This window comes from Ensifer sp. 4252 (assembly GCF_050434565.1).
GTDB lineage: Bacteria > Pseudomonadota > Alphaproteobacteria > Rhizobiales > Rhizobiaceae > Ensifer.
In genome coordinates this window covers 1-46,176 of sequence record NZ_JBNDIU010000033.1, presented here as the reverse complement: position 1 = coordinate 46,176, position 46,176 = coordinate 1, and the positions used below count along the sequence as shown (strand labels likewise).

Here is a 46,176-nt window from a genome sequence, read left to right as displayed (position 1 = left end):
GTACCTGTCTCAACGTCCATTAGTCCCTCCTAAGGTCTGAAAGAGGGACCAGTTTTAGGTGTCGCTACCGGACCAGTTTTACATGTCGCCTGACAATCCCAGATGGTTTAGCGGCGCGAGCCTAGGGCGGGCGGTTCGTTCTGGCGCAGTTCCGGAGTGGAGAACCGCATTGATGCTGGGCGCCCAGACGAGATAATGCGCAGGTTGAGCGCGAGCCGAAGCCTCTGCGATGGCATTTTGATTTTAATCGGCGGTGTCCTCAGCATGCCCGACCATGCCTCGTTCGGATATGGCGCGAGGTCGCCATCGCCGAGATCGAATGGTGCGAGTGCCTGCGCAGTCAGACCATCCGGGCTACAGTCTTCAAGCACAAGTGAAACGTCTCGCCAGCCGTCATGCGCGTCGACCTCGACCGCGCAACTTGCCCGGACCCAGGCGCCGGCCGGCAGAGGATTGATGAAATCTTCCGGCAAGATCTCCAGGACGCAATGGCCACTTTCCAGACTGACGTCTTGCCAGCCCGTCGGATGACCGGTGCTGCTGATGGTCCGGCTGGCGGTGATTTCGCAGTCGGATGACAGCGCGCCCGCAGGCGCGTTTGCGTTGCGCGGAAGTGGGCCGGGAACGATATTTCCGAGGGGATTGTCAACCGGGTCGAAACGATCGTCCCGTGCCCACCGTTCCGGAATGTGGGGAGCAAGCAGGCCGCTGAGGTACTCGGCTAACGCCTTGCCGACCGCATGGCCGCCCGGCACGGAAAAATGCGTGCCGTCATCGGAAAATCCGGCATGCGGAACGCCGTCGGCGCTATCCCAGTCCACCCAGGTACTGTTCCAGTCGAAGATATGGCAGCGGGCTCTGCGGGCCGCGAAGGCACGGCTTTTCTGGTTGATCCAGTGCGCCTTGGCACGCTCCGATCCGCCGGCGGGCCATTTTTGCGTGCCGCGGGCAAGGATCGGCAGCAGGATGACAAGCTTGCCGGCATCGAGCAGGCGGGACACGATCGCCTCGCGGGTCGCCTGAATGGTTTCCTTGGTCTCCACCATCATGTCATTGGTTCCGGCGTCGACGATGATGAGGTCGAAATCGAGAGCGAGGACCTGGTCTATCCGGTTGGCGATATCAAGGGTCTTCTGGCCCGAGACGCCGGCGTTAAGACCGGTGAACCCGCGTGTCACGCCCGCCCGCCCGCTCGGCTCCCATCCGGGGTGAACGCGCGGGTCGTGGAAGACAGCGATGTCAAGCTGGCCATTGGTCAGCACCTCCGCCCATGTCGACCAGCCTCTGGCCGACGACCGGATATGCCGCTCGCCGGCATCGTGGTTCTGCTGGACGAGCGAGGTCCCGAGCAGGGCGACCCTGCTCCCATGGATCGGAGATGTGACTGCCATGTTCCGGTCCTACGAGAAGAACGTGCCGCCGTTGACGTCGTAGCTGGCGCCGGTGATGAAGGCTGCCTCGTCGGAGACGAGGAAGGCGACCAGACTTGCGACCTCAGCCGATTGTCCCTCTCGCTTGAGAGGTGTCGCTGCCGCAACCCGCTCGCGCACTTCCGGTTTCGTGAAGGTGTCGTGGAAAGCGGTGGAGATCATTCCGGGGCAGACGGCGTTGACCCTGATCTTGGGGCCGAGTTCCTTCGACAGGCCACGCGTGAACGTCATCACGGCGCCCTTGGAGGTCGCGTAGGCGACGGCGCCGGGGCCACCGCCATCACGACCGGCCTGGGACGCGAAGGTGACAATCGATCCTCCTTCACTCATGGCGGGGACCGAGGCTTTGGTTGCGTTGAACAAAGATGTCAGGTTGACGTCTACCACTTCACGGAAGAACGCCTCGTCCATTTCGGACAGCGTCTTGCGGGCGATGATGCCACCGGCGACGTGCACGAGGCCATCAAGCCTGCCGAATTCCGACACGGCCTTGTCGACAGCGGCCTGCGCATCAGCCGCTTTGGTCATGTCGGCTTTAATGGCGACCGCCGTGCCGCCCGCCGCCTTGATCGCGCCGACGCTCTGTTCGGCGCCGGATGCCGAGCCGAAATAGGTGACGACGACCTTTGCGCCTTCCTTGGCAAGTCGTTCGGCGCAAGCCTTGCCGATGTCGCGTCCGCCGCCGGTGACCAGCACGACTTTGTCTTTCAGTCCGTTCATGGAAATATCCTTTCGTGATCAGAAGTTCTTTGGGATGACGATACGCAGCTGGTTGTCGTCGACATCGGTGAAGTAGATGTCGGCGCTGAACCCTTGGTCGTCGATGAAGTGGAAGACCCGTCGCCGCTCATCGAGCGAATAGGGCACGAGCAGGGTGACGAGCGTGTGCTTGCTCGCCGACGGCAGGCTGGCCTCGATATGGTATTGGGTTTCCAGGCCCTCGATGTCGGCGGCATCGACACCTTCGAAGCCTTCGACCAGGCGAATGTCGGGCGGGCCGGAGGTCGAATGCACGAACAGCCCGTAAAGGCCGGCGCGCTCTCCGGTCAGGCGGAAGCTGTTGGTGCCGACGTCCATCGGTCGCGTCGCATGAAACAACCATTGAATGGGCTTCGGCCGGGAGCATTCGATGCGGTCGACAAGCACCAGGAAATCGCTTGCGGTGAAGTAGACGTCGCGTTCCGCCCGCAGCACGTCGGGATCTGCGGCCCGATAGGCTGCCGTCGCGTCGCCGCTGATGAAGACATAGGACGGCTCCTCGCGCACAGTGACGATCCGCCCCCCGGCCTTCTTTGCAATCGTCTTGTCGCCGTCCGCATATTGACCTTTGCCGTCGATGAGGATGGCATTCTTGGAAATGGTCTGGCGTCGCCAGTTGCGGTGCATGGTGGAGTTGAAGGCCACGTAGTAGCCGCTCTGGATGGCCAGATCTTCGCCGAAGGCATAGAGCAGGAAAGCGTTCTGGTCGCCATGGCTGTGGCTGAGCGAGCCGAAGGTGCTGCTCTTGAACAGAAATTGGATATGCCGCTGCGGATCGTCCATGTATTTCTGGATGGCGACCCAGCCGATATCCTTGAACCATTTCACCGGCGGCAGGTCGCTCGGCGCCTGCGCTACGATCTGCGGATAGTCGTGGCGGTAGACGAGATCGTCGAAATTGAGATCCCACCAGCCGTAATTGTAGAACTCCGTCTCGGTTCCGGCGGCGTCTGCCTTCAGGCGCTCGTAGTACCACTGGTAGTAGGGGTTGCCGGTGACGCCTGCGAACTGGCGGACATTGTAGCCGACCTTCACTCCCGGCGGATCGCCAAGGGTGGAATCGTCGCCGAAACAGGCACGACGCGTACCCGGCGCCTTGGTGTAGAGGGGGAAGTCGCCGGTCTTATGGAAGAACGGCCGCTTGTAGAGGTCGACGTCCAGGAAGTTCTTGATGAGGTTGGCGGCCTCCGTCAGGTAGGCGATGCCTGTCATCCAGTAATGCGGCCCCTCGGCCCAGCCGCCATCCGCATCGCCCCACGGCGAGTAGAGTGTGAACAGGAATTCTATCGTGTAGTCGAGCCAGTCTTCCGCCTCGTCGCTTTCTCCCGCAAGGGCGATGCAGGCCGCCGTCAATGCCGCCGATAGCGAGCGCACGGCGTGACTGTCATAGGGGAAGACATGGATGCGCGCGCGCCACAGGACATGGTCGGCGACCTCGCGCGTTCGCGCCAGCAGAACCTCGCGGACCTCGGTCCGTTCCGCGTCGTCGAGATGATCCCACAGCCAGTCGTAGCCCCAGGCGAGCGCGGTTACGACCCGGAAAGCGGCCTCGTCGTTGTAGGAACGCGCGGTGGCGCCTACGCGGTCCCATCGAGCGATCGACAGCAGCCATTCGCGCGCCTTGGCGATCAGCGCGGGATCGTCGAGGATTACCGCGGCGATCGCCAGGTGGCGCACCGCGTAGATGGCTTCCTGGCAATCGATATACATCTGCCGCCAGAGTTTCGCGACGCGCACGTTGTTCGGATAGAGGGCGGGCTCCGCGATGAAATCGCGCGAGAGCCATGGTGTGACGGACTTGTCGAAAAAGCCCTGCCAGCCGCAATGATCGGCGTCGGCCTTCAGGCGCTCGCGGAAATCACTGACTTCGGTCGGACCGAGCCAAAGTCGTGGGTGGCGAAGATCCGCAGCCTTCCAGCGGACTTCTGCACGCGGCAGCGGTGTTTCCGGCAAGCCGGGCAGGATCTCGAATGTTCGCACGCTGCTCCAGGCGGACACAACGGTTTTCGATGCGTTATCCCAAAGCGCGAAGGCCCAATGATAGATGCCGGGCTCGAAGGTCACATCCGGGGTGAAGAAGTTCCAGGCAAGGTCTTCGAACAGCAGCGTATCGGCCGGTGGAAAGGATGGATCCCGGGACACCTTCAGTGCATAGCGGGCATTGTCGTCCAGCGCCGGCAGCCAGCTGAAGCGCGGCGGGTTCTCCTGGATGGCGGAGCCGTTCGGCTGATAGGTGATCGTCAGCGTGCCGGGTCTCGGCTCGTCGAGATAATGCAGTCGCGTGGCTTCGTCAGCTTTGGGCATCGAAAATGACGTCCTTTAACAGGTCGGGGAGTGAATAGGGCGCGGCCGCGCCGCGCCCTGATGTGTCAGTTCTTGGCGTACTGGCGGTCGTAGGCTGTCTGCATGACCTCGATGACCTCGGGCAGACCAAGCTGCTCGAGACGCGCCTGATAGGCATCCCAGGAGGCGTCGACATTCTGCGCGCCGAGCACGAAGGTCTGCTGCATCTCGGTCATGTATGTGAGCAGGCTCGGCCAGTACTTGTCGTAGACTGCCCGTTCCTCGGCGCTCATCGAGACGCCGGTGAACTCGGGCTGCAGCAGGCCGGGTTCCTTCTCGTACATGGCGATCCCGTCGAGGGCCATCTTGTTGGTCCACTGTTCTTCGGACGGGTAGGACGCCCGGTAGCCGCGCGGCACACCGGCGCCGATCTCCCACATCTGGGCGTTAACCGGCTTTTGGTTCTTGAGGACGCTGTCCTTGTAGACAGGCTTACCGTCCTTCATGTCGTAGTTGACGCCCTCGACACCCCAGTTGGAGAGGATTCGGCCCTTTTCGGAGAACCAGAAGTCGAAGTACTTGATCGTCTCGGCGGGATGCTGGTTGGTGTAGGAGATCGCCCAACCGGCTGGCTGGACGGTCGCGCGCCGACTGTCCTCGAAGCGCTTTCCCGACGCCGTTTTCGGTGGCAGCATCGGTGCGAAATTGATGCCTGGAACGCTGTCCTTCAGGGCCTCGGTGTAGTTTGAGGTGCTGGCGAACCAGTCATGGGTCATGCCGCCGAGATTGTTGCCGAGCATGTATTCGCGAACGCGTGCGCCCCGGGTAAAGACTTCCGTGTCGATGAGCCCTTCGCCGAACCACTGGGCAACCTTTGAAATCCCGGTCTTGTAGTTATCCGTCGTCCATGGGTGCACGATCTTGCCGTCCTCGACCATGAAGTCGCCGTAGCGTTCCGATCCCGAGACGCGCGCATCCCACATGTTGATGAGCCGCACCGCCTCGATCGGCTCGCGGGCGAAATACGGAACCTCGTCCTTCTTGCCGTTGCCGTTGGGATCTTTTTCGCGAAATGCCTTGAGCACGGTGTAGAGCTCGTCGACGTTTTGCGGCTCCTTGAGGCCGAGCTTGTCCAGCCAGTCCTTGCGGATGAACCAGGCACGCGAATACTCTCCTTCCGGGACATAAGGGATGAAGTAGATATGCCCATCGGGCGCGCTGATGGCGCGGCGGACAACCGGATGATCGTCGAAGAACTTCTTCAGGTTGGGCGCGTTTTCCGCGATCAGGTCGTCAAGCGGCAGGAAGGCGCCTTCCATGCCGTAGCGGATAAAATCGTCCTTGAGCCCACCTGTCACATCGCCTCCCACGATATCAGGCAGATCGCCGGACGCCATCAACAGGTTGAAGGCGTCGCGGCTGTTGCTGGTGGCAAGTGAGGCCACGTTCTTGACATGGATTCCGGTCCATTCGGCCGCTTTCTTCTCGACGGGCCAGTTCTCCGTGTAGACGTACTTGTCACGGAAATGGAAGTGGATCGTCAGTTCGAGCGGGTCATCGACGATCTTCGTCGACGTGTCTTCGGCGGCGGCGCTCCCGAATTGCAGAAGCGCGCACGTGGCAAGTAACGAAAGCTTTTTCCCAAAACGTCTCATTCCATTTCTCCTCCTTAAACAGAACTGGCGTCGTTGACCGTTATTCCTTGACCCCACCAAGGGTGATGCCCTTGTTGAAGTACTTCTGGATGCTCGGATAAATCAGCAGGACCGGAATGATTGAGGCGATCATGATCGCGGCTGTCACGGTTTCGAATGAGTAGCGCGAGCTCAGCAGGCTGCTGGCAAACTCGTCATTGGCGGTGAGGTCGACGATGATGCGCTTCAGGTAGAGCTGGAGCGGGATCTTTTCCTCGCCGCGCAGCAGGACCATGGCCCAGAAATAGCTGTTCCAGCGCGAGACGATGCAGAACAGCCCGACGGTGATGATGGCCGGCTTGGACAGCGGAATGAATACTTTCCAAAGCAGCTGCCATTCACTGGCACCGTCCATCTTCGCCGCTTCCTCGAAGGATTTCGGCACGGACTCGAAAAAGTTGCGCAGCAGGATGACGTTGAAGGCGTTGCAGGCGAAGCCGATGATCAGGCCGAAGCGCGAATCCAAAAGGCCAAGGTCGCGCATGTTCAGGAAGAACGGGATCATCCCGGCATTGAACCAGAGGGTGAACGCCACCATCAGGTTCAGGAATTTTCGGCCACGCAGCCTTGTTCGCGACAGCGCGTAGGCGCCGGGGATCATGATCGCCAGACTGACCGCGGTGCCGCCGAACGTGTAGATGAAGGTGTTGCCGTAGGCGATCCAGAAGAGGCGGTCGGACAACACGAATTCATAGGCCGCAAGCGTCAGGTCCTTGGGAAACAGGATGACCTGTCCGGACGTGACGGCCGCACCTGACGAGATCGATACCGCCAGCAGATAGATGAACGGATAGAGGGTCGACAGGACGAACAGTCCAATCAGGGCCGCATTCGCATATCCGAAAATACGATCGCCGCGCGAGTATAGGCTGAAAGTGGCCATGACATTCACCAGAGCGAGGTTGATGAGACCTTCCGGCTGATCCGGTTGGCCGTGAAGACGAGGGCGAAAGCGATGACCGCGTTGAACAGGCCGGCTGCCGTGGCCAGGTCGTATTGGGTTCCTTGCAGGCCGGTCCGGTAGACGTAGGTCGAGACAACGTCGGCGGTGCGGTAGGTGGCCGGCTGATAGAGCAGGATGATGTATTCGAAACCGACCTCGACCAGGTTGCCGACGCGAATGATCAGCATGATGATGATCGTCGGCAGAATGCAGGGCAGGGTGATGCGCCACATCATCTGCCAGCGCGAGGCGCCGTCGACGCGGGCCGACTCGTAGAGTGTCGGGCTGATGCCGGCTATGGCAGCGAGATAGACGATCGATTCGAAGCCTGCCTCTTTCCAGACGTTGGAGCCGATGAACACCGTGCGGAACCATTCCGGCTGCGTCAGGAAGTAGATCGGATCGAACCCGAGGCTGGACAGCACGAGGTTGACCACGCCCGTGGTTGGCGACAGCAGGTTGATGACGATGCCTGCAACGATCACCACCGAGATGAAGTGTGGAAGGTAGACGACCGTCTGAGAGAAACGGCGACCGACTTCGCTCTGAAGCTCATTGAACATCAAAGCCAGGATGATCGGCACCGGGAAGGCGAAGATCAGCCCGAGGCCGCTGATGGTGATCGTGTTGATGAAGGCGCGGATGAAGATCTGGTCATTGAGCAGCGTCCGGAAATTGTCGAGGCCGACCCAGGGACTGCCGGCAACGCCACGGAAGGGGCTGAAGTCCTTGAATGCGATCTGCAAGCCTTCCATCGGCTTGTAGAGAAAAAGCAGGAACCAGACGAGCATGGGCAGCAACAGCACATAAAGCTGCCAGTCTCGGCGAAGATCCTCGGTAAGATCCTTGATATGCTGGGCGATCCTCGATGCCATCATCTGCCTCACGCCTGTCCGTTGATGGCTTTGCCGGTTTCCACGTCGAAGACGTGAAGCCTGGTGGTGGGGATTGCCAGCCTGGCGACATCCGACAGGCTCTTTCCGTCTATGGGCGTATCAACCTTGGCGACGACCGGCTGGCCGCCGATCCTGCAATGAAGCAGCGCTTCCGAACCGAGAGGCTCGACGAGGTCCACGGTGGTCGCTATCTCCTGGATATCGGCCCCCGGGCCGGCTTCGATCTCGAGGTGTTCGGGCCGCAGGCCGACGAAGACCTTCTGGCCGGCACGCATGCCGGTGGCGGCTGCAGCAGGCATGCGGAACTGGACCGGAACGTCGCCGTCGACGCAGGCAACGGCGCCACCGTTTGCCGCTTCCACGCGCGCTTCGACGAGGTTCATGGGCGGCGACCCCAGGAAGCTCGCCACAAAGGCGTTGGCCGGATTGAGGAAAAGCTCCATGGGCGATCCGACCTGTTCGACGCGCCCGCCATTCATGACGACGATGCGGTCGGCGAGGGTCATGGCCTCGACCTGGTCGTGGGTGACGTAGATGCTGGTGGCGTCCATGCGCTTGTGCAGCCGCTTGATCTCCGCGCGCATCTGAGTGCGCAACTTGGCGTCGAGATTGGACAGCGGCTCGTCGAACAGAAACACCTGTGGCTTTCGCACAATCGCGCGGCCCATCGCCACGCGCTGTCGCTGGCCACCCGAAAGGTCAGCGGGCTTCCGCTTGAGGTAAGGCACCAGATCGAGAATGGCGGCCGCCTCGTTGACCGCGGCTTCGACGACGTCATTCTTCTCGCCACGGACGCGCAGGCCAAAGGCTATGTTTTCCGCGACATTGAGGTGAGGGTAGAGCGCGTAGTTCTGGAACACCATGGCGACGTCGCGATCTTTCGGCGCGACCCGGTTGACGACGCGGCCGCCGATCGAGATCGTGCCGTCCGAAATGTCTTCGAGCCCGGCCACCATGCGCAGGGTCGTGGACTTGCCGCAGCCCGACGGTCCGACCAGAACCACGAACTCTCCCGGTGATACCGACAGCTTGATGGAGTGCACGACTTCGAGTGCGCCGTAGCGTTTCACTACGTCGTTCAGTTCAACTGCAGACATTTTGTTTCCTCCCGACGGCGCCGGCCCTTAGGTCAGGTTGCGCCGCGGCCTCCGCTTTTCTGTCGTTGTCGCATTGATCGATTCAATGTAGCTCCACAGCTTCGGGTCGCGTGAAAGCTCGGTAATCTTGCTTTCGAGGGAGCCGAGGTGCCGGCTCATGGCAGCTACGGCCGCATCCGGCGACGCTTCGCGAATGGCATCGACGATAGCCCGATGTTCCTCGATGACTTCTGCGGTGCGGCGAACGCCGAACACCATCTTCAAATGGCGCATGCGATCGATCTCGCCCTTCGCCTGGTTGACGAAAGTCCACACGCCGCTCAGACGCGCCGCTGCGAAGATGGCTTTGTGAAAGCTCTCATCGAGCTCGAAGAAATTCGTGTAATCCTCGCTCTCCACGGCAGCAATCTGCTGGTTGAGGCAGAGCTCCAGGCGGCCGAGATCTTCGAACGTGTGGCGCTTGGCGGCTTCGGCTGCTGCCCCGGCCTCCAGCCGAAAGCGGATGAAGCAAGCCTCGATATAGCGCTGGACCTCGATCGTCGCGACGAACGTGCCGCCTTGCGGTACGACCTTGATCAGTCCTTCCTCCGAGAGGCGGATGATCGCTTCGCGAACCGGCGTCTTGCTGACATTGAGGATCGCGGCGACCTCCTTTTCCGGCAGTGCGCGGCCGGGCAACAACCTCACCTCGACGATCAGCTGCCGAAGCAGGCGATAGACCTTTGACGTCGTGTTGCCCGCGCCCTCGATCAGGGAGGGACGAAGCAGTTCGTCAAGTGGAAGGGCGGGTATGGTGACAATCTCAGACATATCTATCCGTCAACTGATATCTTAGTTGTAAGATTGATGTCTTAGAATGCTGTTGTCAACCTCAAATAATTCTCTTCGTTCAGCGAGGCTCTGCGCCTGGACGTCGCTGCTCCTGCGGCCCTGATCACACGGGACAGTTCGCTGGCGTATCAATCGCAATTGACATCGTCTGTATCCTGGATACAATTTGCCACGATCTTGGGAGGGATCAATGAGTCAAACCTTCGAATGGCGAAGCCAGTCGCGCCTTCTCGACGAAGTTGCCCAGGCGCTTCGCGAGCGCATCTATGCCGGCGTCTACGCGCCTGGAGCGACGTTGCGCCAGGAGCGGATCGCTGCCGAATTCGGCATCAGTCGCACACCGCTTCGCGAAGCCTTGCGAGTGCTGGAGCGCGACGGGCTCGTGGTGAACAAACCCGGCAGTGGCGTCAGGGTGGCCACCGCCGATCTGCCGAAACTTCTCGACGCTTATGCCGTGCGCGAGGCAATGGACGGTGTGGCAGCGCGCAATGCCGCCGAGCGCGCAACCGTATCCGAGATCAAGGCGCTCGCGAAACAGATCGAGCAGCAGCAGAAGGTCGTCGAGCGCTGGGATCCCGGCGCCTACACCCAGTCCAACGTCGTCTTTCATGAGGCCATCGTCAGCGCGTCGCGCAATGCGTCCCTGGCGTCGCTCGGACCACTTCTGCGGATGACTTCGCAGGTCTTCGCTCCGGCCTTTTCGCTTTCCAGCGAACGCGCCAGCACGGCTGTTGCCGAACACCGGCTCATTGTCGAAGCGATTGCGGCAAGGAACCCTGATCAGGCTGAAAAGCTGGCGCGCGCGCATATCCATGCGACAGCCATGAGATTGAAAACGCTCCTCCCGCAGGGCGAGACTGACAATGAGGCATGATGTGAAGACTTACGGCAATTTCATCGCGAACACGTGGCAGGACGCAATTGGCGGCGAGCACATCGCCGTGAGGGATCCCTCCAACGGCGAAGTATTCGCGCGTATTGCCCGGGGAAACCGGGACGACATCGATCTTGCCGTGCGCTCGGCGCGCTCGGCACTCACAGGCCAATGGGGGCATTTGACGGCAACCGAACGCGGACGGGTGCTAAGCCGGATCTCGACAGCGGTGCTGCGCAACATCGACCTCTTGACGGAGCTCGAAGCGCGGGATGTCGGCAAGCCCCTGACGCAGGCACGGGCGGACGTCGTCGCGCTCGCGCGGTATCTGGAATTCTATGGCGGCGCTGCCGACAAGGTGCATGGCGACACCATCCCCTATCAGAACGGCTTCACCGTACTGACGGTTTACGAGCCGCACGGGGTTACGGGGCATATCATCCCCTGGAACTATCCGATGCAGATCCTTGGCCGGAGCCTCGGCGCAGCCCTTGCCATGGGCAATGCGGCCGTGGTCAAGCCGGCCGAGGAGGCGTGCCTGACCATCCTGGAGTTTGCACGCATCGCCGAAGAAGAGGGCCTGCCATCAGGCGCGCTGAACGTCGTCACGGGGTTAGGCGCAGAAGCAGGTGCCGCACTTTCCGAACACCCTGATGTCAACCACATCTCGTTTACCGGCTCTGTGGGCACCGGCGAGATGGTGCAGGCGGCGGCGGCGAAGAATGCAGTGCCGGTGACGCTCGAACTCGGCGGCAAGTCGGCACAGATCGTCTTTGCCGATGCGGACCTCGACCGGGCCTTGCCATTCTTGGTGAACGCCGGCATCCAGAACGCCGGGCAGACCTGCTCGGCCTCGTCGCGCATCCTTGTCGAGCGCGCCATCTACGAAGACGTCGTGGCGCAGATGAGCGAAAGATATCGCGCGCTCAAGGTCGGCCCGGCCAGCGCCGATCTGTCGCTTGGCCCGGTCGTCTCGCACAGGCAAAAGGCGATCATCGAGGGCTTCCTTGCCGATGCCGCCAAGGATGGCCTGAGGGTCGCGGCGCAGGGCGAGATCGTCGCCGACGCACCCGCAGACGGCGCCTATGTCGCCCCGACATTGCTGCGCGATGTGCCGCACGAGCACCGCACGGTACAGGACGAAATCTTCGGCCCGGTCCAGGTGATCATGCCGTTCGACAGCGAGGAAGAAGCCGTTCGCCTCGCGAACGGCACCGCCTACGGTCTCGTCTGCGGGGTCTGGACAAACGACGGTGGCAGGCAGCTGCGCATGGCGCGCGCTGTCCACGCCGGTCAGGTCTTCGTCAACAACTATGGCGCCGGCGGCGGCGTCGAGCTGCCGTTCGGTGGCGTCAAGAAATCGGGCCATGGCCGCGAGAAGGGTTTCGAAGCCCTCTACGGCTTTGCCAGCATGAAAACTATTTCTGTCTACCACGGCTAGAGCGGATGAGGAAAAGTGTGAGCGGTTTTCCGCCCGCATCCCGCTCTAACCTATGATCTAAGTTTGCCTCGGGAGGAACACGTGTCACTAGAAGGTAAAGTCGCTCTCATCACCGGCGCAGGCTCCGGCTTCGGCGAGGGCATTGCAAAACGTTTCGTCGAAGGCGGTGCAAAGGTGGTCGTTGTCGACCGCGATGCCGCAGGTGCTGCGCGCGTGGCTAGCGAGCTCGGTAGCAATGCGTTTGCCGTCGTCTGCGACATCTCCAAGTCGTCGGACGTCGAAGCCGCCGTTGCAGCGAGCCTCGAGAAGTTCGGCCGCGTCGACATTCTCATCAACAATGCCGGTATCGGCCACAAGCCGCAAAACGCCGAGCTGGTGGAGCCGGACGAGTTCGACAGGATTGTCGGCGTCAACGTGCGCGGCGTCTATCTCATGACACGCGCCCTCCTGCCGCACATGAAACAGAACAAGACAGGCGTGATCGTCAACATCGCCTCGACTGGCGCCAACCGACCGCGGCCGAACTTGGCCTGGTACAATGCAACCAAGGGCTGGGTGGTCTCGGCGACCAAGGCGCTGGCGATCGAACTTGCGCCCTTCAACATTCGCGTCGTTGCGCTCAACCCGGTTGCCGGCGAGACGCCGCTTTTGACGACCTTCATGGGTGAGGATACCGAGGAAATTCGCCAGAAGTTCCGCGATTCCATTCCGTTGGGGCGCCTGCTGAAGCCCGAGGATCTCGCCGAGGCTGCCGCCTTCGTCGCATCGCCACAGGCGTCGATGATCACCGGCGTTGCTCTCGATGTCGATGGAGGACGTTCGATCTGATGACTGTCCTTTGAGATGCGCTAAGGTCGCTGTAGCACTTTGATTCACTGCATGTTTTTGTCCTTCAATCGGATACGATTAAAGGAACATGCAGTGGGACGATAACAACCAAACCGCAAAGCGGGGGAACCATGCTTAACTTGACGAAATGGGCACTTGCTTCGTGCTTCATCGCCGCATCGCTGACGACGGCCATGGCCAAGGACACGATTACCGTCGGCCAGGTGCTGGAGCCGCCGGGCCTCGACCCGACCGCGGGCGCCGCCGCGCCGATCCGCTACATCACCTACGGCAACCTGTTCGAAGGTCTGATGCGCGTGGTTGAAGACGGCACCGTCAAGCCGCTCCTGGCCGAGAGCTGGGCTGTCTCCGACGACCAGAAGACCTACACGTTCAAACTTCGTCAGGGCGTCAAGTTCCACGACGGCACGCCCTTCGAATGCTCGATCGTCAAATTCTCCTATGAGCGCGCTGTAGCGTCGGACTCCACCAATGCGCAGAAGGGGCTGTTCGAACCGATCGAAAAGACCGAGTGCCCGGATCCGGCGACAGCGGTCGTGACGCTCAAACGCCCGGCGTCCAATTTCCTGTTCAACATGGCCTGGGGCGACGCGGTGATGATCGCGCCGGCATCGGCCGCCGACAACAAGACCAAGCCTGTCGGCACCGGCCCGTTCAAATTCAAGGAATGGGCGAAGGGCGACAAGGTCGTGCTTGAGAAGAACGCTGAGTATTGGGGCGAACCGGCCAAGCTCAGCGAAGTCACCTTCAAATTCATCAGCGACCCCTCGGCCGCCGCAGCCGCCGTTCTTGCCGGCAACATCGATGCTTTCCCGATGTTCCAGGCCGCCGAACTCGTCAGCCAGTTTGAGAGCGATCCCAACCTCCAGGTCGAGGTCGGCAGCACGTCCGGCAAGGTGGTGCTCGCGCTCAACAATGCGAAGAAGCCGTTTGACGACGTCAGGGTCCGCCAGGCGCTCGCCCATGCGATCGACCGGAAGACGCTGGTCGAAGGCACCTATTCGGGCTTCGGCGCGACGATCGGTTCGCACTATTCCCCGGTGGAGCCCGGCTATGTCGATCTCAACGAGACCTACCCTTACGACCCGGGCAAGGCGCAGCAATTGCTTCAGGAGGCCGGCGCTGAAGGTCTGGAGATGACCATCATGCTGCCGCCGCCCGCCTATGCGCGTCGCGGCGGCGAGATCATCGCGGCGATGCTCAGCGAAGTCGGCGTGAAGGTGAACCTCGTTCCGATCGAATTCGCGCAATGGCTCGACCAGGTGTTCAAGAACTCGGATTTCGACGCGACGATCATCGCACACGCCGAAGCCCGCGATCTCGATATCTATGCCCGCGACAAGTACTATTTCAACTACCAGAATCCGGACTACAAGGCGCTCTACAAGTCCTTCACGCTCGCGTCGACGGAAGCCGAGCAGCTGGATCTCGTCGGAAAGCTCCAGCGCAAGCTGGCGGCCGATGAACCGAACGTCTTCCTCTATGCCCTTCCGAAGATCGGCGTGTGGAACAAGAAGGTGAAGGGTCTCTGGAAGAACATGCCGGTGCCGGCGGACGACCAGACCCAGACCTATTGGGAGAATTGATCGATTCTCATGAGGTAGAGCGGTATGCGGGCGAAAACCGCACACACTTTTCCTCATCCCGCTCTAGCATCCGCCCCCTTCACGAAAGGGGGGCTGATGCAGATCAGCCGTCGACCGTACCCGGTGCCGGTCAACGCTCGCTCATTCCGGGAGGTTGATGTGATTTCCTTTATTGGCGGTCGCCTCGTGTCGCTCGTTTTGACGACACTGGTCGCCTCAGTCATCGTCTTTCTGCTGATGCAGGTGCTGCCCGGGGACCCGGCGGTGCTGATGCTTGGCATGAACGCCGATCCGGATGCGATCGCGGCGTTGCATCGGCAGTTAGGCCTCGATCAACCCATCTGGATCCGCTATCTCCACTGGATCGGCGGCTTCGTCGTCGGCGATTTCGGTATGAGCCTGACCTATTCCGTTCCGATCCGCGAACTGCTCGGGCCGCGCATCCTGGTGACATTGCCCCTGGCTCTCCTCTCCATGTTGATCTCGGTCGTGGTCGCAATCGCCATTGGCGTCTATGCTGCGGCCAACCGTGGCAAGGCCGGCGACACCGTCGTCATGGGCATCGCCCAGGTGGGCGTCGCCATCCCCAATTTCTGGCTGGCACTTCTCTTCATCCTGCTGTTCGCGCTGAAGCTTGCCTGGTTCCCGGCCTCCGGCTTTTCCGGCTGGGAAGGCGGCATCTGGAGCGGCCTGCACTCGCTCATTCTTCCGGCCTTTGCGCTTGGCCTGCCGCTCGCCGCCATTCTCGGGCGCGTCACCCGCTCGGCCGTGATCGAAACGCTCGGGGAGGACTTCATCCGCACCGCCCGCGCCAAGGGGCTTACGCGCGCTGGCGCCCTGTGGAAGCATGCGGTGCCCAACGCGCTTATTCCCGTCGTCACCATCATCGGCCTGCAGTTTTCTTTCCTCCTCGCCGGCACGATCATCATCGAAAACGTCTTCAATCTGCCGGGCGTCGGCCGGCTGGTGTTTCAGGCGATCGCGCAGCGCGACCTGGTGACCGTGCAGACGCTGGTGACGCTGCTTGCCGCTTCCGTCATCACCATCAATTTTCTGGTGGATCTCGTTTACGGCTATCTGGATCCACGTCTGTCGAGGGGAGGGCACTGATGTCCGATTCCGCAATCGCCTCGGAACCAGGCCTGTTCTCCAAGCTACTCGGCAGCCGAAGCCTGATGTTCGGCGTCACCGTCACCGCCATCCTCGTGGCGATGGCCGTGGTTTCCACCGTCTGGACGCCCTTCTCGCCGACAGCGATGAATTTTCGCGACAAGCTTCAGGGGCCGAGCCTCACCCATTGGTTCGGCACCGACAATTTCGGCCGCGACATCCTTTCGATGATCATGGCCGGTGCGCGCAACTCGATCGCGGTCTCGATCGTCGCGGTACTGGTCGGCGCCGGCATCGGCGTGCCGCTTGGTGCCTGGGCTGCGGCCCGCGGCGGCTGGGTCGATGGGCTTGTCATGCGCATGAGCGATCTTGCCTTCGCCTTTCCGGCACTGCTGACGGCGGTCATCATTACCGCCATCTTCGGTCCCGGCGCGACCAATGCCATGATCGCCATCGGCATCTTCAACATTCCGGTTTTTGCCCGCGTCACCCGCGGTGCGTCGATGGGGCTGTGGAAGCGTGAATATGTGCAGGCGGCACGCTGCGCCGGCCGCGGCGACGTGGCGATCACGTTTCTGCACATCCTGCCCAACATCAACCACGTGCTGCTGGTCCAGGTGACGATCCAGTTCGCGCTGGCGATCGTTGCCGAAGCTGGCCTATCCTATGTCGGCCTTGGCACTCAGCCGCCGATGCCGAGCTGGGGCAAGATGCTGAACGACGCCCAGACCTTCATCTATCAGGCCCCTTGGCTTGCCATCTTCCCGGGACTTGCGATCACGTTCGCCGTGCTCGGCCTCAACCTTCTCGGCGATGGCCTGCGCGACATTCTCGACCCGCGCGTGAGGCGACAAAGATGACAGCACCCTTGCTTCAAATGGCCGGCATGTCGGTCGAACTCTCAGCGGGCACGAGCCAGGCCGATATCGTTTGCGATGTCGATATCGAGCTCAATCGCGGCGAACGCCTCGGTATCGTCGGAGAATCCGGCAGCGGCAAATCCATGACGGCGCTCGCCGTGATGGGACTTCTGCCGCAGCGCATGCGGGTGCGCGGCGAGTTGCTGTTCGACGGCCGCAACCTCGCGGACCTGCCCGAGGCCGAATTCTGCAGATATCGCGGCCGGCGCATCGCGATGATCTTTCAGGAACCGATGACGGCGCTCAACCCGGTCAAGTCGATCGGCGCCCAGATCGCCGAAGGGCGACGCCTTCATTTTGGCGAAACCAGGGCCGATGCCGAAAGGAAGGCGCGTGCGCTTCTGGACCGGGTCGGCCTGCCGGCACCGCGCTTCGACCTGGATCTCTATCCGCATCAGCTTTCCGGCGGCCAAAGGCAGCGCGTGATGATCGCCATGGCGATTGCCTGCGAACCGGACCTGTTGATCGCCGACGAGCCGACGACTGCGCTCGACGTGACGGTGCAGGCGCAGATCCTCGATCTTCTCGACGACCTGATCGAAGACACCGGCACGGCACTGATGCTGATCACGCACGATCTCGGTGTCGTTTCCGAAATGACCGACCGCATCGCCGTCATGTATGCCGGGCGCATCATCGAGACGGGGCGCACCGACGACGTCTTCGCCCGCATGGCGCATCCCTACGCGCGTGGGCTGTTTGCCGCGTCTCCGCACGGAGCAGCGCTTGCACCGCGCCAGGCCGGAGGAAGACCAAGGCTGAACGCAATCCCGGGCATCGTTCCCGATCCCTTTGCGCGGCCTGCTCATTGTTCTTTTGCGCAGCGCTGTGCCTTCGTTCAGCCGGACTGTCAGCGGGCGATACCGCCGCTGGATCTGATCGATACCGACAGGAATGTGGAGCATCGCGCCGCCTGCTTTCATCCACGCGAAAGGATGGTGGCACCATGAGCGATGTCATTATGAGGACCACCGATCTGGTGCGCGAGTACCAGTTGCCGCGCCCCTCGATCTTTTCCAAGCAGGCCAGCTTGCGGGTGCTGCACGGCGTCAGCGTCGAGCTTGCCGCGGGCAAGAGCCTCGGCATCGTCGGAGAAAGCGGTTCCGGAAAATCGACGCTTGCGCGCGCCGTCATGGGTCTGGAGCGCCCGCAATCAGGGCAGGTTTCCATTGCCGGCAAGGATATCTACTCGCTGGACCGGGCGGCACTGCGCGAGGCGCGCAAGGGGTTCCAGGCGATCTTCCAGGATCCCTACGGGTCACTCGATCCGCGCCATACGGTGCGGACGATCATCTCCGAGCCGATCGTTTCGCTGGAGCGTGGAACCGGTACAGCCGAGCGCAACCGGCGCATTGCGGAGGTGCTGGAGGCGGTCGGTCTGCCGCTTGCTTCAGCTGACAAATATCCGCACGAATTCTCCGGCGGCCAGCGCCAGCGCATTGCCATTGCGCGCGCGCTGATTACCCGGCCGGCACTGATCGTGGCCGACGAACCGGTTTCGGCGCTCGACGTGTCGATCCAGGCGCAGGTTTTGAACCTGATGATGGATCTGCAGGAGAGGCTCGGCCTCTCCTATCTGTTCATCAGCCACGATCTCGGCGTGGTTCGCGCCATTACCGACCGGGTCGCCGTCATGCATCTCGGGCGGATCGTCGAGGAGGGACCGACGAACGAGGTGTTCGACAACCCGCGGCACCCCTACACGCAGGCGCTTGTGGCCGCCGTACCGAAACCCTTTTCCGGACGCCGCAAGCGGGTCCGGTCGAATGCACCGCCGCAAACGCCCGTCCACACCGCCACGACATCAGAGGGCTGCGCCTATGCCGCCGTCTGTCCGCGCAGGCAGGATATCTGCCTGACCCAAACGCCAGAGGCCAAGCCGGTCACCCCGGCTTGGTCCGCCCGCTGTCACTTTGCCTAAAACTTTTTGAAAGTTCTGCAATTCCCTGGAATTGCGCTTATTGCAGGAACCCGCTCCATGTCCGATCTCGCCGACTTCTCCGCCATCGACCTTGTCGAGGCTTACCGCCTTAGAAAGCTCTCTCCCGTTGAGGTCGTTGATGCCGTCATCGCGCGCATCGATGCCTCGGAGCCGAAACTCAATGCGTTGTGGGCCTATGATCCGGAGGAAGCGCGTGAAGGCGCAAAAGCGTCGGAAGCGCGTTGGGCCAGGGGCGAGCCTCTGGGCGCGATCGATGGCGTGCCGGTGACGATCAAGGAGAACATCGCGACGAAGGGAACGGCCGTGCCGCTTGGCTGTGCCGCCGTGCCGCTGGTGCCGGCTTCCGCCGATGCGCCGCCTGCGGCACGCACCCGCGAGGCGGGCGGCGTCATTCTGGCCAAGACCACCATGCCTGATTACGGCATGCTCTCGTCCGGCCTTTCCAGTTTCCACAAGCTGGCGCGCAATCCGTGGGACCTCACGACCAATCCCGGCGGTTCGAGCGCCGGTGCGGGGGCGGCCGCGGCCGCCGGTTACGGCCCGCTGCATATCGGCACCGATATCGGCGGTTCGGTCCGCCTGCCGGCAGGCTGGTGCGGCATCGTTGGTCTGAAACCGTCTGCGGGCCGGATCCCGATCAATCCGCCCTTCATCGGCCGCGTGGCCGGGCCGATGACCCGCACCGTGGCTGATACGGCGCTTTACATGTCCGTGCTGTCGAAACCGGACGTACGCGACACGATGTCCTTGCCCTATGCCGACATCCCCTGGCTTGACCTAGACCGCGATGTCAGGGGCTTGAAGATCGGCCTGTGGCTCGATGCCGGCTTCGGCCAGGCGGTCAGCGCCGAAACGGAAGCGGCGGTCAGTCAGGCCGCAAAGCTCTTGGCAGATGCCGGCGCGATCATCGAGCCTGTCGCACCGTTCCTCACCCGCGAGATGATCGATGGTCTCGATCGCTTCTGGCGCGCGCGTGGCTGGGAGGACGTATCGCGCCTGCCACCGGAGCAGCAGGCGCAGATATTGCCCTACATCTTCAACTGGATCGAGACGGCGAAGGATTTTTCCGGTCGCGACGTCTATACCGGCTTCGCCCAGATCGACGCCATGCGGGGTGCCATCCACGCGGCGTTGACCGGCTTTGATTTCATCCTTTCGCCGACGGCACCGACAGCCTCCTATCCCGCCGAATGGGCCTCGCCGATCAATGACCCGCAGAAGCCGTTCGAGCACATCGCGTTTACGGTTGCCGTGAACATGGGCGGACAGCCCGCGATCTCGATCAATTGCGGCTATACCGCCAGCGGTCTGCCAATCGGGCTTCAGATCATCGGACAGCAGTTCGACGATATCGGCGTCCTGCGCCTCGCACGAGCATTCGAGACCCTGCGTCCGCAACAGCGGCCATGGCCCAAGGTCGCCGCATGAGCCGCTCTGCACCAATACAAAAACTGAAACGACAGGAGTGCCGAAATGGCCGATCGTAAGCTTTTCATCCTTCCCGGCGACGGCATCGGCCCGGAAGCCATGGCGGAAGTCCGCAACATCATCGCCTACATGAATGCCGAGCTTGGTGCCGGCTTCGTGACCGATGAAGGCCTTGTCGGCGGCTCGGCCTATGACGCCCACGGCCAGGCGATTTCGGAAGGGGACATGGCCAAGGCGCTTGCCGCCGATGCGGTACTGTTTGGCGCCGTCGGCGGTCCGAAATGGGATGCGGTGCCTTATGACGTCCGTCCGGAAGCCGGTCTTCTCAGGCTACGCAAGGATCTGCAACTGTTTGCCAACCTGCGCCCGGCGATCTGCTACCCCGCCCTTTCCGCCGCATCGTCGCTGAAGCCGGAACTGGTCGAGGGCCTCGACATCCTGATCGTGCGCGAGCTGACCGGCGGCGTCTATTTCGGCGAGCCGAAGGAAATCATCGATCTCGGCAACGGCCAGAAGCGCGGCATCGACACCCAGGTCTACGATACCTACGAGATCGAGCGCATCGCCGGCGTCGCCTTCGAACTGGCGCGCACCCGCAACAACCGCGTCTGCTCGATGGAAAAGCGCAACGTCATGAAGTCGGGCGTGTTGTGGAACCAGGTGGTGACCGAAACCCACAAGGCGAAATATTCCGACGTTGGGCTCGAGCACATGCTGGCCGATGCCGGCGGCATGCAGCTGGTGCGCCAGCCCAAGCAGTTCGACGTCATCGTCACCGACAACCTGTTCGGCGACATGCTCTCGGACGTGGCGGCGATGCTGACCGGCTCGCTCGGCATGCTGCCTTCGGCCTCGCTCGGCGCACCGGATGGCGTCACCGGCAAGCGCAAGGCGCTCTATGAGCCGGTGCATGGCTCGGCACCGGACATTGCCGGCAAGGGCATCGCCAACCCGATCGCCATGATCGCCTCGTTCGCCATGTGCCTGCGCTACTCCTTCAACCTGACGAAGGACGCCGACAATCTGGAGAAGGCGATCGCCACCGTGCTCGACAAGGGCATCCGCACCGGCGACATCATGGCCGAAGGCGCACGCCAGGTCGGAACCGTCGAGATGGGCGAAGCCATCCTCACCGAGTTCAAGGCTCTTTCGGCCTAATTGGCGAAAAGGCACCGCTCGGACGGCGCCCCCCAATTTTCCACCACACCTCCGGAGCGATCCGGAGGTGTTTTACGTTGGGCCGTCTTGAATTTGGCGGCTGACGGAGCGCGTCATGTTCATAACGATCCAAAATCACCTGCGGAGACCGTATGGCGCAAACGCACGATGAAGCTCAAATCCGTCTAGACTTCAACGAAGCGCTCGTGCTCTTCGAGCCTCTTTTGCGTTGGCGACCGCACGTATTTCAAAAGCGGGAATTGCCCTGGAGAATGCAACCGATCTACGCCAAACGTCAGGGCAGCAGGAATACGCCAATTGGGCCATCACGCTTTTATCGATGTGCTCCATAAGTTAACCGCTACAAGAGACCAACCCTTCGGTCCAATAACTCACTTAATCAATGTGCTACGTCGTTTGGGGCAACTTCAATGATTTACCTGCTTCGCCATGGCGAGACCATTTGGAACACCTTGGGTCGGTTTCAGGGCCAGAAAGATTCGCCCCTTACGGAGCGTGGTTTCGAACAGGCGGATCGCGTGGCGAAGCTCCTTCAGAAGGAAATTTCGGACAGTAGGCAATCATTCCAGATGCACGTTAGCCCTCTGGGTCGAACGCGACAAACTGCAGACCGCGTGAAGCGGGTGCTGCCACTCGAAACCCACGACGAAGCTCGCTTAATGGAGGTTTCCGTCGGCTATTGGGACGGTATGACCAAGTTCGAGATCGATAACGAGTTTCCAGGAATGCTGGATGACTCCGACGCTTTCGACTGGTATTTCAAGTCTCCGGACGGAGAGAGCTTCGACGGTGCGTGCTCCCGTGCAAGGGACTGGATCGCAGATGTAACTGGACCAACAGTTGCGATTTCTCATGGGCTGTTTGGCAGATTGGTGCGCGGCGTATATTCTGGCCTTTCAAAGCGTGAGATGTTGGAACTGCCCGTTCCTCAAGACGGGTTTTATCGGCTTTGCGACGGTGAATGCAGTCTCATAAGCGGTTCCGTACCCGGCATGCTGGCGTAACGGCTTCATCCTTTGATCGTTGATCGATCACAAAACCAATGCAGCCGGGAGACCCAGGTGCCGCGATAATGGCCGCGAAAAGCAGTCATTCCCTGCCGGTGCGGCCGTGCCAGGGGTCCGGCCCCGGATCATGCCCGCCGGCAACCTCGGCCAACCGGTCGAGGTAATGGGCCCAGCCTTCCGCGTGACCGGCGCACTGCTCGGCACTGGGCAGGCCAGTGTGGGTCAGGCGAAGCAGCGTTCCGTCCGGTTGTTCGACGAGGTCGATCTCGACAAGGCTCGACGCCGGCGGCACCACTTCGCTGTCTTCCCAGCCGAAGCTGTAAACCAGACGGTGCACCGGCACGACCTCGCGGAAGGAACCGCGAGCGAAGCGGGCCCCGGTGACGTTGACGAGGTAGAGCCCACCGCGCTGCGGCTCGATCTGCGCCTCCGTTCCCATCCAGCGCAGGATCTTCTCAGGATCGGTCAAGAGGGCGAATACCGCGGCGGGCGGAGCCGGTATGTGCGCTTCACGGCGGACGATGAGGGCCTCTTGCATCGGCTTCCCCTTTTGTTGCTGTGACCTGCCCAAACTACGGCGCAGGATGGACGGGCATCGGATCAGGTCCTTCCACGATGATATGCCCGCTGGGCCAGCTGCGCTACCACCTGCGCGGATGACAGGTTGGGGGACCTGACGGTATGATCATGCATGGATCTGCCCACACACCTCGCCTGGCTGGTGGACGAGGCCAGCGCCTCGCCTGGCCCCGACCGGTTCTTGGCTGAACTCGGCGGCCGGCTGCTGGCCGGCGGCTTTCCGTTGGTCGGCGGTACCCTGACACTGGCAGTGCCGCACCCGATCGTTACCCGCCGCACCTGGTTGTGGCGAGCCGAGACCGGAGCAGTGATCGAGGCGCTAGGCTTTGCCGGCAGCCAGCAAGGCCAGGCTGGGGGCGATTGGCTGAGCGCACTTGGCCCGGTGCACGAGGACGCGGTTGGCCTTGAGCCGGACGGGCGGTTGCTGGGCTGGGCCGGGACGCGTCCGTTCGACCTTGCTGAGGTCGACCGGCTGCGGCTGACCGCGCGCTTCGCCACCGCGCCCTTGGCTGCCTTGGCCGAGCGGGCGGCACTTGCAACGCTGCTCGAGGCCTATCTCGGCCGACGCAGTGCTGCCCGGGTGCAGGCAGGCGCGTTGCACCGCGGCACCGGAGAAACCATCCGCGCTGTGCTGCTTTGTGCTGATCTGCGGAACTTCACCGCCCTTTCCGAGGCGACGGAGCCCGCGGCAATGATCGCCGTCCTCGACGCCTGGTTCGACCGTGTTGCCGGTGCGATACACGCCTTCGGAGGCGAGGTGCTGAAGTTCATCGGCGATGGCGTGCTGGCGATCTTCCCCGTTGCCAGTGCGCCGGTCGACGCCTGTGAAGCGGCGCTGCGAGCGGTCGCCGCCGCCCGCGCAGGCATGGCCCACCTCGATGGTTTGCGACAAGCAGAGGGCCTGCCGCCGCTGCCCTTCGGCGCGGCGCTGCATCTTGGCGAAATGCTGTGGGGCAATATCGGCGCGGCCGACCGGCTGGACTTCACCGCAATCGGCCCCGCGGTAAATCTGGTCAGCCGACTGGAGGGCCTGTGCCGGCCGCTCGGCCGGTCGGTGCTGATCTCGGGCGCGGTCGCCGCCGAGACCATCACGCCGCTGGTGTCGCTGGGCGAACACGCGCTGCGCGGCATCGCGGCGCCTTGCGCCGTCTTCACTTTGCCGGATGCCTGAGCGGTTCGTGGCTGAAGTCGATCGTCGGTGGGATTGCCCAGCGACCTTTGCGCGTCTGACGTGACGCGCGGCGCTGTAAGAGACCGGTGTACGGGCAGTGCGTTGCCAAAAGAACCGTCACATGGGCCCTTACTGTAAGGCGAAAGCTACCGTCCATGAAGCGACGACATCTTCCGTTCGCCGCTTTGTTGTTTTTGCCATCCCAGTGGCTGTTCCCAGCCGAAAATCAGCGTAGCATTTCTGCGAGGCTCTTCGGATTGCCCGCCGGCCGGGCGAGCTCCAGGCCCGACAGGAGGTCAAGTAGATGTTCCTTCATCAGGTCGGCAGCCTTAGCGGATTCGCCTGCCTCGATGGCGTCGACGAGCGCATGATGCGCGTGGCTTTCACAGGTTGTGTCCCGCCGCTTCCAGTAAAGGGCAATAATCAGCGAGGAGTGCGAAACCAGATCACGGACGAAGTCGGTTAGGACGCAATGGCCGGCGATTTCCGCGATACCCACATGAAATCGCGCCGATAACATGATCGCGTCGCTATCGCGGCCGGCATGCAGCGCCTCATGCTCCTTGTCGAGATGGCGGCGCAGCAGCAATATGTCCTCCGGTTTAGCCACTTCCGCGGCAAGTGCGGCGACTTTGGGTTCGATCAGTGCGCGCGCTTCGAAGACCTCGCGCGCTTCTCGGGTTGACGGCTGAGCAACAAAGGCACCGCGATTGGGTTCGAGTCGTACGATGCGGTCGTGGGCCAGCGCTTGAAGGGCGGCTCGGATCACCGTGCGGCTGACCGAGTAGATCGACGCGAGCTCGTCTTCCGGCAGCTTCGTGCCCGGGGCGAGCCGATGTGCGACGATTGCGTCCCGGAGGCCGTAATAGATCGGCGACCAACGCGTGGCTGGCATCCGACTTTGGATTTCCGGATCGAGGATCGGCGACATGTTCATCGTTTCTGGTGGGCTCGTCTTTTGTCTCGCTCGCCGATGAACAACATCCTTGGGCATCCCGATGCATCCTTATTGCAGCTTGCTCAACCCCGGCGACAATGGCGCATAGTGACCGGCAAATTGCTTGACGAGTGGCGTGGCATAACCGCCGACCTTCGAGGTTCTCAGACCCAAAGCGCAAATGGCTTCGGCAAGCTTGACCGCGCAGGCCACGCCGTCAAGCACCGGCACCCCATATTCGCTCGAAAGCTGGTCGGCCAAATCGGCCATCCCAGCACAACCGAGTACGATCGCTTCTGCTTTGTCTTCGGCGATCGCACGAGCAATTTCAACCGAGATCTTTTGGCGGGCTTCAGAACCCGGCTTTTCTAGATCGAGTACGGCAACATCCGACGCCCTCACCTTGGCGCAACGCGAGGACAGGCCGTATTTCGATAAATTATGCTCAATCGCCGGCACTGATCGCGCGAGCGTCGTGACGACGCTGAACTTACCGGCGATCAACGTTGCAAGGTGAAACGCCGCTTCGCCAATTCCAATCACCGGTGCGCTTGTCGCGCAGCGCGCCGCATCGAGACCGGTATCGTCAAAACATGCGATCACATAGGCGTCCATATCGCCTGCCTTAAACATTTCGGCGAGAATGCCAGGCACCACGAACGCCTCATCGAAATAGCCCTCGATACTTGGTGGGCCGTCGTTGGGATTGACCGCGATGATGCTGGTTCTGGCCGACGCCGCGATCTTTGCCGCCTTGCCGATCTTGCCGGTCATCGAGGTCGTCGTGTTGGGATTTATGACAAGGATGCGCATGTCTGGTCCTACCTACACTTCGCCGCCGAGATAGAGATGCCTGACGCGGTCGTCATTCAGCAACTCGACCGAATTTCCGCTGAGCGCCACCTTGCCGATCGTCAACGCGTAGGCACGCTGGGAGATCCGCAGCGCCATGCGCGAGTTCTGCTCGACAAGCAGCACGCTGACCTTTTCGTCGCGATTGATCGCCACGATCGACCGCGCGATGTCTTGGACCAGCTTCGGCGCGACGCCAAGCGACGGTTCGTCGAGCAGCAGCAAACGTGGGCGCGCCATCAGCGCTCGACCGATCACCAGCATCTGCTGCTCGCCGCCGCTCATCGTCCCCGCCTGTTGCGAGTAGCGCTCCTTAAGCCGCGGGAAGCGCGTCAACACCATCTCCATACTTTGCTGTATCTCAGCCTTGTCGGAGCGCGTGAAGGCACCCATCAGAAGGTTGTCGCGCACCGTCATGAAAGGGAAGACACGGCGCGCTTCCGGCACCATGGAGATGCCCATGCGGACGATCTCATCCGGCGCGATGCCGTCAATGCGGTTGCCGCGATAGCGGATCTCGCCCTTGCGGATCTTTCTGAGGCCGGTGATGGCACGCAGGATCGACGACTTGCCCGCCCCGTTGGCGCCGATTAGCGCAACGGTCTCGCCTTCCTTCACCTCGATCGACACGCCTTTCAGGGCATAGACGTGGTCGTAATAGAGCTCGACGTCATCGAATTTGAGAAGTGGTTCCATGGCCTACAATCCGATCGATTCGTCTTCGGCCCCGAGATAGGCTTCGATGACCTTGGGGTTCTGCTGGATTTCCGCCGGGGTGCCTTCGGCGATCTTCTGGCCGAAGTTGAGTACGACGATCCGGTCGGAAATGTTCATGACGGCCGGCATATCGTGTTCAACCAGGAGTACGGTAATGCCGCGTTTGCGCAGCTTGCGCACAATTTCGACCGCGCGCCTGGTCTCGTCGTGGTTCATTCCCGCGAAGGGCTCATCGAGCAGGACGACGGTCGGATCGGTGGCAAGCGCGATGGCGATGCCCAGCGCCCTCAGATGCCCGTGGGGCAGGTTGCTGGCGATCTCGGCCTCCATCGCTCCCAGCCCAAGGAAGGCGAGAATTTCATCGGCGGATCTGCCGAAGGCGTCCAGATCGCGGCGCGCCGAGGCACTGCCGAAGTAGAAGCCGACGAGGCTGGCGCGGGACCGAAGATGGTGAGCTGTAACGACGTTGTCGCGCACGGTCATGTCCTTGAAGATTGTGGTTTCCTGGAATGTCCGCACCACACCCTTTCGAGCGGTGATGTGCGGGGACAGGCCGGAGATCCGCTCGCCCTTGAACCTCACTTCGCCTTCGGTCGGCCGCAGGAAGGAGGCGATCAGCTTGAACAGCGTCGACTTGCCGGCGCCGTTCGGCCCGATGACCGAAAGGATCTCGCGCTCGTGCACCGAAAAGGAGACGTCGTTAACCGCGACGAGCCCGCCGAAACGTTTGGTAAGGCCGATGACTTCGAGAATGTTGGACATGGTGCTAGCCGCTCCTCTTTCCGGGCAGGGCTAGGCTCAGCAGGCCGTTGGGTAGGACCAGAATGAGCATGATCAGCACTGTCGAGAAGATCAGGAGCTGGAATTCGCCCGCCTGGAACAGCACGTCCCAACCGAAATAGAGGACAAAGGTCCCAAGCATCGGTCCGAGCACGTAGCCTAGCCCGCCGAGGAAGCAATTGAGCATGAAATTGACCGAGTCTGCGACCGTGAAGCTCGACGGATAGATCGACTGGGAGATCGATGCGAACATCGCCCCGCCGACGCCGCCGAGGAAAGACGAGAGCGCATAAGCGATTACGCGGAGGTAGGCGATATTGACGCCGATCGACGAGGCGAGCTCCTCGTTCTGCTGCAGCGATTGGCAGAGCTGTCCGATGCGCGAATGGGCGAGCCGATAGAGACCGAGGAAGCAAAGCGCCATCAACAACACAGCGACGATGTAGAAGGCAAGTCGGGGATTGGCGAGGCTCGAAAAATCCGGAACGAGGGTGATGCCGAAAAGGCTGATGCCGGTCGGCAGGGGAATGCTGACGATGCCTTTTGCGCCGTTGGTGATCGGCATGGCAAGCGCAAGCAGGCGCGCGACTTCCGTCAACACCAGTGACACCATGGCAAAATAAACGCCGCGCAGGCGCAGAATCGGCAGACCGATGAGAACGCTTGCAACGGCACAGAACAGGCCCGCCAGAGGCAGGGTCAGCCAAAACGACACGCCGTAATTCGTCACCAGGACGGCGGAGACATAGCCGCCCATCAGCGCGTAGGCGCCTTGGCCGATATTGATGCGACCGATATAGAAAGTGATCCACACGCCCGCGCTGATGATGCTGAGAAGGGCGACAGAGGTCAGCGTATAATAGAGGTCGCTCCGGCCGGTGGCGCTGATCAGCAGCGGGACGGCCAAAAGCAGCGCCAACAGGAACAGGGTGGCGGCGGCGATCCTGACGGTCGACGATTTGCGCATGACATCAGCCCCACGGTTTGCCCATCAGCCCGTTCGGGCGGATGCTCAGGAAGACCATGAGCAGCGCGAAGATGACGAGATAGGTGACGTCGCCATATTCGCGCAGCACGGTTAGACCGACCGATTCCATCATGCCGAGGATGAAACCACCGGCAATTGCGCCACCAACTACGCCGGCGCCGCCGATCATCACCATCAGAAACGCCTTGATCGAAATCGGTCCGCCGATGCCGGAATTGACGCCGGTGATACTGACGAGCAAGCCGCCGACGACACCGGCGAGCATTGCCCCGAGTGCGAAACCGATCATGGAATAGCGCTCGACCTTGACACCCATCAGCTGCGCGGCAATTCGGTCTTGTGCCAGCGCCCGCATGGCGCGGCCCGGTTTGCTGTATTGCATATAGAGTATGAAGGCGACGATCATCAGTATCGCGATCAAGCCGACGACGATGCGATCGTAAGGCAAGATCACGCTGTCGGAGATGAAAACGCCGCTGACTATCTTCGGCACGCCGCGCTGTTTCTCGCCGAACAGCAGCAATATGAGGGCATCGAGGAAAAATGCGGTGGCAGCGGCGAGCAGCATCGTGCTTTCCTCGCGCTTGCTGCGTCGGATCACCGGCCGGAAAAGGAATTTCTCCATCAGCGCGCCGACGATCGCCAGCGATACCCCAGAACAGATCAGCGCAAGCACGAAGGGCAGCTTGAGCTGACCGTAGATCGAGTACGTCACGAAGCCGCCCAGCACGTACATCTGCCCATGCGCGAAGTTGAGAACGTTCATGAGCGCGAAGATCAGTGTCAGCCCGAGCGCGATCAGCGCATATTGGGCACCCAGATACAGTCCGTTGGCAATGACCTGTTCCATGGCGGAAAATCCGATCACCGGGGAGGTTCGGGACCGGTCCCGAACCTCGATTGACCTAATCAGGCAACGTCAATCCACTTCGCCGACGAACAACGTCTCGAACTTGCCGCCCTTGAACTCAGTCACCACCATCGGCACGGAGACCTGGCGCTTCTGGCCGAAGGAGGTCATGCCGACATATTTCAGCATGCTGTCCTTGGCGTAGGGATTGGGCGCGGAGAAGCTGTCGATCGTCTTCTTGAACTCCTCCACGTCGTCTACCGCCTTGGGGTTCGCCTTGAGCGTTTCGATGATGTATTCGAGCGCGTAGACCTTGGTGTTGGACTCATCGTTGTATTCGCCGAACTTCTTAGTGTAGCGTTCGATGAACTCTTCCATCAGTGGCGTACGGATCTCCGGCGTCGAAGCGCCGCCGACCGAGATGAAGCCGTTGGCGAGTTCGCCAGCGCCTTCCTGCAACACGGTCGCGTCCTGCGCCGTTTCTGCCGAAATCAGGCCCTCATAGCCGAGTTCGCGTGCCGCGCGGATCAACAGCGGCGCGTTGGCGGGGGCCACACCGGACAGGACGAGCAGATCCGGCTTCAACTGGACGATCGGCGTCAGCACCGGTGTGAAGTCGCGTGTGTCGTTCTGGTAGGTGTCGGTCTCGGCGACCACCTCCAGCCCAAGTTCCTTGGCGGCAGCGACGCCGCTGTCACGCTGGCTGATCGGGTCGGATTCGTTGGCCGCGATGAAAGCCACCTTCTTCACGCTCTTGTTTTCCTTCAGATATTTGTAGATTGCCGGTCCGGACTGATAATTGGCGACCATGCCGAGGACCGCATTCGATGCCGGTGCGACATAAAGCGATTTGGGGAAGGCATAGGGGAAATAGATGATCCCCTTGGATTCCGCCACAGGACGAACGGCCGCCGCGCCGTCATCGACATTGGGTCCGACGACATAATGGATGCCCTCCTGGGCCATCTTCTCCATGCCGGCTATGGCCCGCTTAGGATCCTTCTGGTCGTCGAAGGTCACGATCGTGATGTTGTAGGTGTCGTCGCCGATCTTCACGCCGCCGGCCTCGTTGAGCCAATCTGCGCGCGTCTGCATCGAGCGGACGTTGGATGTACCCCAGGCCGCGGCGGGACCGCTGGTCACGCCGACGAAGCCAATCTTGAGTTCTTTGTTTTCCGCTTGCGCGGGAAAGGTGCTTGCGACTGCAATTGCCAGGATCGAAACGGCGCTGAGCGCCAACGATTTCAATGTCGAGCGTCTGTTGATCATCTCACTCCCCATTTTTGGCATCCGGCGCCAAGTGGCGTGACGGGCTATAATAAGGAAGCGCTAAAATAGAAAATTGTCAACATCAGAGACAAATATTGTATACGATATGAGGCTCACGGGAGGCTTTTGGACGCTTCTCGATCGCCCGCCGAGAATCTACGGTTGTCCATCAGGTTGCGCTAAAAGCCTCCCCCTGAAAGCCTGGATGTGACCAAGGATTCCGACAGCATTCACCTTTGGCATCCCGCCTCCGAAGAAACAGCGTTGTTAGTGGGGAACGGCAAGCCGCTGGCGGTGAGAGAGTTCCAGGTCAAGGGCTTCGTGAGGCTCAGAATACTGTCTTGCCAAGGCGAGCCTTCAGCAGAACTTTGCAAACAAGCTGTACAGGCCGCCGAGTGCGCGATTCGGCTTCATTTCTGATGCCGCGGCGGCCGAGATTGTCGAACGGCGCGGGGCGGCGAAGATGCTCCTTGACCCGAGCCACCCTTACACAAGAACATTGCTCGATGCTGCTCCAGGCCGGGGCACGTTCTGAAGCCTGTCCCATGGCGGAAACATAGAAGGATATCGTCTTGATCGATTATCGAAACTTTGTCGCCGGTACGTTTCAGCCCGCGTCGGACCTGGTCCCGGTGCTCGATCCCGCAACCGGAGAGACCTTCGCGCGGGTTCCCGCGGCAAGTGCGCTGGAGGCAATCGCAGCGGTTGAAAGCGCAGCCGCAGCGCAGAAGACGTGGAAAGCCTTGCCGGCGATCGCCCGCGGGGATGCCTTGCGTCGTTTTGCGGCGGCGATCGAAGCGCGCGCCGGCAAGATCGGCGCGGCGCTCGCCCTTGAGTCCGGCAAGAGCCTCGCCGATGCCACGGCGGAGGCGATCTATGGCGCCGAGCTGATGCGCTATCATGCGGAGTGGGCGCGCCGGATCGAGGGGGAAGTGATCCAGAGCGACAATCCGGGCGAGACCCTGCTTTTGAAGCGCGAGCCGATCGGGGTTGTTGCCTGCCTCATCCCGTTCAATTTTCCGGTCTATACGCTGGCACGCAAGATTGCCCCCGCACTGATCGCCGGCAACGCCGTCGTGGTGCGGCCGAGCAATTCGACGCCGACCTCCGCTTTCGAGATCGCCGCGGCGGCGCTGGAAGCCGAGCTTCCACCCGGGCTGGTCAACATCCTGACCATGTCGCATGACGTCGCCGCGACACTCTGCACCCACCCGTCGGTCGGCATGATAACGCTCACCGGCAGCCTGCAGGCCGGCCGCGTGGTTCTCGAATATTGCAAGGCCAATATCGCCAAGCCATCGCTGGAACTCGGCGGCAAGACACCTGTCATCGTCGAGCCCGATGCGGATCTCGATGCGGTTGCCGCTCAGCTTGTTGCCGCCAAGACCAATCATTGCGGGCAGGTCTGCACGGCGCCGGAACGGGTCTATGTACACGCTTCCATCCACGATGCGCTTCTCGAGCGGCTTCGCGCCGGCTTTGCCGCAAGGGCGTTCGGCGACCGTGCCGGCGACCCGTCGCGCATGGGGCCACTCGAAACGAAATCGGCGCAGGTCAATGTTCACTCGATGGTTCGCCATGCGGTAGAGCAGGGGGCACGCATCGAGGCTGGCGGCGTACTGCCGGAAGGCGCGGGCAACTACTATCCGCCAACCCTGCTTTCCAACTGCCGGCAGGACATGGACGTCGTCGCCGAAGAGGTGTTCGGCCCGGTTCTCGCCGTGCTTTCCTATGACAGCGCTGAGGAAGCCCTGGCGCTTGCCAACGATCACCAGTTCGGCCTGAGTTCGGTTCTCTTCACCAACAACTACAGCACGGTCATGCGCTTTGCCGATGCCATCGAGGCCGGCGAACTCTATGTGAACCGTTTTCCTGCGGATCCCTATCAGGGATTCCATGCAGGCTGGAAGCGTTCGGGTCTCGGAGGCGATGACGGCAAGCACGGCATGCTCGAATTCACACAAACCCGTCTCGTGGTGCTGAAGCACTGATCGGATTCGCCAGAAGGAACCTCAACATGCAGATCGCGTCGCTCGCCGTTCATGTCGTTGCCGTCCCACCGCCCCATATCGGCGGCATGTACTGGATCTTCGTCAGGCTCACCACGAAGGACGGTATCGAAGGGGTCGGGGAAATCTACGCGACCGCCTTCCATCCGAACGCGTTGGTGCCGCTGATCGAGGACGTCTTCGAGCGCCATCTCCTCGGCCACGATCCGCACGATATCGAGCGCTTCTGGCGCTCGGCCTATTCGAGCGGCTTCACGCAGCGCCCGGATCCAACGATCATGGGCGTCGTCTCCGGTCTCGAAATCGCCTGCTGGGACATCGTCGGCAAGGCTGCCGGCCGGCCGGTGCACAAGCTGTTGGGCGGCCTCGTGCACGAGAAGCTGCGCGCCTACACCTATCTCTACCCCAAGAATGCGGCCGGCGAATACGACTACAACGATCCAGAGCTTGCGGCCGACTTTGCTGCGGAAATGGTCGACCGGAAGGGCTTCACGGCCGTCAAGTTCGATCCGGCCGGACCCTATACCGTCTATTCCGGCCACCAGCTTTCGATTGGCGTCATGGAGCGGTGCGAAGAGTTTTGCGCCAAGGTCCGTGCTGCGGTTGGCGGGCGTGCCGACCTGCTCTTCGGCACCCATGGCCAGATGGTGCCGTCCTCGGCCATTCGCCTTGCGCGTCGGCTCGAAAAATACGATCCGCTCTGGTTCGAGGAGCCGGTGCCGCCCGGCCAGGAGGCAGCGATGGCGACGGTCGCCAGTGCAACCTCGATCCCCATCGCCACCGGCGAGCGGCTGACGACCAAATACGAGTTCCAGCGCGTGCTTGAAACGGGCGCAGCGTCGATCCTGCAGATGAACGTCGCGCGGTGCGGCGGCTTGCTGGAGGCAAAGAAGATCGCCGGTATGGCCGAGGCGCATTATGCGCAGATCGCGCCGCACCTCTACAACGGACCGATCGGGGCGGCGGCCAGCATCCAACTGGCGGCGGCCACCCCCAATTTCCTCATCCACGAGGCGATCATCGACTTCTCAGGCTTCTACGCCGAGATCCTCAAGACGCCGTTGCAGTTCGACGATGGCTATCTCATCCCGTCAAGCGAACCGGGGCTCGGCGTGGAGCTCAATCTCGAGGTGGTTGAAAAGCATTCGCCCTACGAAGGAAAGCGTCTGCACCTGCAGATGGACGACAAGCCCGCCGACATCAAGGCATTTGCCCCGGCGCGCGGTTGAGGAACACATGACGACTTACGACTACATCATTGTCGGGGCGGGATCCGCCGGCTGTATCGTTGCGGCACGGCTGAGCGAGGCAGGCAAGCACAGCGTGCTTCTGCTTGAGGCGGGCGGCAATGACAGTTCGCCGTGGTTTCGCATCCCGGTCGGCTATGCGCGGTCCTACTATGACCCGAACGTCAACTGGATGTACTGGACCGCGCCGGAAGCCGCCCTGAACAATCGCCGCATCTATGCGCCGCGCGGCAAGGTGCAAGGAGGTTCGGGTTCGATCAACGCGATGATCTTTGTGCGGGGCGCCGCGGCGGATTTCGACGACTGGGCCAAAGCCGGCAATCCCGGCTGGGGCTATGAGTACGTGCTGCCCTATTTCAAGAAACTTGAAACCCATGCGCTTGGCCAGTCCGAATTTCACGGCGGGGACGGACCCATCCACGTCACGCCGATGCGCGACCAGACCCATCCGATTACCGCGCGGTTCCTTTCTGCCTGTGCCGAACTGCAACTGCCGCTCAATACCGACTTCAATGGCGCGTCGATCGAGGGCGCAGGGATTTACGATATCAATACGCGAAATGGCGTGCGCTCGTCCTCGTCGTTCGCCTATCTGCGGCCGGCTCTCAACCGCCGCAACCTCTCCATCCTCCGCAAGAGCCACGCCAGACGGGTCGTCGTCCAGGAAGGAAGGGCGACCGGCGTGGAGGTGGCCACACCCGATGGGGTGGTATTCTATTCCGCCCGGAACGAGGTGATCCTATGTGCCGGGGCGGTCGATACGCCGAAGCTGCTGCAGCTCTCCGGTATCGGCGATGGCCTAGAGCTGCAAGCGTTCGGGATCCCCGTCGTCCGGCATTTGCCGGCGGTTGGGAGAAACCTCCAGGATCATCTTTGCGCGAGCTTCTACTACCGCTCGAGGGTTCCGACGCTGAACGACGAGTTGGGAAGCCTGTTCGGTCAGGCTCGGCAGGCGCTGCGCTATGTGCTGACAAGGCGTGGCCCCTTGGCCCTCAGCGTCAACCAGGCCGGAGGCTTCCTGCGCGGCGAGCCGGGTGAGGAGAGGCCGAATATCCAGCTCTATTTTAACCCGCTTTCCTATCGCATTCCGTCCGACCCGCGCGCCGGTCTGAGGCCGGAGCCCTATTCCGGTTTCCTATTGGCGTTCAATGCATGCAGGCCCACAAGCCGCGGCAGTGTCACGATCGCGTCGCCCGATGTCACCGTTGCACCGCGCATCAACCCCAACTACCTAACGACTGCCCATGACGAGGCGGAGGTGCTTCAGGCAAGTCGGCTTGCGCGCAAGATCATGAGTGCGCCGGCAATGCGGTCGATTACTGCAAGCGAAATGCCTCCTTCCGCCGAAGCTTCCACCGACGCCGAGCTCCTGGACTACTTTCGCGAGCATAGCGGTTCAATCTATCACCTGTGCGGCACCGCAGCGATGGGGCCGGATGCTTCCACCGCAGTCGTTGATTCATCGCTGAAGGTGCATGGGTTGCATGGGTTGCGAGTAGTTGATGCGTCGATCTTCCCCAACATCACGGCCGGAAACATCAATGCCCCGACGATGATGGTCGCCGAAAAAGCCGCGGCTATGATCATCAAAGGAAGCTAGCCCCCCGCAGTCTCGTTGTTCTTGCGCTTGACGATCGCGGCCGCGCCGCTGGGTCCTGCGCGAGAACGGCTGCTCGTCGCCGAACACTGAGTAACACTGCGCCATCATATGCATGGGGCCATTACTTGACAGTCACCTCGAACGCGGCGGTCACCGACGGCGTTTCTGGGCGCGAGCGGTCGCGGAAGATGTATGCTACGACGTAGTCTCCCGGGTCGTGCAGGGCGATGCCGGCAGTCGCGAAATTGGTAAAGTACTTGGTGGAAACCGGAAACGGCGGTGCAGATTCGGCCCTGAACACGTGCGCGTTGGGGAATGTTCTGAGAACCTTGCCAGCCCGGTCTCGTACCTCGATATCGAGCCCGATCTCGTAGCTTGACATCGGCGTGCCGACGTTGATCCGTCCGACATTCTCGAAATAGGCATAAATGAAGATCTCTTCGCCCGGCGCGAAGACGTTTGTCGGGCGCTCGGCAAAATCTCCCGGCTTGGATGCCGCCTTGTCTGCCAATATGTGCCTGGCGAGCTTCATGGGCGGCAACATCGCCTGCATCGCGACGGTGGTAGCGTCGACGCTGACCGGCGCAGCCCGCTTGCCGTCCGGGGCGGTCGGAGTCAGGAAATAGGATTGTACCATCGCGTAGCAATGGGCTGCGGCCTGTGGGTGGTCGATCAACAGGATCACACCTCCCTGCATCGCTCGGACCGCGCCTTCCGAGCCTTGCTCGACAAGCGCGCACATCGGCCACTCGGCGACAACTTGCGACCCCTTGGAATTCGCATCGTTGCGCAACTGCTCCTTGAACGAGGCCAGCGATCGCCGGAGTTCGGTGGGGTCCTTGGCCACTTTCTCATTCACCAGGTAGATCGGCTTTTGCGCGTTTGCCTTGGCGACATCCTGCTGTGCCTGACTGACGACCTGCTTATCTCCAGCGAAATTGTAAGTATGCACCAGCCTCCCATGATCCTTGATGGCATCGATCGCCGCCTGCCACGCGGCAGTGTCGAAGCCACCGCCATAGGTTTGATCCAGAACGAAATAGGCTGGAATCTTCCCCTCTTCGGCTACGGCTGAAGAAATCAAGTGGCCGGATAGCGCTAGTGCGGACAGCAATACCTTCATCGGGGGCCTCATCAAGGATATACCCAAGTGATAACCGACAGGGAAACCCATGGTAGAACCTGGCAGCCGGTGTGGCAACCACCGATCACGGGCGAAGTGAAAGCCCGCTGGCGACCGGAACGAACCAGTCTTGAAATGCCAACCGGTCAAGCCGCGCGCGAACGGGTTCTGGCGGCTTTGCCTAAAGGCACCTGGTGCGCTCGGTTAGGCATCAGACGGGTGGGATCCGTCATGGTCGCCACGCAGGTGTTGATACGGTGTATTCCCAGATGTGGCGGCGATCTGGTCGACCGTGAACCCGTGCCTGGCATCAACGAGCTATGCCCACCGTCCGTCGCCCGAGACCATCTCCGATGGCATCATGCGCGTGAACCAGTTCAGTGGTGGAAGCTCGGCCCATACGACCTCGCCGGCCGGCGACGCGGTGGGCGCGGGCGGTCTTCGGCTCGAAACCCGCTTCATCATGGCGGAGAAGGCGCTTGGCGTGTAGCCGAGATCCGATGCGAATGCCTTGATCGAGTTGGGCCTGGGCATAGGACACCCTCACCAGATCCATCCATTGTCGATAGGACATGCCGAGCTCGCGGCTGAACAGCCGCGCGACTGTGCGTGCGGCGCTGCCGTATTCTGCCGCCAGGTGTGTGAGGGGATAGTCGACGGCGAGATCCGCCATGACCTTCTGGCACAGCTCGTAGAGCTTGGGTTCCTTTGGCATCGGAATGGGTGAGAGGCGGACGCGGGCCTCGATGATCTCGGTTCGCAGCAGCTGGAGCATCAGCTGCTCTCGCTCCGTCCGCGCCCCGGACGGGTCGAAGGTGAGCACATTCAAAAGCAGCGCCCGGAGCAAGGGGGATACCTCCAGGACACTGCAGTCCAGCGTCTCAAGGCCCGCCGACGTCTGCAGCATCAACGATGAGATATTGGCATCCGTCAACATGCGGACTTCATGAACGCAAAATGCGGGAAGCCACATCGCCCGGTAGGGGGGAATGACCCAGTTGCCGCCGTCCGTTGCGACGCCCATGACGCCGGATGCGGCATAGAGCAGTTGAGGGAAGGGATGGAGGTGTGCCGCCTTTGACGAGAACGAGCGAGGCAGCTTGTCGGCGGGAAAGCTGGCTGACATCGCCGTGCTGGATAGACCGTATCTGACAATGCCGGTATCCGACATCCATAGGCTGCGCTCGGTGCTGACGCTCCTTGGTGGCAGGGTCGTTCACGACGAGTTCGGCAGGAGCCAAGACTAGCTGGGTCGCAGACGTTAGGTCTATAACGTGTCCGCATTCTTCCCGGCGAGGCGACCGAGCCGTGGAGTGATCAAACGCGCGTCCGACCATTACACCCGGAGACTCCATATGGCTGAGGTCCTGTTGTTCCACCACGCACAGGGGCTGACCCCGGGTGTGCGGGCTTTCGCCGACGACTTGCGGGCCACCGGTCACATCGTGCACACGCCGGACCTGTTCGACGGACGCACGTTCCAGAGTATCGACGAGGGCCTAGCCTACATCGGTAAGATCGGATTCGACGAAATGCGGGAGCGCGGGGTCCGTGTCGCGAACGACCTGCCTCCCGGACTCGTCTACGCTGGGTTCTCGTTCGGTGTGCTGCCGGCACAGAAGCTGGCACAGACGCGGCCCGGAGCCCGCGGAGCCTTGCTCTTCTACTCTTGCCTGCCGATCAGCGGCGAGTGGGCCTTCGGGCCTTGGCCGGACGGCGTCGCGGTCCAGATCCACGGTATGGACAGCGACCCGATCTTCGTCGGGGAGGGCGACATCGACGTTGCCCGCGAGATCGTCGAGAAGGTCGAGGGCGCGGAGCTTTTCTTGTACCCCGGCGATCAGCACTACTTCGCCGACAGCTCGCTCCCGTCGTACGACGCGGATGCGACCGCGTTACTCACCATCCGAGTGCTCGAGTTCCTGGATCACGTCTGATCCATACCGGCCGTGGCATAGTGGTTCTGGTTGTCGCAACGCCCATCGCGAACCGGCGGCCAATAGAGACGCGCTGGCTTGCAAATTGCGGCTCTCCATTTTGCCGACAGGCCTGCCAATTGGATGTCGTCATAGCCGACCAGGACTGTGGGCGGATCCGTTGATCCGCCCACCGGCTGAAGGGTCTGCGTTTGCATGTCAGGCGCTTCGGCCGGCGCGTGTCAGGCCATGCGCAATGAGCCTGTCGATGATTTCGGCATAACTGACGCCGCTTGCCGCCATCGCCTTGGAATACATGCTGATGTCGGTAAAACCGGGGATGGTGTTCACCTCGTTGACAACGAACGTCATCTCCATCGTCAGAAAGAAGTCGACACGCGCCATGGCATCGCAGCCTAAAGCCCTGAATGCCCTTGCAGCCGCCTCCCTCATCTCAGCCTCAACTTCGGGCGGCAGTTCCGCTGGAACCTTGAGCGCGGCGCCGTCCTCGTCGATATATTTTGCGTTGTAGCTGTAAAAGCCGTGGGATTCAGCCGGGATGATCTCGCCCGGGCGAGAGACGAAAAGGCCACCTTTCGGATCTTCCAGCACGCTGAATTCGATCTCGCGCCCGGAGACATATTCCTCGGCAAGCAGCTTGCCATCATGCTGGAAACCTTCGGCCAGCGCCGGTGCGAACTCCTGGCTGCCCGATACCTTTCTAACGCCAACTGATGATCCTTGCCGGGCCGGCTTGATGAACAGCGGCAGCCCGAGTTCGCTTTCGAGCACGGCGAGATCGGGTGTCGTATCCTGGAGGATCGTAACCGAGCGCGCGACCGGGAGGCCGGCGGCCCGTAAAAGCTGCTTGGCAATATCCTTGTCGAGTGCCGTCGCCGACCCGAGAATCCCGCAGCCGGCGAGCGGTACGCGCGCCACCTCTGCAAGCCCCTGCACAGAGCCATCTTCACCATGAAGGCCGTGCAAAACCGGAAACAGAATGTCGATGCTGCCGGCATCACTCATCTTTCCTTCGGCCGAAATCGCCACCATCCGTCCGTGTCCGCCAGGAACAAGACTGACCTGCGTGCCGCTCGCAGGTTTGGCAAGCACACCATCGTCGAAGTGGCTCAACAGCCATTGACCTTCGCGCGTCACGAAAATCGGTACGGCATCATATTTTGCAGGCTCCAGAGCGCGCATGACATTGGTAGCCGAAAGCACGGAAACGTCGTGTTCGGCCGAGCGTCCACCGAAGAGGACGGCAATACGCAGCCTGGTCGAAGAAGTGGTCATGAAGGTCTCCAAAATGATAGAGCGTAAAAGGTCAGATACTCACGGCAATGCCACGATTGGCACGAAAGCGGTGGAAGACGGCAAGCGGCCGCGTGACGTCCGCCTGGCTTTCCAGCTCGTGCCCGGACGGGTTGTGGAAGCGGATCGTTTCCGCCACAAGGGATCGGCGAGAAGAGCGGAGCTACCTTCCGCCAGTAGCGCCAAGGCCAGCTCCGGCGTTCCCATTGGCTGAAACAGGGTATCCGGACATTCCACATTTCGATGTTGTCTCCCGTATTGGTGTCCCGTGCGGGTGCCGACGTCGTTATGACGAAGGCTTGAAAGTGGCCTGATTTAAATTCAACATGTGAGAAGATTACAGAGCCACTATTGACGAGTTTGATGAGCCACTCTGGCGGAGGGCACCCATGGCACTGAAACGGCGAAGGGAGAGCCCGTCGGTGGGTTTTCGGCCAAGCATCGATACCTTGTCGCCAGCACCCTTGGTGAGACAGCTCTATCTTTGTCTGCGCGGTGCAATTGCGGACGGTCGGCTGGATGCGGGGCAACGGCTGCCATCAACACGTCTGGCGTCGAAGGAATGGAAGCTTTCACGCGGCTCGATTGCCGAAGCCTATGAAATCCTCGTCGCGGAGGGTTTTGCCGTCGCCCGGCATGGGTCCGGTACCTATATCGCGTCAGGCGTTCCAGGCGGGCTCTCCAGGATCGACCATCGCAATGCGACGACCAGCTACTCGACCCACCGCGCTGTCTCCGCCGCTGCCACGAGAATTCTCACCTCCGGGCCTAGCCTAGAACCGCAGAAGGTTTTGCCGTTTGTCACGGGGCGTATCGCCCATGACGATCGGACAGCGAGATTGCTGAACCGCATCGCCGGCCGGCACATGAACTATGCCGCTGGAGGCTATGGCGACATTCAGGGCGAATTCGAGCTGCGAAGCGCCATTGCGGCCCATCTGGCGGCCTCACGCGGGGTGCATTGCGCGGCCGAGCAGATATTTATCACGGCCGGGACACAGCAAGCGCTTGATTTCGCGTTCCGCGTTCTGATGACGCCGGGCGATACGGCTATCGTCGAAGACCCCTGTTATCCGCCGGCCCGACAATGCCTGGCACTGAATGGCATAAAAGTCATCGGTCTTCCCGTGGATGCCGACGGCATCATGACGGAAAAGCTGGCTGCCTGCTCCCTGCCGCCGACACTGTTCTATGTGACGCCATCCAACCAGTACCCAGTCGGTTCCGTCCTCTCACTGCCCCGGCGGCTGGAGTTGCTCGCCTATGCGCGAGAAAATGGCTGCTGGATCGTCGAGGACGATTATGACAGCGAGTTTCGCTACGATGGGCATCCGATCGCATCGCTTCAGGGCCTCGATCAGGCCGGCCGGGTCCTCTATACGGGCACATTCAGCAAGGCCCTGCTGCCGAGTCTGCGCATCGGCTATCTCGTCGTTCCGATTGATCTGGTACCGGTATTCAGGGCCGTGCGTCCCGCGCTTGACCGTTGTCCTCCAACGTTTCAGCAGCGTGTCGTCGGTGACTTTTTCAATGAGGGATATTTTCCCGCGCATCTGCGCCGCCTCAGAGAGCGTCTGCGTACCTCACGCGATTTGCTTGCAAGTCTCTTGAAAGAGCGCACCAGCGAACATCTCCGGATTTTGCTGCCGGATCAGGGCATCAATCTGACCGTGCACAGCACGGGGACCTGGAGCAGCGACACCGCCGTCTCACAGGCTGCGCTAAAAAAGGGCGTCGTCGTGATGCCCCTTTCCCGCATGAATGTCGCTTCATCGGACACATCCAGGTTGCTTCTTGGATTTTCGGGACTCTCCGAGCAGGAAGCAGATATGGGGACCAGGATTCTGGCGGAGCTCTTCAAGCACGGGGATTTTCGCAAATCGCCCGATGTTAGCTAGAATTAGGCGGCCGATTAATGCGACGTAAGCTGGTACCGATCGGTAAGCTCTTTCATCTTGCGATTTTCGCCGCAACAACGGCTTGAAGTGCCCGAAACGGGGTCATTCGCAAATGACTGCCAAAACGTCTGGCCCAGAGCGCTTTTGGCCCGGTGGATCCCATCATATTGAACGACGGTCTCCCTTTTTGAACGTTCCCGACTGAATCCGCGCGAAGCCCTTGTCGCTGCGCGCGGATTGCCCTTACGGTGGGGCGAAAGATGAACCGGTAGATAGCAATCCATGAGCTCAGAGCGATCGCGAAAAACGGTCTCGTACCATGATGGGTCTTGCATGCCAGTCTCGGATACTCCGAGGTTTTGATCAAATGTTCGCAATGCTTTGGCATGACGCAGTGCATCGTTTGGGAGGCTGGCGTTGACTTCTCCTTGTCCGGAAATGGGGTGCGTGGGGCGCTATTTTGGAACGCCGGACGCTCCGTGCCTCACGACGATCCCGATGGAGGCCGCCGTCTTTTCGGTCACACGAATTCGAAAGCGTTTGACGCGGGCGCTGCAGCTGGAGGTGGCTCTGCCCGCATGCGAAGCCTATTTTCTTATGCTGTACCTTGAGGATGCCGAACACGCAGACATCAGGGCAAACGGCGCGAGGTCGCCTGCTCGCCGATACGCGCGCGGCTCGATATGTCTCGTCGATTTGCGCAAGGGGGCCTCGATCTCGCTCCATAGCGACCTGAACGCGCTCGCCTTCGTCCTTCCCAAGAAGCTGATCGCGGAAGTCGCCGCCCTGTCGCCGACGGCCAGGCCACAACGGCTGATGTGCCGGCGGGGCGAAGCGGACTCGATACTGTGCAGTCTCGGACTGGCGCTCCTGGCTCTTTTCGAACGTGTGGACAGCACCCCGCCCGAGCTGCTGCAGCATGTCGCCGTGGCCGTTTGCGCCCATCTTCTGCACCACCATTCGGCTGAGATGCAGGGCGACGCAGGCGGAATTCCTTTCGACGGTTCCAATGATCCGACGGCTTCCCACAATCGGCAGGAAGCGACACGGGCGCCCCATCAATTGCAGATGCGCCGGCGCGTTGCTCAGGCCAAGCAGCTTCTGCACGCGAGTTCACTGCCTCTGGGCTCGATCGCGTTCCTTTGCGGCTTCAGCAGCATCAGCCATTTCACGACGGTGTTTCTGGGGGAGACCGGTACGACACCGCAAGCTTGGCGGAGCGCACCTCTGCATTAGCGCCGCTTGTGGGACGGAATTGATTGTTGGCGGCAGCATATCGTATTCTGCATTGCCTAAATGCCTGGTGACACCTTCGGGGAATTTTGTTGAGCCTAGAGCCTCGTCCAGAAACGGCCAGCGAAGTGGGCGCCTTGCGCCGATCGATGCTGCGCGTTCCCCCTATAACCCTGACGCGGTTGAGAAGTGACGCGGACGACATCGGCCCGGCGATCGCCAGCAGGCGGGAGGAGGCATTCAACGTCATCACGCAACTCAGTGATTTTCGCCTGCATCGGTTGTGGCGGGGCGACACCCTTGTCTTTGAAGGAGGGCATCGCAAGGGAGCGCTTGCCATCACCGACCTGCGCGAGGAATGGCGCTGCCATCACCTGTCGCCCTTTGACAATGTTCGCTTTCAGATACCGTTCTCGCAGATGCGCGCCTTTGCGACTGAGCAGGGCCGGCCTGACTTTACCGGTCTGCGCTGTCAGCCGGGCGCGTACGACGGCGTCATGCTGGGGCTAGCGCAGGCATTGCTTCCAGCGTTCGAGAGGCCGCAAGAGGCAAGCCAGCTTTTTCTCGACCAGGTGAGCCTGGCGATTCTGACACATTTGATGCAGACCTATGGCGGGCTCTATCTACCCAAGGAGCGCAAGGGGACGCTGGCTGCGTGGCAAGAGAAAAGGGCGCTCGACTTTCTCTCATGCCATATCGATGGGCAGTTTTCGCTCAGCGAGCTTGCCGAAGCCTGTGCGTTGTCGAAAAGCTATTTCATCAAGGCTTTCAAGGTGAGCTTCGGCTGTACGCCTTTGCGATGGCTGGCCGAGTATCGGGTTACCCGTGCCAAGGAGCTGTTGTTGAAGAACGTGCCGATCGCAGAGATTGCCATATCCTGCGGCTTTGCGGATCAGAGCCATATGACCAAGACATTCGCGGCGGTCACCGGCGAAACGCCTGCGCGCTTCCGGCGTGCCCGGCGCCCGCAGCTGGAGAACCGCGGCCGTGTAACGGAAGACGAATAGTCGCGATGCTATCGACAAGACAGCCATTCGGTTCATATGATCGTGATGTTCGGACGCAATGCTGCACAAGCGCGCTGACGAAACGACGTTGCGCAAAAGCCAAGACCGCCGCAGTCGGCGCCCTCGTGGTAGCGGACAGGCAGCGAAGTTGTGGGGAGGCAGAGGCATGACAGCAGCTTCTTCGATCGCGATCGCACCTCCGCCCCGCGACAGTTTCGGGTGTACATTGGCTGGCCTCGACGAAGACCGACGGATCGATGGCGCCGGATTGACGTTTTATCGCAAGAAAGCGCAGGCGGCACCGCGGGAGCGCGTGCACACACCGGCCAACAATCGCGGTTACCTGCTCGGCCTGTCGCTGTCGGGCGGCCATCGCCGGCGGATCGTTCACGAACACCACGAGACAGTGCATGAGTTCGACGAGAACGCCGTCTATCTCCGAAACTTTCACGATCCCTATCGGGCAGATCTTTCCGGCAGCTTCAATTTCGTGCTGCTGGAGGTGGGCTACAGCGCGATCGAGCGGATGGCCGACTGCGCCGATCTGAGCGGTGTCCGCGAACTGTGCGCGGTCGGCGAGCGGGCCGATCCCGTGTTGGGCGGGCTGATGGCGGCGCTGTTTGCCAATATGAATGGTCAACTGGAGAGAAGCGCACTGTTCGTCGACCAATTGTCGGTGGCGATCGGCATCCATGTCGCTCAACACTACGGCAATGCCAGCCACCGCACGACGTCGGGGGCGGCGATCAAGGGGCGCAGGCTCTCGGCACGCAGCCTGTCGATCGTGCAGGAGCTAATGCGAAGCCGGCTTGGCGGCGATCTGTCGATCGAGGAACTCGCTGCGGCCTGCAATCTCTCACAGGGCACGTTCCTGCGCGCCTTTCGCCAGACGCTTGGCATCACGCCGCTCCAATGGTTCCTGCAGCAACGATTGGACAAGGCGCGCGACATGCTGGAGTTTTCGTCGCTGACGATCGGTGAAATTGCGGTCGCTAGCGGCTTTGCCGATCAGAGCCATTTCACGCGTGTCTTTGCGCGGGCGACGGGAGCGTCCCCTGGTGCCTGGCGGCGTAGTCGCAGGCTCTAGCGGTTTTGCCGCGCGCGGGCCTTGCCTGCGGCGGCCTCGATATCACCCTTATGCCGTTGCTTCCAATATGACTTTTGCGCTTTGCTTGCGACGCATCGGGGGCAGAATGTTCAAAACATCAGCATATCCGACAAGAACGGCCAGCCCGGCACGGGCATAGTCCGGTCATTCCCTGCGGATCTTCAGAATCCAAGACATCGAGGAGGTGACGACCATGACCTTAAACGCCACGCCGACCCCTGGCAGCCTTCTGGTTTCGCCGAAAGACCACACGCTCATCATGATCGATTTCCAGTCGCAGATGGCTTTTGCTACGAAGTCGATCGATGCTGTCTTGCTGCGCAACAACGCGGCGCTGGTCGCCCATGCCGCGGCCGGCTTTGGCGTATCGACCATCCTGACGACGGTGGCGGAGAAGGCCTTCTCTGGCCCGATGTTCAGCGAGATCACGGATGCTTTTCCAGGCCAAGGTCTTCTCGACAGGACATCGATGAACACCTGGGAAGATGCGGCCGTCATCGACAAGATCAACGCCATCAGCAAGAAACGGCTGGTATTCTGCGGCCTCTGGACGAGCGTCTGCATCGTCGGTCCGACGCTCTCGGCGCTCGACCAGGGCTTCGAAGTCTATGTGATTGCCGATGCCTGCGGCGACGTCTCGGACGAGGCGCATGATCGGGCGATGGACCGAATGGTGCAGGCCGGCGTCCGGCCGATGACCTCGCTGCAATACATGCTGGAACTCCAGCGCGACTGGGCCCGCACCGAGACCTACGACATGACGACGGGCATCGCCAAGAAGTTCGGTGGCGCCTACGGCCTCGGAATTATCTACGCCAAGACGATGTTCGGCGCCTCCGAGGGCCACTGATCGTCGTCTTTCCGAACGTTGCCGTCTCGCCAATCGGCGGGACGGAGAAGCGGCTTGCCCGTCCCGTGAGGAGATATCGATGAAAATGTACCTTCTGTCGCTCGGTGTCGGTCTGCTGGTTGGTGTCATCTACGGACTGCTCAATGTGCGCTCGCCTGCGCCGCCCGTCATCGCCCTACTTGGTCTGCTCGGCATTCTCGTCGGCGAACAGGCCGTTCCGCTCGTCAAGCGATTGGTCTCGGGCGCGCCGGTCAACATCTCCTGGTTCAACAGTCGCTGCGTGCCCCATGTTTTCGGTGCGCTACCGACAGGGACCGACCATGACGTGGCGAGGCGCGGCCGTCCTTCGAAAGGGGAGGTGGGCTGATGCCGACCCGCCGCAGTTTTCTCGGTGCGACCGCTGCCGCCCTGACCTTGGGTGGCGGAGTCGCCACGCGTGCTCAACAGGAGACCCGTTCG

The 46,176-nt window shown here is 61.5% G+C and carries 45 protein-coding genes and 1 pseudogene; 27 read left to right on the top strand and 19 right to left on the bottom strand.

Annotated elements, in window-relative coordinates:
* Positions 1-107: 107 nt before the first annotated feature.
* The 8 genes from ABIE33_RS32895 to ABIE33_RS32860 form a co-directional block, all read right to left on the bottom strand.
* On the bottom strand, positions 108-1,391 hold the full coding sequence (locus ABIE33_RS32895) for an SGNH/GDSL hydrolase family protein (protein ID WP_429132862.1): 1,284 nt from the start codon (positions 1,389-1,391) through the stop codon (positions 108-110).
* Positions 1,392-1,400: 9 nt separating this feature from the next.
* On the bottom strand, positions 1,401-2,150 hold the full coding sequence (locus ABIE33_RS32890; protein WP_429132860.1) for an SDR family NAD(P)-dependent oxidoreductase: 750 nt from the start codon (positions 2,148-2,150) through the stop codon (positions 1,401-1,403).
* Between the two features lie 18 nt (positions 2,151-2,168).
* Positions 2,169-4,493 carry a DUF4962 domain-containing protein gene (locus ABIE33_RS32885; RefSeq protein WP_429132858.1) on the bottom strand — a complete coding sequence of 775 codons (2,325 nt, stop codon included), beginning with the start codon at positions 4,491-4,493 and terminating at the stop codon, positions 2,169-2,171.
* A gap of 65 nt (positions 4,494-4,558) precedes the next feature.
* The gene (locus ABIE33_RS32880) at positions 4,559-6,127 is read right to left on the bottom strand and encodes an extracellular solute-binding protein (RefSeq protein WP_429132856.1); all 1,569 of its coding nucleotides are present in this window, start codon (positions 6,125-6,127) and stop codon (positions 4,559-4,561) included.
* A 40-nt stretch (positions 6,128-6,167) separates the two neighbouring features.
* Positions 6,168-7,049 (bottom strand): carbohydrate ABC transporter permease, encoded by an 882-nt coding sequence (locus ABIE33_RS32875; RefSeq protein ID WP_057207292.1) that lies wholly within the window; start codon positions 7,047-7,049, stop codon positions 6,168-6,170.
* A gap of 5 nt (positions 7,050-7,054) precedes the next feature.
* Positions 7,055-7,984 carry an ABC transporter permease gene (locus ABIE33_RS32870; RefSeq protein ID WP_429132869.1) on the bottom strand — a complete coding sequence of 310 codons (930 nt, stop codon included), beginning with the start codon at positions 7,982-7,984 and terminating at the stop codon, positions 7,055-7,057.
* An 8-nt stretch (positions 7,985-7,992) separates the two neighbouring features.
* Positions 7,993-9,102, bottom strand: a complete 1,110-nt coding sequence (locus tag ABIE33_RS32865) for an ABC transporter ATP-binding protein (RefSeq protein ID WP_429132853.1) — start codon at positions 9,100-9,102, stop codon at positions 7,993-7,995.
* A 27-nt stretch (positions 9,103-9,129) separates the two neighbouring features.
* Entirely contained in the window at positions 9,130-9,912 is a 783-nt protein-coding gene (locus ABIE33_RS32860; protein WP_429132852.1) for a GntR family transcriptional regulator, read from the bottom strand.
* A gap of 211 nt (positions 9,913-10,123) precedes the next feature.
* Here ABIE33_RS32860 and ABIE33_RS32855 point away from each other — a divergent pair, with 211 nt between their 5' ends.
* The 11 genes from ABIE33_RS32855 (at position 10,124) to ABIE33_RS32805 (ending at position 22,266) form a co-directional block, all read left to right on the top strand.
* A complete protein-coding gene (locus ABIE33_RS32855; RefSeq protein ID WP_429132850.1) occupies positions 10,124-10,807 on the top strand; it encodes a GntR family transcriptional regulator in 684 nt (227 codons plus the stop codon).
* Complete coding sequence (locus ABIE33_RS32850) at positions 10,797-12,248, top strand: aldehyde dehydrogenase family protein (protein WP_429132848.1); 1,452 nt, start codon at positions 10,797-10,799, stop codon at positions 12,246-12,248. Before ABIE33_RS32855 ends, ABIE33_RS32850 begins: the two co-directional genes overlap by 11 nt.
* Before the next feature lie 81 nt (positions 12,249-12,329).
* On the top strand, positions 12,330-13,076 hold the full coding sequence (locus ABIE33_RS32845; RefSeq protein ID WP_429132846.1) for an SDR family oxidoreductase: 747 nt from the start codon (positions 12,330-12,332) through the stop codon (positions 13,074-13,076).
* A 131-nt stretch (positions 13,077-13,207) separates the two neighbouring features.
* Positions 13,208-14,683, top strand: a complete 1,476-nt coding sequence (locus ABIE33_RS32840) for an ABC transporter substrate-binding protein (RefSeq protein ID WP_429132845.1) — start codon at positions 13,208-13,210, stop codon at positions 14,681-14,683.
* A gap of 159 nt (positions 14,684-14,842) precedes the next feature.
* Positions 14,843-15,793, top strand: coding sequence for an ABC transporter permease (locus ABIE33_RS32835; protein ID WP_429132843.1), 951 nt, complete (start codon positions 14,843-14,845; stop codon positions 15,791-15,793).
* Positions 15,793-16,653: an ABC transporter permease gene (locus tag ABIE33_RS32830; RefSeq protein ID WP_429132841.1), complete on the top strand. Its 861-nt coding sequence runs from the start codon at positions 15,793-15,795 to the stop codon at positions 16,651-16,653. The genes ABIE33_RS32835 and ABIE33_RS32830 overlap by 1 nt, the downstream gene beginning before the upstream one ends.
* Complete coding sequence (locus ABIE33_RS32825; protein ID WP_429132839.1) at positions 16,650-17,663, top strand: ABC transporter ATP-binding protein; 1,014 nt, start codon at positions 16,650-16,652, stop codon at positions 17,661-17,663. The genes ABIE33_RS32830 and ABIE33_RS32825 overlap by 4 nt, the downstream gene beginning before the upstream one ends.
* Positions 17,660-18,634 carry an ABC transporter ATP-binding protein gene (locus ABIE33_RS32820; RefSeq protein WP_429132837.1) on the top strand — a complete coding sequence of 325 codons (975 nt, stop codon included), beginning with the start codon at positions 17,660-17,662 and terminating at the stop codon, positions 18,632-18,634. Before ABIE33_RS32825 ends, ABIE33_RS32820 begins: the two co-directional genes overlap by 4 nt.
* Before the next feature lie 57 nt (positions 18,635-18,691).
* Positions 18,692-20,083: an amidase gene (locus ABIE33_RS32815; RefSeq protein ID WP_429132835.1), complete on the top strand. Its 1,392-nt coding sequence runs from the start codon at positions 18,692-18,694 to the stop codon at positions 20,081-20,083.
* Positions 20,084-20,128: 45 nt separating this feature from the next.
* The gene (leuB, locus tag ABIE33_RS32810) at positions 20,129-21,241 is read left to right on the top strand and encodes a 3-isopropylmalate dehydrogenase (RefSeq protein ID WP_429132833.1); all 1,113 of its coding nucleotides are present in this window, start codon (positions 20,129-20,131) and stop codon (positions 21,239-21,241) included.
* A gap of 431 nt (positions 21,242-21,672) precedes the next feature.
* Positions 21,673-22,266: a histidine phosphatase family protein gene (locus ABIE33_RS32805; RefSeq protein ID WP_429132831.1), complete on the top strand. Its 594-nt coding sequence runs from the start codon at positions 21,673-21,675 to the stop codon at positions 22,264-22,266.
* A gap of 85 nt (positions 22,267-22,351) precedes the next feature.
* Here ABIE33_RS32805 and ABIE33_RS32800 read toward each other — a convergent pair whose 3' ends face one another.
* The gene (locus tag ABIE33_RS32800) at positions 22,352-22,807 is read right to left on the bottom strand and encodes an SRPBCC family protein (protein ID WP_429132828.1); all 456 of its coding nucleotides are present in this window, start codon (positions 22,805-22,807) and stop codon (positions 22,352-22,354) included.
* 153 nt (positions 22,808-22,960) lie between these two features.
* Here ABIE33_RS32800 and ABIE33_RS32795 point away from each other — a divergent pair, with 153 nt between their 5' ends.
* On the top strand, positions 22,961-24,019 hold the full coding sequence (locus ABIE33_RS32795; RefSeq protein WP_429132826.1) for an adenylate/guanylate cyclase domain-containing protein: 1,059 nt from the start codon (positions 22,961-22,963) through the stop codon (positions 24,017-24,019).
* A 226-nt stretch (positions 24,020-24,245) separates the two neighbouring features.
* Here ABIE33_RS32795 and ABIE33_RS32790 read toward each other — a convergent pair whose 3' ends face one another.
* From ABIE33_RS32790 to ABIE33_RS32760, 7 genes are all read right to left on the bottom strand, one after another.
* A complete protein-coding gene (locus ABIE33_RS32790) occupies positions 24,246-24,950 on the bottom strand; it encodes a GntR family transcriptional regulator (protein ID WP_429132824.1) in 705 nt (234 codons plus the stop codon).
* A 75-nt stretch (positions 24,951-25,025) separates the two neighbouring features.
* Positions 25,026-25,769: an aspartate/glutamate racemase family protein gene (locus ABIE33_RS32785; RefSeq protein WP_429132822.1), complete on the bottom strand. Its 744-nt coding sequence runs from the start codon at positions 25,767-25,769 to the stop codon at positions 25,026-25,028.
* 12 nt (positions 25,770-25,781) lie between these two features.
* Entirely contained in the window at positions 25,782-26,504 is a 723-nt protein-coding gene (locus tag ABIE33_RS32780; protein WP_057210435.1) for an ABC transporter ATP-binding protein, read from the bottom strand.
* A gap of 3 nt (positions 26,505-26,507) precedes the next feature.
* Positions 26,508-27,287 carry an ABC transporter ATP-binding protein gene (locus tag ABIE33_RS32775; RefSeq protein WP_429132818.1) on the bottom strand — a complete coding sequence of 260 codons (780 nt, stop codon included), beginning with the start codon at positions 27,285-27,287 and terminating at the stop codon, positions 26,508-26,510.
* A gap of 4 nt (positions 27,288-27,291) precedes the next feature.
* Positions 27,292-28,272, bottom strand: a complete 981-nt coding sequence (locus ABIE33_RS32770) for a branched-chain amino acid ABC transporter permease (protein WP_429132816.1) — start codon at positions 28,270-28,272, stop codon at positions 27,292-27,294.
* A gap of 4 nt (positions 28,273-28,276) precedes the next feature.
* Entirely contained in the window at positions 28,277-29,143 is an 867-nt protein-coding gene (locus ABIE33_RS32765) for a branched-chain amino acid ABC transporter permease (RefSeq protein ID WP_429132814.1), read from the bottom strand.
* A gap of 69 nt (positions 29,144-29,212) precedes the next feature.
* Complete coding sequence (locus ABIE33_RS32760) at positions 29,213-30,412, bottom strand: ABC transporter substrate-binding protein (protein WP_429132813.1); 1,200 nt, start codon at positions 30,410-30,412, stop codon at positions 29,213-29,215.
* A gap of 207 nt (positions 30,413-30,619) precedes the next feature.
* Between ABIE33_RS32760 and ABIE33_RS32755 the strand changes: the two genes are divergently transcribed.
* The 4 genes from ABIE33_RS32755 to ABIE33_RS32740 all read left to right on the top strand — a co-directional run bounded on the left by ABIE33_RS32755 (position 30,620) and on the right by ABIE33_RS32740 (position 35,268).
* Positions 30,620-30,832, top strand: coding sequence for a hypothetical protein (locus tag ABIE33_RS32755; RefSeq protein WP_429132811.1), 213 nt, complete (start codon positions 30,620-30,622; stop codon positions 30,830-30,832).
* A gap of 152 nt (positions 30,833-30,984) precedes the next feature.
* Positions 30,985-32,403, top strand: a complete 1,419-nt coding sequence (locus tag ABIE33_RS32750; RefSeq protein ID WP_429132809.1) for an aldehyde dehydrogenase family protein — start codon at positions 30,985-30,987, stop codon at positions 32,401-32,403.
* A gap of 26 nt (positions 32,404-32,429) precedes the next feature.
* Positions 32,430-33,650 (top strand): mandelate racemase/muconate lactonizing enzyme family protein, encoded by a 1,221-nt coding sequence (locus tag ABIE33_RS32745; RefSeq protein WP_429132807.1) that lies wholly within the window; start codon positions 32,430-32,432, stop codon positions 33,648-33,650.
* 7 nt (positions 33,651-33,657) lie between these two features.
* Positions 33,658-35,268 (top strand): GMC family oxidoreductase, encoded by a 1,611-nt coding sequence (locus tag ABIE33_RS32740; protein WP_429132805.1) that lies wholly within the window; start codon positions 33,658-33,660, stop codon positions 35,266-35,268.
* 121 nt (positions 35,269-35,389) lie between these two features.
* Here the strand turns inward: ABIE33_RS32740 and ABIE33_RS32735 are convergent, their stop codons facing one another.
* Both ABIE33_RS32735 and ABIE33_RS32730 read right to left on the bottom strand, forming a co-directional pair.
* Positions 35,390-36,442: a hypothetical protein gene (locus ABIE33_RS32735; RefSeq protein ID WP_429132803.1), complete on the bottom strand. Its 1,053-nt coding sequence runs from the start codon at positions 36,440-36,442 to the stop codon at positions 35,390-35,392.
* 259 nt (positions 36,443-36,701) lie between these two features.
* The gene (locus ABIE33_RS32730; protein WP_429132873.1) at positions 36,702-37,562 is read right to left on the bottom strand and encodes a hypothetical protein; all 861 of its coding nucleotides are present in this window, start codon (positions 37,560-37,562) and stop codon (positions 36,702-36,704) included.
* Here ABIE33_RS32730 and ABIE33_RS32725 point away from each other — a divergent pair.
* Both ABIE33_RS32725 and ABIE33_RS32720 read left to right on the top strand, forming a co-directional pair.
* A complete protein-coding gene (locus ABIE33_RS32725) occupies positions 37,522-37,638 on the top strand; it encodes a hypothetical protein (RefSeq protein WP_429132802.1) in 117 nt (38 codons plus the stop codon). The two genes, ABIE33_RS32730 and ABIE33_RS32725, sit on opposite strands and share 41 nt — an antisense overlap.
* A 108-nt stretch (positions 37,639-37,746) precedes the next feature.
* Positions 37,747-38,328, top strand: a complete 582-nt coding sequence (locus tag ABIE33_RS32720) for a dienelactone hydrolase family protein (RefSeq protein WP_429132800.1) — start codon at positions 37,747-37,749, stop codon at positions 38,326-38,328.
* A gap of 198 nt (positions 38,329-38,526) precedes the next feature.
* On the opposite strand, the gene ABIE33_RS32715 is transcribed toward ABIE33_RS32720, so the two are convergent.
* Entirely contained in the window at positions 38,527-39,603 is a 1,077-nt protein-coding gene (locus ABIE33_RS32715; RefSeq protein WP_429132798.1) for a D-alanine--D-alanine ligase family protein, read from the bottom strand.
* Between ABIE33_RS32715 and ABIE33_RS32710 the strand changes: the two genes are divergently transcribed.
* From ABIE33_RS32710 to ABIE33_RS32670, 9 genes and pseudogenes are all read left to right on the top strand, one after another.
* On the top strand, positions 39,602-39,835 hold the full coding sequence (locus ABIE33_RS32710; RefSeq protein WP_429132871.1) for a hypothetical protein: 234 nt from the start codon (positions 39,602-39,604) through the stop codon (positions 39,833-39,835). The two genes, ABIE33_RS32715 and ABIE33_RS32710, sit on opposite strands and share 2 nt — an antisense overlap.
* A 175-nt stretch (positions 39,836-40,010) precedes the next feature.
* Positions 40,011-40,265, top strand: a pseudogene (locus ABIE33_RS32705) (GntR family transcriptional regulator); the annotation flags it as partial.
* 195 nt (positions 40,266-40,460) lie between these two features.
* Positions 40,461-41,519: a PLP-dependent aminotransferase family protein gene (locus tag ABIE33_RS32700; protein ID WP_429132866.1), complete on the top strand. Its 1,059-nt coding sequence runs from the start codon at positions 40,461-40,463 to the stop codon at positions 41,517-41,519.
* 447 nt (positions 41,520-41,966) lie between these two features.
* Positions 41,967-42,755: a helix-turn-helix domain-containing protein gene (locus tag ABIE33_RS32695; protein WP_429132796.1), complete on the top strand. Its 789-nt coding sequence runs from the start codon at positions 41,967-41,969 to the stop codon at positions 42,753-42,755.
* An 89-nt stretch (positions 42,756-42,844) separates the two neighbouring features.
* The gene (locus ABIE33_RS32690) at positions 42,845-43,759 is read left to right on the top strand and encodes a helix-turn-helix domain-containing protein (RefSeq protein ID WP_429132794.1); all 915 of its coding nucleotides are present in this window, start codon (positions 42,845-42,847) and stop codon (positions 43,757-43,759) included.
* A 166-nt stretch (positions 43,760-43,925) separates the two neighbouring features.
* Positions 43,926-44,846, top strand: coding sequence for a helix-turn-helix domain-containing protein (locus ABIE33_RS32685; RefSeq protein WP_429132793.1), 921 nt, complete (start codon positions 43,926-43,928; stop codon positions 44,844-44,846).
* A 214-nt stretch (positions 44,847-45,060) separates the two neighbouring features.
* Positions 45,061-45,717, top strand: coding sequence for a hydrolase (locus tag ABIE33_RS32680; RefSeq protein ID WP_429132791.1), 657 nt, complete (start codon positions 45,061-45,063; stop codon positions 45,715-45,717).
* Between the two features lie 79 nt (positions 45,718-45,796).
* Positions 45,797-46,084 (top strand): DUF1427 family protein, encoded by a 288-nt coding sequence (locus ABIE33_RS32675; protein WP_429132789.1) that lies wholly within the window; start codon positions 45,797-45,799, stop codon positions 46,082-46,084.
* Positions 46,084-46,176 (top strand): twin-arginine translocation signal domain-containing protein (locus tag ABIE33_RS32670; RefSeq protein WP_429132864.1); only part of this gene is annotated, 93 nt, incomplete at its 3' end. The genes ABIE33_RS32675 and ABIE33_RS32670, both read left to right, overlap by 1 nt.

Bases quoted from the DNA above. Each gene is read 5' to 3' on its own strand.
- ABIE33_RS32895 (WP_429132862.1), bottom strand. From the start codon at position 1,391: ATGGCAGTCACATCTCCGATCCATGGGAGCAGGGTCGCCCTGCTCGGG.
- leuB (WP_429132833.1), top strand. From the start codon at position 20,129: ATGGCCGATCGTAAGCTTTTCATCCTTCCCGGCGACGGCATCGGCCCG.
- ABIE33_RS32880 (WP_429132856.1), bottom strand. From the start codon at position 6,127: ATGAGACGTTTTGGGAAAAAGCTTTCGTTACTTGCCACGTGCGCGCTT.
- ABIE33_RS32780 (WP_057210435.1), bottom strand. From the start codon at position 26,504: ATGGAACCACTTCTCAAATTCGATGACGTCGAGCTCTATTACGACCAC.
- ABIE33_RS32885 (WP_429132858.1), bottom strand. From the start codon at position 4,493: ATGCCCAAAGCTGACGAAGCCACGCGACTGCATTATCTCGACGAGCCG.
- ABIE33_RS32850 (WP_429132848.1), top strand. From the start codon at position 10,797: ATGAGGCATGATGTGAAGACTTACGGCAATTTCATCGCGAACACGTGG.
- ABIE33_RS32830 (WP_429132841.1), top strand. From the start codon at position 15,793: ATGTCCGATTCCGCAATCGCCTCGGAACCAGGCCTGTTCTCCAAGCTA.
- ABIE33_RS32735 (WP_429132803.1), bottom strand. From the start codon at position 36,442: ATGGGTTTCCCTGTCGGTTATCACTTGGGTATATCCTTGATGAGGCCC.
- ABIE33_RS32715 (WP_429132798.1), bottom strand. From the start codon at position 39,603: ATGACCACTTCTTCGACCAGGCTGCGTATTGCCGTCCTCTTCGGTGGA.
- ABIE33_RS32840 (WP_429132845.1), top strand. From the start codon at position 13,208: ATGCTTAACTTGACGAAATGGGCACTTGCTTCGTGCTTCATCGCCGCA.
- ABIE33_RS32805 (WP_429132831.1), top strand. From the start codon at position 21,673: ATGATTTACCTGCTTCGCCATGGCGAGACCATTTGGAACACCTTGGGT.
- ABIE33_RS32770 (WP_429132816.1), bottom strand. From the start codon at position 28,272: ATGCGCAAATCGTCGACCGTCAGGATCGCCGCCGCCACCCTGTTCCTG.
- ABIE33_RS32875 (WP_057207292.1), bottom strand. From the start codon at position 7,049: ATGGCCACTTTCAGCCTATACTCGCGCGGCGATCGTATTTTCGGATAT.
- ABIE33_RS32710 (WP_429132871.1), top strand. From the start codon at position 39,602: ATGAAGGTCTCCAAAATGATAGAGCGTAAAAGGTCAGATACTCACGGC.
- ABIE33_RS32820 (WP_429132837.1), top strand. From the start codon at position 17,660: ATGAGCGATGTCATTATGAGGACCACCGATCTGGTGCGCGAGTACCAG.
- ABIE33_RS32675 (WP_429132789.1), top strand. From the start codon at position 45,797: ATGAAAATGTACCTTCTGTCGCTCGGTGTCGGTCTGCTGGTTGGTGTC.
- ABIE33_RS32740 (WP_429132805.1), top strand. From the start codon at position 33,658: ATGACGACTTACGACTACATCATTGTCGGGGCGGGATCCGCCGGCTGT.
- ABIE33_RS32775 (WP_429132818.1), bottom strand. From the start codon at position 27,287: ATGTCCAACATTCTCGAAGTCATCGGCCTTACCAAACGTTTCGGCGGG.
- ABIE33_RS32865 (WP_429132853.1), bottom strand. From the start codon at position 9,102: ATGTCTGCAGTTGAACTGAACGACGTAGTGAAACGCTACGGCGCACTC.
- ABIE33_RS32870 (WP_429132869.1), bottom strand. From the start codon at position 7,984: ATGGCATCGAGGATCGCCCAGCATATCAAGGATCTTACCGAGGATCTT.
- ABIE33_RS32785 (WP_429132822.1), bottom strand. From the start codon at position 25,769: ATGCGCATCCTTGTCATAAATCCCAACACGACGACCTCGATGACCGGC.
- ABIE33_RS32730 (WP_429132873.1), bottom strand. From the start codon at position 37,562: ATGTCGGATACCGGCATTGTCAGATACGGTCTATCCAGCACGGCGATG.
- ABIE33_RS32795 (WP_429132826.1), top strand. From the start codon at position 22,961: ATGGATCTGCCCACACACCTCGCCTGGCTGGTGGACGAGGCCAGCGCC.
- ABIE33_RS32760 (WP_429132813.1), bottom strand. From the start codon at position 30,412: ATGATCAACAGACGCTCGACATTGAAATCGTTGGCGCTCAGCGCCGTT.
- ABIE33_RS32790 (WP_429132824.1), bottom strand. From the start codon at position 24,950: ATGTCGCCGATCCTCGATCCGGAAATCCAAAGTCGGATGCCAGCCACG.
- ABIE33_RS32825 (WP_429132839.1), top strand. From the start codon at position 16,650: ATGACAGCACCCTTGCTTCAAATGGCCGGCATGTCGGTCGAACTCTCA.
- ABIE33_RS32800 (WP_429132828.1), bottom strand. From the start codon at position 22,807: ATGCAAGAGGCCCTCATCGTCCGCCGTGAAGCGCACATACCGGCTCCG.
- ABIE33_RS32860 (WP_429132852.1), bottom strand. From the start codon at position 9,912: ATGTCTGAGATTGTCACCATACCCGCCCTTCCACTTGACGAACTGCTT.
- ABIE33_RS32745 (WP_429132807.1), top strand. From the start codon at position 32,430: ATGCAGATCGCGTCGCTCGCCGTTCATGTCGTTGCCGTCCCACCGCCC.
- ABIE33_RS32855 (WP_429132850.1), top strand. From the start codon at position 10,124: ATGAGTCAAACCTTCGAATGGCGAAGCCAGTCGCGCCTTCTCGACGAA.
- ABIE33_RS32685 (WP_429132793.1), top strand. From the start codon at position 43,926: ATGACAGCAGCTTCTTCGATCGCGATCGCACCTCCGCCCCGCGACAGT.
- ABIE33_RS32680 (WP_429132791.1), top strand. From the start codon at position 45,061: ATGACCTTAAACGCCACGCCGACCCCTGGCAGCCTTCTGGTTTCGCCG.
- ABIE33_RS32815 (WP_429132835.1), top strand. From the start codon at position 18,692: ATGTCCGATCTCGCCGACTTCTCCGCCATCGACCTTGTCGAGGCTTAC.
- ABIE33_RS32890 (WP_429132860.1), bottom strand. From the start codon at position 2,150: ATGAACGGACTGAAAGACAAAGTCGTGCTGGTCACCGGCGGCGGACGC.
- ABIE33_RS32765 (WP_429132814.1), bottom strand. From the start codon at position 29,143: ATGGAACAGGTCATTGCCAACGGACTGTATCTGGGTGCCCAATATGCG.
- ABIE33_RS32720 (WP_429132800.1), top strand. From the start codon at position 37,747: ATGGCTGAGGTCCTGTTGTTCCACCACGCACAGGGGCTGACCCCGGGT.